Below are 57,671 nucleotides of genomic sequence, written 5' to 3' on the forward strand. Positions count from 1 at the left end.
TTGTTTGTTTCTACTTTTCAAAAAAGTAAAATCAAAACGAATTGACTATATAGTCACTCAGTTACAATTGAGACTCTAAATTTGTTTGCGTCATCTAGCGAACTAGAATCTGCTGTTAGAACTCAATTTGTACGAGTGCCCACACAGATGATTGCTTCATATTTTTAAAGAACACTTCGAAACATTTCGTTGTTTCGAGGGGTGTGCATTCTAAGCACTCCCGATTTTTTGTCAACACTTATTTTTGAATTTCTTGAGAAGTTTTATCTTAAGTTTTCAAAGCTAAGTTTTACTCGACTACTAACTCGTTGACTCATTGCTTTTCAGCACTGCTCCCCGTGTCGGTGGATGCGCATTATAGGGAAATCCGATTTTAGTGCAACCCCTTTTTTCATTAAAACTTATAAAAAAGGTTTGTTCGAACAGAAAACACACAAAACCACTTAAAAACCACATTAATGAAATATTTTCTTCATAAAACTGTCACCAGTTTTCGCGAAGGGATCATAAGTATTGATCAAATTTGGGAGGATGCAAGATACAGTTGAAGAAATTTTCACCTGTATCTTGGTATTCAACTATCTATTCTTTTAGTAAAGAAGACTATATAGCTTTCGTCGATATGCTGAAGCAACACTATCGCCATCAGGAAGCGAAGCGATAATATCTAAAAATCCCTTTTTGGCTTCACCGTAGTTCATATCTTTCTTAAGCACCATAAGTAGGCTTGCCAATGCTTCTTCTTTTTTACCCACATCTAACTGAGCTTGAGCTAACTGACAACGTAAGTCTAATGAATCAGGTTCAGCTTCCACCGCTTGCTCTAGACGCTTTACCTCTGGTGAATCTTGTGCAGCCGCAGCTTGCGCCAATTTAGCGACTAAATTGTGGTAATACGGGTCTCGCTGTTCTTCATTTATAGAATCTAATAACGCTTGAGCTTCATCAAATTTTTGAATTTGCATGCAGATATCCGCAAACACCAACTTAACCCGAGTGTTACTACTGTCAATGTCGTATGCCTTCTTCGCATAACCAAAGGCATTATTTAGGTCACCGCTTGCGAGGAACTGCTTCGCTTGATCAAGTAAAATAACTTCAGGTGATGGTAAATGCTCAGACAAAGCTTCTTTAATTTCTTCTTCTGTTTTTGCCCCTGCCAGCATATCTACTGGCGCACCACCTTTTAAAATCACAATCGTTGGCAAAGCTTGTAAACCAATTTGCTGAGCGAGTTGAGATGCCAGCGCTTGTTGGACATCACAATCAATAACGCCTACGGTTATATGCTCACTATAAGCTGCCGCTATCCTCTCCAATATTTGGTCTTGCTGAACACATTCAGGATTTTGATTGCTATAAAAGGTCAGCAATAACACTTTCTCTGGATTTGGATCGGTTATTACTTGCTGAATGTTTTCAGGGGTTAGTTGGATTTTATTGCTCATATTCTATTTTCTGTCTGAGTAATTAATATGGTTGATATAGTGACACTATCTGAATTTACAACCAAGCCAAGAAAACAATTATGCAGAGCTTGGCTTTCTCTTTCGGGTAAATTTCCCCTTTCTTGCACCACGTTTTTTAAATGCAGGTACAGGAACACCTTTCAGTGCATTCGTATTGATAGACTGAGCGCTGTCAATAAATCCACCTAACTCATCACAAAGCGGTTGCATAAATTGATTATACGACGTTTCCTTATTGGCGATCTTTCCGAGCAATGACTCCCAGAGCGCAGTTCTATCTGGTAATGAAAGTGACTCAGGTAGGGTTTGAATAAATGCTTTTCCCAGCGCCGTAGAATATATCGTCTTACCTTCTCGTCTAAGAAACTGCCGTCTAAACAAAAGCTCAATAATTCCGGCCCGCGTCGCCTCTGTGCCAAGCCCATCAGTGTCTTTCAATACCTTTTTGATAGATTGATCGGAAACAAACCGTGCAATACCTGTCATCGCACCTAATAAGGTAGCTTCAGTGTAATGCTTTGGCGGCTGAGTTTGTTTTTCTTTAACTTCACCTTTCTCGCATAAAAGTTGCTCTCCCACCTGTAACTCCGGCAATAGGCTTTCTTTCTCGACCTCATGACCTTTAAACAGTATCTTGAATCCTTGATCTGTTATTTGCTTCGCTTGTGCTTTGAATTGACCACCACTAATCTCCAACTCCACTTTAGTTTCGTTGTAGCGGTAGGGGTGAAAGAATTGCGCAAGATACTGTACAGAGATGAGTTGATAGACCTGTAACTCTCTATGCCCAAGCTGAGCACTGCGGAGCTTTTTAGTGGTTGGAATGATAGCGTGATGCGCTTCTACCTTTTTATCATTCCAACACGCTCCTTTTAGATTCATGTCAGCTAACTTAATAAACTTACTTTCTATTCCCTGATTGTGCTCGGCAGCCGCAATGACTTGCTCTCTTTCAACAAAATGTTCTTGTGGTAGATAACGGTTATCTGATCTAGGGTAAGTGATCAATTTATGTTTCTCATAAAGTGCCTGACAAATATCCAACACTTGCTGAGCCGATAAACCGTAGCGCTTATTTGCGTCAATCTGCAAAGAAGAAAGGTTATAGGGTAACGGCGGGTTTATCTTTTTTGGTTTTGTTTCAACCTTATTTATTGTTGCTTGCTTTTGACTGATCCGATCCGCAACGTTTTCGGCTAAGGCCTTAACCAGAACACGCCCATCTTCGTCCATATAGGGCTTACATGCTTCACTTGGTACCCACTTAGCTTCAAAAACACCCCAATTTGGTTTATTGATGTGTGCAATCACCTCATAAAATGGTTTAGATACAAAGTTCTCTATTTCTAGATCTCTTCTAACAACCAAACCAAGTACCGGAGTTTGCACTCTGCCAACCGACAAAACAGTATTCACTCCCGCTTTTTGCCCGGCCAACGTAAATGCTCTGGTTAAATTCATCCCAAATAGCCAATCCGCTCTAGCTCTTGCAAGTGCAGATACACTTAAAGGAACAAATTCTTGATTAGAACGTGTCGAAGCCAATGCCTTTTTCACAGCTTGTGGGTTTAAATCACTGATCAACAAGCGTCGGATCGTTGCTCTTTTCCGTTCAGGCAAGTTTACAAATTGAAATACTTCGTCCACGAGCAATTGCCCTTCTCTATCAGGATCTCCAGCATGGTAGATTTCATCGGCTTTTGTGAGTAACTTTTTTAAAGTGCTAAGCTGCTTTTTTGTTTTTGGCTTTGCTTTGAACTGCCATTGAGTCGGCACGATTGGTAGATCATGAAACTGCCATTTTTTGTATTTGACGTCGTAGTCTTCAGGTTCTGCTTGTTCCAACAGGTGACCTATACACCAAGAAACCACATCACCATTCGCGACTTCTATATAACCATCTTGTTTTTTATGTGGTTTTGGTAAGACATCGGCGATTGCTCGGCCTAAAGAGGGTTTTTCTGCGATATAGAGTTTCATGATTAGCTTAACTGTATATAGATACAGTTATCATAGTGAATTTTGACGAAAAACACCATAGCTGCAAAGAGACTGTCTCCAGTCTCTTTGCAAACCAACAAACTTACGTTCTTAATAAATTAAGTTGCTTGTGTTTTTGTTCGACTATCAGCGTCATTGAACTGGCTGCTTGCTCTACTTCATCTGCGAACTTCGAAAGCTCAGCAGCGGCATCTGAAATGCCCGTCGTATTCGTATTAATTTCTTCGGTAACCATACTTTGCTCTTCCGCAGCCGTAGCAATTTGTGTTACTTCGTTAGAAATGCTTGTCAGCTCAGCAACTAGCGTACTCATTAACCTAGCCGATTCTTGGCAATAACTCACTGCGTCTTCACCTAGCTGCACAGAGCTCTCAATGATCCGGCCTGAGTTCGCGACTTCACTCTGTAGGTTATCTATTAGTTTACTAATGTCGTCCGTCGATGCTTGTGTTTTTGACGCCAAAGCTCGAACTTCGTCGGCAACAACCGCAAAGCCGCGCCCTTGCTCCCCCGCCCTTGCCGCTTCAATTGCTGCGTTTAAGGCCAGTAAATTAGTTTGTTCTGCAATGGCTCTGATCACTTCTAGTATTTTGGAAATATCATCACTGCGCTCAGATACCTTCACGACCGCTTGTTTTGCATCAATAACTTGATCCGCCATTGATTGCACCGTTTCGGTCGTTTTAATGATGCTTTGTTCGCTTTGCTGAACTTGATCTGCGGCCTGATTCGTACTTGCAGCCGCTTTTTCCGATGCCCGAGCCACCTCTGAAGCAGTTGCACTGAGTTCGTTAATTGCAGTAACTACGCTATCTATTTCTAAGTGCTGATTAGCGACTTTGTTTTTGATGTTTATCGCGGCTTCTGTTGTTCGATGCGACTGCTCGTAGGAAGATTCAGCAAGACCTTTGAGGTCATCAATCATCTTTCGTAGTTTATCAGTAAAGCGGTTAAAGCCATGTGCCAAGGCAATCAACTCAGCATGATGACTCACTTCTAGTTCATGCGTTAAATCGCCTTCGCTAGAAGCTAAGTTCTCTACCCGCTCCTGAATATGCGTAAGCGGGCCGATAATTGTGTTCACTAATACCACCGCAATGGCAATGCCAATAACGGCAATAACAATACCGATAATGAGCATCCAGCGACCAACGGAGTTTGTCGACTCCTCCAGCTGACTTTGCAGCGTTGTGGCAGAACTAAGTGCAATTGCCTTAGGTAGTTCGATTACTAGAGACCAAGTGGTGTTTGGTAACGCAATTTTAATCGGTACCGCTACGACTAAGTCTTCACCAAGCTCTTTAATCCCAGAACCTGTGTGCAGCGATTTTAACACCTCAGCCCTATCTGACTTTGTCGACTCAGCAAGTGGGAGGGCTAAATTCTTGTAGTGACTAGAACCCACAACAAGACCCAACTCACTTAACAAGGTTACCTTAGCGGCTCCTGAGTAAAGCGAGTTTGAGAGCTCGTCGACCATGGTTTGGAAAATCGGCAAATTTACATCCACGCCCACTAAGCCTCTAAATTGACGATTGACCACGACTGGTGTGGTCAATGAGGTCATCAGCATTTTGTTGCCCGGAGAAATTTCATATAAATAGGGCTCCATGATACACGGCGCTACTTTATCTTTTGCGCACAGATACCACTCGGCTTCTCGTAGGCCAAACTCATTGATTGCATCGGCATATTTTTCTTCTGCCGACTCAACTTTTTGTTGCATCGGACCATTGGCTTCTTGAGTAAAGTAGAGCTCTAAGGTACCAGCGCCCGGCACAGAGTGACTCGAACCACCTTGATTACTGGCATCATTGCCATCGTAACCATTCGGTTCAAACTGTGCATACATAGAAGACACAAAGCGATTTTGCTTTAGCGCACCATTGACAATTTCTTGCACTTGTTCACGGCTCAGAGGATCCTGCTCGGCGGTATGAGATAGTACACCCGCCAAAGTATAAGGAACACGATAGGCTTCATTGATAAAGCCAGCCACACGTTGCCCATATTGATTGCCTTTAGCGATAAGACCTTGGGATATTTCATCATAAATCGCTTGTTGGACCCCTTCACTTTGCTTGGTATTTTCTGCTGCAAGGTGAAACCACATTGTTGTCACTAATATAACAACCAAACTCGTTACTAATGCTGTTACAAAGAATAAGAGTTTGTTTTTAATCGAAGCTTGTTTCATAACATTCCCAGTTTTTAGACTTAGTATGCAAACAAATTGCACTGCACGTTCATCATCAACTTGATAAAACGAGTGACCCCTATTTTTATCGGCGACTATGAAGTCTTTTTTAACTGTAGCAAAAAATTTAATAACGTACTGAAATTTATGATGCTTGAGTGGGATTATTTAGGGAATAAATTATAAAGTGATGGGTAAAAAAATAGCGCCGAAGCACTATTTTTTTATCTTGTCTTTGCCTGTCGTCTTTTCATTACTCGGCAAGCGGTGATGTATTGCTGACTTAATCAGCATATATCCAGAAATAGGGGCAGTGAGCAGCAAAAATATTGAAATCAAGATTTCCTTTACACTCACACCATCAGTCGTGGTACTAAAATACACCATTGCCGAGGTCAATAAGCACGCCATTCCAAGCGTTGTGGCCTTTGTAGGACCGTGGAGACGCATAAAAAAGTCAGGCATTTTCACAAGACCAATAGAGCCTATCAATACAAACGCACCACCTAACAGTAATAAAATGGAAATTATCCATTCCGACATATCGCTCTCCTATTCTATGATGTCGCCGCGTAGCAAATACTTACATACCGCAACCGTACTTACAAAACCAAGCATTGCTATTAATAATGCGGCTTCAAAGTACAATGCAGTTCCCATACTCATTCCGTAAAGAATAATAAGCGCAATGGTATTTATGTACATGGTATCGAGCGCTAAAATTCTATCTGGAATTGAAGGTCCAACAACCAAACGCCAAAGATTTAGCAAAAGTGATACACCTATCATCGCAAAGACAATAAGAATTACAGTTTCTAGCATTCAAAAATCTCCTTCAATGGCGCTTCATAACGAGATTTAATAGTATCAATCAACGCTTGCTCATCCGTAAGATCTAACACGTGGATCAATAAGTATTTACGTTCTGGTTTTTCGCCACTTTTTACAGACTCAGGCCAAGGGTATACCTCAGCACTTACGGTGCCAGGAGTTAAAGATACCGTGCTGGCTAAAATAGTGATTGGCATAGCTTGATCTATATCGAGCGGCACCAACACGAAACCGGGGCGCAATTTCTTCGTTGGTCCTAAGATCTTTATCGCAACCTCAACGTTGGCTGTGATGATATCGTAAAGCACCAACAGCAAATGAGTAAACGCACGCCATGGCTTAATGATCAGTGGCTGCTTAGTTCTAAACCGATAGGTAATAAGCGGGATCACAATCGCTAGAATAGTCGCGAGAATAATATGCCCAGCTGACACACTATTATTCATCAATAACCACACAGTAAATAGCAGTAAGCTGCGAAATGGAGTTGGTAGCCATTTAAACCTTGCTTCTAAACGCATCTATTTCGCTCCTTTTAACACAGCATTCGTCATGCTAGAAAAGTCGTGTAAAGAGTCGGCTGCCGACAATGCGTAATCAGTCAATGGACCGGCAAAAATCACCATTAACGGCGCACAAGTTATCAAGGTAAGAATTGCGATAATTTGGGCTGGGTGCGCTTTTTCTGCCGATTGTGTATCGACCTTACCTGTATGATGCCAAAACACTGTGCTACCAGCTTTTGAGACACTTACTAATACCGCTAAGCTTACTAACAAATACACCGCCCAAAACCAATACGTGTGACTCGACTCGATGGTCGACTTTAAGATCCATACTTTGCCAATAAAGCCTGATAACGGCGGCATACCAATCACAGTGATTGCCGCAATTGCAAACATGATGCCAAGTAACATAGGTTGAACTACTGGGCGACCCGCGGTGATCCTATCAGCGACTTTCCCCCTTTGTTTCCCCACTAAATCAGCAAGTAAGAACAAAGCAGCAGACACTAATGTCGAATGCACTAAATAGTAAATGGCTGCAGCGCTGCTATTTACCGTTTGTACGGCGACTAATGCCACTAGAGTGCCAACTGACACCACCACTAAATTTGCAGACAGCTTACGCAAATCTTGACTAGCAAGTACGCCAATCCCACCCATGACGATAGTCGCCAGAGCGAGCCACCATAGCCACTCTTGTGCCATATGACTTAATTCACCAGCTTGATCGCCAAAAATCAGTGTATACACACGCATCATAGAATACACACCCACTTTAGTCATGATTGCAAATAAAGCAGCTACAACAGGTAACGCGGTTGCATAGGTGTTTGGCAGCCATAGATGAAGCGGTAGCAAGGCACCTTTTAGCGCAAATACAACCAATAATAACAAGCCACCAATTTTAGCAAGATAAACATCATCTCCTTGTAAGAAGGTGATCTTATATGCCATATCCGCCATGTTTAGGGTACCAAGCACACCGTACAAGATACCTAATGCAATCAAAAATACCGACGAACCTACTAGATTTAGGATCACGTATTGCAGTGAAGCACGGGTATTGTGCTTATCGCCACCATGCATTAACAGCGCATAAGACGCTATCAACAAAATCTCAAAGAATACAAATAAGTTGAACGCGTCACCAGTTAAGAAGGCGCCATTTACCCCCATCACCAAAAAGTGCAGTAACGGATGGAAGAAACTTCCTCGTTCGTCGTCTCCGGCACAGCTATACAGCGAACACACAAAACACAACAAAGCGGTTAAGCTGACTAACAGAGTCGAAAGTTGATCAGCAACTAACACAATACCAAACGGTGCTTGCCAGTTACCAATCGCATAAACCTGAATGCCAGACTGCTGAACATGTAGTAAAAGTGAGGCACAAACTGCAAACGTAATTAGCGACATGAGTACTGAAACTTTACGCCTAATCGCTAAGTTCTTACCACACGGTGGCATCAGCAGGATCACCCCTGCCAACATAGGTAATAAAATAGGTAAAGAAGTCAAATGTTGGATCATGCTTTACCCTTTTTGTCAGGAACAATGCCATTTACATGGTCATTACCCAAATCAGAACGACCGCGAATAGCTAAGATCACGACAAATGCCGTCATCGCGAACCCGATAACAATTGCCGTCAATACCAAGGCTTGCGGCAGTGGATCTGCATACTCACTGCTATAACCAAGCACTGCAGCTTTGTTTAAGGTCAATCTACCCGATGCGAACAAAAACAAGTTGACCGCATAAGACAACATAGTTAAACCAAGAACAACAGGGAATGTTCTTGCTCGTAGAATCAAAAATACGCCACAGGCTACTAGCAAGCCCACGCACGATGCATAAAGCAATTCCATTAAATATTCACCTCTTCTTTGGGCGCATTTGCCGTTACTTTACCTAGGCTCGCCAAAATCATCAGCGTTGCACCTACCACGGTGATATAAACACCAAGGTCGAATGCGATGGCACTTGCCAGCTCAGTTTTACCTACCAATGGGATATCAAAATAATCAAACCATGAGGTTAAGAATGGTTTGCCAAAGAACCAACTTCCCACACCGGTTGCTAGAGAAATAGCGATACCCGTTGCAATAATCTTGCGGTAATTGACATCAAAGCGCTCTGCAATCCAATTCGAACCATGAGCAATGTATTGTAAAATAAAGGCTATCGCCGTGATTAGGCCCGCGATAAATCCACCACCCGGTAGATTGTGGCCGCGCAAGAAAATATAAACCGAGACCAGCAATGCCAAAGGCAATAAGCTTTGTGAAATACTTGCCAGCAGTAGCGGATATCTTTCTTTCGCCCAAGGTCTACCTTCACTGTCACTGCCAGGCATAAACAATGGCAAATTAATCAGTAACTTATAAATCCCTAGTGCCGCAATACCCAGTACAGTAATTTCACCTAGCGTATCAAAACCACGGAAATCCACTAAGATAACGTTAACGACATTCGTCCCGCCACCGCCAACTTTGGCGTTTGCAATAAAGAACTCAGAAATACTATCCAATGGCCTTGTGATCAAGGCGTAACTGATACTTCCGATGATCACACCAATTGCTGAAGCAATACCCATATCACGGAGTACGCGAATAGAACTAGACTCCTTCGGCGTTCTTTGCGGTAAGAAGAATAACGCAAGCATCAACAGAATAATGGTCACTACTTCTACCGTTAACTGAGTAAGTGCCAGATCCGGTGCTGAGAAGCGCGTAAAGGCAACCGACACCATGAGACCAACAACCGAAATCATTAGCAGTGCAACCATACGAGTACGATGCCAGATAACCGTGCCAATCGCTCCAATCATTAATAAACCAGCACCAATACCGTTATGTACGTCAATTGGCGTCGGCTCTAAATTACCCACTAACTGTGACATTTCAAACAATGGCCAGCCTGCACTCACCAGCACAACGATAAACATCAGCATCAGATAACGCTGTAACGAACCATTTTCTATTGCGTTTACGCGCGCGCGACTCCAAGACACAATGTTGTACATAGTGCGTTCAAACGTTTTCTTAGCGTTCATTGGCGGTAATGAAGCTTGGAATTGGAATAGATATTTGCGCTGAGTATAAATTAATAAACCACCACATACCGCAAGGCCACTCATGAGCAGTGGTAAGTTAAAGCCATGCCAAATAGCAACCTCAAAGGTTGGCGCAGCCTCCCCTAATACCGCACTTGATGCTGTCTTTAACATGCCATCAACGATAAAGTTAGGGAACATGCCGACTATCAAACATAAAGCGACCAAGATTTCGATTGGAAAACGCATATAGCGTGGCGCTTCATGCGGCTCCTTGGGTAAATCAATTGGATCTCCGTTGAAGAATACGTCATGAATAAATCGCGCCGAATACGCAACAGAGAATGCACCGGCGATTGTCGCCAAAATTGGAATCAACCACGACATAGAGCCCAGAAGTTGCTGGTGTAGCGTCTCGGCAAAGAACATTTCTTTTGACAAGAAACCATTAAGTAGCGGCACCCCAGCCATTGCAGAAGCGGCAACCATCGCAAGCGTTGCGGTATAGGGCATAAATCGCCACATACCGTTGAGTTTACGCATATCACGAGTGCCCGTTTCATGGTCGATGATCCCCGTCGCCATGAATAAAGAAGCCTTAAACGTTGCGTGGTTGATAATATGGAAAACCGCTGCAACAGTCGCAAGTTCGGTATCCAGACCAAGTAATAAAGTAATAAGGCCTAAATGACTGATCGTTGAAAACGCCAAAAGACCTTTTAGATCATGTTTAAATAACGCAATATAAGCGCCAACGAGCAGCGTCGCTAAGCCAGTTAAGCCAACGAGAATAAACCACAGCTCTGTACCCGCCAGCGCAGGATAAAAGCGCGCCAGTAAGAATATTCCAGCTTTCACCATAGTCGCAGAGTGTAAGTACGCACTTACAGGCGTTGGTGCAGCCATCGCGTGCGGTAACCAGAAATGGAATGGAAACTGTGCGGACTTGGTAAATGCGCCCAGTAGCACAAGGATTAACGCCACTTCATATAATGCATGGGATTGAATAAGCTCACGACTCGATAAAATCACATCCAGGTTATAACTACCTACAATATCTCCTATCAACATCAAGCCGGCAAGCAGTGCTAAACCGCCACCACCAGTGATCGCAAGTGCCATTTTCGCCCCTTTGCGGGCCTCTGACTTATGCCACCAATAGCTAATAAGTAAAAATGAACTAATACTGGTAAGCTCCCAGAATAACCAAAGCTGTAATACGTTATTAGACATAACGATACCAAGCATGGCGGTCATAAAGAGCATTAAGTAAGCATAAAGTTTAGGCATGGAATCATTACTGCTAAGGTAGTATCTGGCATAGAAGATAACCAGCATACCAATGCCCAAGATCATGAAAACGAACAGCAACGCAAGACCATCCAGTCTAAACGCGATGTTAATATCTAGAAGCGGAACCCATTCAAATGTGTACCGAATAGTCTCTCCTGCGAAAACGGCAGGAGCGAGATCAACAGCAAGTAAAATTGCCACTGCTGGCGCTACTAAGGTTATAGCAGTCGACTGATTACGAGAAAGCTTTCCCGTAAATGCAGAGATAAAACTGCCAATTAAGGATAGCAAGGGTATCCAAAATAAAGTCATAGATGAAACCTTTTATTTGCGTCGTTATGGCTCGTTTAGATTAATGTGACATTCCCCCTTCCAAGTTGGAGCGATCGGTACACATTAACCACACGTACATGAACCCTGTTATACTTGATTAGTGTTTGAGTTGTCTAGAGTTTCACTTTCTAGCTGATGCTATTTTAGCCAACCTTAACAAACTATTCAGAATAAGTTCAAAACTATTCAGCCGAATTAACCGCTATTTTATCTTCTAAACGTATTGAATTCAGTACTGCTAACCACCTTTGACGGTAATTTGCATCTAACTTAATTGATTGATATTCGAGCAAAGAGTGACTATTCGAGGGTTTATATGAGGAAAATTTACCTAACTCGCAGGTGCGACTTGGCACCCAATTGTTCGGTGCGTGGTCACCAACGTAAAGATTTGGTGCCTTTTGCCCTGAAGTCGCGCAAAGCCATTTTGCTTTTTTAGCTGGTACTGGGTATTCATCTTCAAAACCACTAAAGTGCATAAGCTCGTGTACCAGCGTGTTGTAAGTGCTGGTGGCGCTCAAAGTCATGTGCTTACCGCTGACATTAGCAAGCCCCTCCGTTGCCATAAACACCAAGTGATCGTATTTTGACAAGCCCTGCTCGTATCGTAAGTCGCACATTGCAAATCCCCTTTGCCTCTTACAACTAAGTTTGTTCGCCGCATATATCGGTTTAGATAAACAATATACGCCTTTGGCTGGCTCTGGTTGTTGCTCATAAGCATGTTTAAGCACTTGTAAACGCTGCAAACCATCTAAATTACTGGCGATTAATGCAAGATTAAACTGACAAGACGCACTTGAATGCTGACGCTCTGAGAGAGTCTGAAACAGTCTTAAATAGGGATTATTCAAAAATGTCGTAACAGGCTTTCCTTGCCACACCGCGAGCAACGAAGTGAGTTCTGGGTTTAACGCGTAGCGTTTTGAAAGCGCATAAAGCAAGTGATATCGGCCAAGTGATACTAACTGCTCGGACACTTGCTGACGCTGCTGACGATTTAAACGAGACCAAGTATCGAGTAAAAGCAGCTTAGTGCTATTTTTCTGTTGAGCACTCAAATCGCGCTGTAGCCGTTCAAACTCCCAACTTGGTTGCTTTAGGCCTGCAATGGCTTTTACTAATTGTGCACTTGCTTGTGAGGGTAACACCTCAAGCGCCGGTGCAATGGCAAAATAGCTATTTGGATTGGCGACGACAAGTGCTGATTTTTGCGCGATAGAGAGGTGTGCATAATTAGGGCTGCTTGAAAACAGCAGCCCTATAAGCATAAAAATAAAAAGGTGTTTAGCTCGCGTCTTGTTCGTCATTCAACTGGGCAAGTAAATCAAGCTCAAGACGGGCGTATTTATGTTCTACAAACTCATATACATTGGTTGCCAATGCGAGCTTAAAATAGCTAATCGCAGAGGCTAAGTCCCCTTGGGTCTGATATTGCTTAGCCAGATAAAAATAGGCCTCACAGAGACGCTGCGCATACTCTTCTTGGGTGCTCACGCCCTCAGAGATCTGCGCAAGAAATGCTTCTTCAGATAAAGTCCCCAAATACAATGCAACTAACTGAGACGACCACTCGTCAGGGTCTAATGCTTGGCTATTTGCCGCCAATGTCTGCTTAGCAAGCGCATCGTCTACTTGCTGCTGAGCAATATACAGCCACATAGCACGGTACGCATCTTTTGGAGCACGCGCCAAAAAGGCTTCAAAATCTTTTACAGCTAAATCGGCTCTTTCACCGTAATACAATGCGATACCACGATTTAAATAGGCATATTCATGTTGCTCGTCGAGCTCTAGCACAGCATCAAACATTTCATATGCCCGGCCATAATTTTGCTCTAGCGTTTGGTGAATACCTAGGAAGTTATATACTTCAGCGAGATCTGGCTTAATTTTTACGGCGCGATTGAAGTCAATACGAGCAAGGGTTTGCAAACCAATGCTATCGTACAGCATACCGCGATTGTATAGTAGCTGCGCGCGTTGCTCATTTGCCATATCCGGCTGCAAGAGTAACTCGTTAAATCGAGCAATGGCAATTTCATTACGGAAATTGGCTTGAAGTGGTACTGCAAGCGGAACATTTACAATGTTTTTAGTGGCCTCTGGCTGCGTGCTTTTACATCCTACCAGCCCCATTAGCACTAATGGCACAACTATTTTCGCTAACTTCATTTCCTTCCTCATTCAATGGCATTTGCCCGTTTAGAGTCTTTGCACAGGTATACCAACAATCTGATTATGTAACCTGAGGTTTGGATAAGGAATGTTCCAACTCATTGTTGCTAAAGCACAACTTAGTTTTCTCCTTGTCTAGCCAGAGAGCTTTAGGGAAAACAAGGCGAATTTACGCACCAATAGCTGGCTATTGGAAGTGAATTCAACGCAGTTAGCGCTAAAACTTTCTGCTAGAAAGGCATTAATTATCCGCAGCTCAGGTTATGTACTATAACTTTGCCTAGTTCTCTATTGACCAGATAAACTCAGTTTTGTTTCATCATTTTGAGTCAAACAGCATTAAAGCATAAAAAAAGGGGCTATTCAGCCCCTTTACACTTCTATTCTATGCAAAGCTTTGCAGAGATTACTCAGCGCCTTCTTCTTTAGGCTGCTCAGCTTTTTTCTCTTGTGCTTCTTTGATACTTAAGCGAACACGGCCTTGGCGGTCAACTTCAAGTACTTTAACTTTAACTTCTTGACCAACAGTTAAGTGATCTGAAACGTTATTTACGCGCTCTTCACTGATTTGTGAGATGTGCACTAGGCCATCTTTACCAGGAAGTACGTTTACAAACGCACCGAAGTCTACGATACGGATAACTTTACCAGTGTAAAGCGTACCAACTTCAAGTTCTGCTGTAAGCGCTTCGATACGTGAAATAGCAGCTTGTGCGCTATTACCATTCGTTGCAGCGATCTTGATAGTACCGTCGTCTTCAATTTCAATCGTTGTATCTGTTTCTTCAGTAAGCTGGCGAATTGTTGCACCACCTTTACCGATAACTTCAGCAATCTTCTTCGCAGGGATCTTCATAGTGTAGATACGTGGAGCGAACTCAGATAGCTCTTCAGAAGGTGCAGAAATCGCTTGGTCCATCACACCTAGGATGTGTAGACGCGCTGCTTTCGCTTGGCGAAGCGCGATCTGCATGATTTCTTTGGTGATACCTTCAATCTTGATATCCATTTGTAGTGCAGTTACACCGTTTGCTGTACCCGCTACTTTAAAGTCCATATCACCTAAGTGATCTTCATCACCAAGGATGTCAGAAAGTACAACGAAATCTTCGCCTTCTTTCACTAGACCCATCGCGATACCAGCAACTGACGCTTTAACTGGAACACCAGCGTTCATTAGCGCAAGTGAAGTACCACATACTGATGCCATTGAAGATGAACCGTTTGATTCAGTGATTTCAGATACTACACGTACTGAATATGGGAATTCAGCCAGTGTTGGCATTACTGCCGCAATACCACGCTTAGCTAGGTTACCGTGGCCGATTTCACGACGCTTAGGAGACCCTACAAAACCCGTTTCACCTACACAGAATGGAGGGAAGTTATAGTGAAGCATAAAGTGATGCTTGTGAGTACCAGTTAGGTCATCTAGCATCTGCGCGTCACGTTCAGTACCAAGGGTTGCTGTTACAAGTGCCTGAGTTTCACCACGAGTAAAGATTGCAGAACCGTGAGTACGTGGCAGTACACCCGTCATCACGTCTAGCGCACGAACCATATCTGGTTCACGACCGTCGATACGTTTTTCGCCAGCAATGATACGGCTACGTACAATTTTCTTCTCAAGTGAGCTGAATGTTTTACCTACCACTTGCTCGTCTAGTGACTCGCCTTCAGCAACTTCAGCGCCTAGCTTTTCAATGACTTCTGCTTTTGCTTCAGAAAGTGCTTCTTTACGTGCAACTTTGTCGGTAATACGGTAAGCATCACCTACTTTTTGCTCTGCAATTGCAGCGACTTTTTCAGCTAGTGTTAAATCTTTTTCAGGTGCTGTCCAATCCCATGCAGCTTTACCAGCTTCAGCGCGGAATTCTTCGATTGCTTTGATGATAGCTTGTGATTGCTCGTGACCATATACAACAGCGCCAAGCATTTCTTCTTCAGTTAACACTTCAGCTTCTGATTCAACCATTAGTACTGCGTTTTCAGTACCAGCAACAACTAGGTCAAGCTTACTTGTCTCTAGCTCTTTTAACGTAGGGTTAAGTACGTATTGACCATCGATGAAACCAACGCGCGCGGCACCTAGAGGGCCATTGAATGGAATGCCAGAGATAGCTAGCGCTGCTGAAGTACCAATCAAAGCAACGATATCTGGTTGGATCTCAGGGTTTACAGAAACCACTGTCGCGATAACCTGAACTTCGTTTACAAAGCCGTCTGGGAATAGAGGACGAATTGGACGGTCGATTAGACGAGCGGTTAGTGTTTCACCGTCTGAAGGACGACCTTCACGCTTCAAGAAACCACCAGGGATACGACCCGCAGCGTACATTTTTTCTTGGTAGTTAACCGTTAGTGGGAAAAAGTCTTGGCCAGGAGCCGCTTCTCTTCTTCCTACAACAGTAACAAGTACCGAAGTATCACCAATGCTTGCAAGTACTGCGCCGTCAGCTTGACGTGCGATAGCACCTGTCTCTAGAGTCACCGTGTGTTGACCTAGTTGAAATTCTTTAATAATTGCTTGCACAATATTTTCCTTACTAAATTGTTTTCAACGTCAACGGGGACCAATCACAGTCTTAAATAAACTCACCATAATTTACTTAAGCACTACAATTGGAAATCCGATTGACGCTTGTTTAAAAGTATTTTTAAACGGCTGTAAGTATACTGATAGAACAGCCACAAAAAAAGGGGCTAATTAGCCCCTTTTTTACTGTTGGATAAATTTCCAACAAGAAATCAAAAATATTAGCGACGTAGGCCAAGCTCTTTGATTAGTGCAGCATAACGGTCAACGCTCTTGCCTTTTAGGTAGTCAAGAAGGTTACGACGTTGGCTAACTTTACGTAGAAGACCACGACGTGAGTGGAAATCTTGCTTGTGGTTAGCGAAGTGACCTTGTAGCTTGTTGATGTCAGCAGTTAGAAGTGCAACTTGTACTTCTGGTGAACCTGTATCACCTTCTGCGCGTGCGAACTTTGCTACGATTTCTGCTTTTTCTTGATTGCTTAGTGACATAATAACTCCAAAATAAGTTTAGTAATGCTTCAGCCGATCACTAATTCAGCCAAAGCGGAAGCTGGCGGATTATACCAGCATAAACTCCCCTTGCATAGGAAGATTTTATTGTGATTCCGGCTGAGCGGAAGATAGCGCGCGTTTTGCTTTCAATAATCCTTGTGGATTACGCTCGCCAATCCCAACAAACTTACCATCAGCAACCACTTTAACAATACCGTCTGGTAAATTTTCGACAGCAACGGTTTGCCCATGACCAAAAGCAACGCCTTGCTCAGCACTAATATCAACAACGCTCAAATCGACCAAAGCGGTATCCATCGGCAACAATAATTCATCGAGATAAGTCGAAGGCGCAACTTCTTCCGCTTTTGCTTTCTCAAGTAACGCTTCTAACTCGACTAAGGTAATCATTTTGTCGCTAGGGTAATGACCAACTTCACTACGGTGTAACATAATGACATGCGCACCACAGCCAAGCTTTTCCCCCAAATCATCGACTATCGTACGAATATAAGTGCCCTTAGACACATGCACCGTCATTTGAATTTGTTGAGTTTGCTCGTCATATTCATCTAACGTAATACGATAAACATTAATCTTGCGACATTTTCGCGGTACTTCGATGCCTTCGCGGGCATATTTGTATAGCGGTTGGCCCTGATATTTGAGCGCCGAATACATCGAAGGGTACTGATCAGATACCCCCAAGAAGCTGGCAATTTCTTGCTCTAACTGCTCAAGTGTTACATTTACTGGTCGCGTTTCAACAATTTCACCATCAGAATCTGATGTCGTCGTGCGCTCACCCAGCTGCGCTCTCACCACGTAGGTTTTGTCAGTATCAAGCAAAAACTGGGTAAACTTAGTCGCTTCTCCAAAGCAAATTGGCAACATACCTGTTGCCAGCGGATCCAAAGCACCGGTGTGGCCCGCTTTTTGAGCGAAATAAATGCCCTTTGCTTGCTGTAGTGCTTTGTTAGAAGAAATACCTTGCGGTTTATTTAATAACAGAATGCCGTCGATCGCACGGCCTTTGGTGCGACGCGCCATTACTCTTCCTCTTGGTCTTTATCTCCAGACTCAGGACCACGCTTTGCGTTGTCTTCTCTGATCACAGAGTCAACCAAGTTAGAAATACGCATACCTTCCATTAGGGAGTTATCAATAACAAATTTAAGCTCAGGCATGATACGCGCACGGATACGCTTGCCAAGAAGCGAGCGGATATAACCGGTTGCTTCATTCAGAATAGCCGCACTTTGCTTAGTTTTGTCTTCATCACTCGTATTCAACACAGTAATGAATACTTTTGCATAAGAAAGATCGCGTGATACCTCAACAGCTGACACTGTTACCATACCCAATCTTGGATCTTTAATTTCGCGCTGTAGGATCACCGCAATTTCTTTTTGAATTTGCTGTGCTACGCGATCTGTACGAGAAAATTCTCTCATTTTCACCACTTAAAATTTCAAAATCTATGAGATCACAAATGGGGGCTAGTGCCCCCATCTCAAGTATTTTAATAACTTACAATTAAAGCGTACGCTCTACCTGTACAGTTTCAAATACTTCGATTTGGTCACCGACTTTAACGTCGTTGTAGTTCTTAACGCCGATACCACATTCCATACCGCTACGAACTTCAGCAACGTCATCTTTAAAGCGACGTAGTGACTCAAGCTCACCTTCGTAAATAACAACATTATCACGAAGTACACGGATTGGCGCACTACGTTTAACCACACCTTCAGTTACCATACAACCTGCAACAGCACCGATCTTAGGCGACTTGAACACGTCACGAACTTCAGCAAGACCAATGATCTCTTGCTTAAATTCTGGTGCAAGCATACCTGTCATTGCTTGTTTTACTTCTTCGATTAAGTTGTAGATAACGCTGTAGTAACGTAAGTCTAGGTTCTCAGTATCAATAACTTTACGTGCCGAAGCGTCCGCACGTACGTTAAAGCCAACCATAATAGCGTTAGAAGCCGCTGCAAGTGTTGCATCCGTTTCAGTAATACCACCAACACCAGAGCCTACGATCTTCACTTTAACTTCATCTGTAGACAGTTTAGTCAATGAATCAGCGATTGCTTCGATAGAACCTTGAACGTCTGCTTTCAGTACGATGTTCACTTCAGATACGTCGCCCTCAGTCATGTTAGAGAACATGTTCTCAAGCTTCGCTTTCTGCTGACGAGCAAGCTTCACTTCGCGGAACTTACCTTGACGGTATAGTGCCACTTCACGTGCTTTACGCTCATCACGAACTACTGTCGCTTCGTCACCAGCAGCTGGTACGCCAGAAAGACCTAAGATCTCTACTGGAATTGAAGGACCCGCTGATTTAATGTCTTTACCGTTTTCGTCTTTCATCGCGCGAACACGACCATATTCAAGACCGCAAAGTACGATATCACCTTGGTTTAGGGTACCTGATTGAACAAGTACAGAAGCGATTGGACCACGACCTTTATCAAGGCGAGATTCGATTACCACACCAGACGCCATGCCTTCTTTAGAAGCTTGTAATTCTAATAGCTCAGATTGCATTAAGATAGCTTCTAGTAGCTCATCAATACCAAGACCAGTCTTCGCTGAGATATGAACAAACTGCGTTTCACCACCCCAGTCTTCTGGGATTACATCTAGTTGAGCAAGCTCATTCTTAACGCGGTCAGGGTCAATACCCTCTTTATCCATTTTGTTCACAGCAACGATAAGTGGTACTTCGGCCGCTTTCGCGTGTTGTACCGCTTCTTTCGTCTGAGGCATTACACCATCGTCCGCTGCAACAACAAGTACAACGATGTCGGTTGCTTTCGCACCACGAGCACGCATCGACGTAAACGCCGCGTGTCCAGGAGTATCTAGGAAAGTGACCATGCCACTGTCCGTCTCAACATGGTAAGCACCGATATGCTGAGTAATACCACCGGCCTCGCCGTCAGCAACTTTTGCTTTACGAATGTAGTCAAGCGTTGACGTTTTACCGTGGTCAACGTGACCCATTACCGTTACTACCGGCGCTCGTGGCTCAAGAGAACCTTCTTCACTGCGGTCACTTAGTACTTTTTCTTCCAGCTCGTTTTCTTTCACTAGAATAACTTTGTGACCCATTTCTTCTGCCACTAGCTGCGCAGTTTCTTGATCGATAACTTGGTTAATGGTAACCATGTCACCCATCTTCATCATTGTCTTAACAACTTCAGCGCCTTTAACTGCCATACGAGAAGCAAGTTCTGCAACAGTGATAGTTTCACTGATACGTACTTCTTGTTTAACTTCTGCCGCTGGCTTTTGGAAACCATGCTGTAATGAAGTTGGCGCTTTTAAGCGACCTTTTTTGCCTTTCAGCCTCTTCGCATTCGCTTCTGCTGCTTCTTCTTTCGCACTTGGCTTTTTCTTCTTCTTACGACGTGCGCTTTTCTCTTCACGTGCGTCAGACTCATCTTCCGCTTCACGAGCGTAAGTAGAAGTTGTTAGGTGGTGATCAGCACTTTCTTCTCGACGAAGACGCTCTTCTTCTTCCGCCTTCCAACGTGCTTCGTTTTCTTCCGCTAGACGGCGAGCTTCTTCCGCTTGACGTTTCGCTTCTTCTTCTGCCTTTTTCAGGGCTGCTGCTTCTGCTTCTTGACGCAGACGCTCAGCTTCTTGACGTTCTTTAATTTGTTGCGCGCTATCCACTTCTTTACTCTGCTTATCTTTGGCTTGACGTTCAGCATCCGCTTGTCGCTTCGCCTCTTCTTTAGCTTTGCGCTCGGCTTCCTCATCGGCCTTGCGTTCCGCTTCTTCGCGCGCATTGCGCTCAGCTTCTACTTTGGCCTGTTGCTCTGCTTGTTGCTGAGCCATTAACTCTGCTTCTTTGCGCGCAGCTTCCTCTGCAGCTAAGCGTTCTTCCTCTCTCTGCTGCTCGATTGCGCTCTTTTTAACGTAAGTGCGCTTCTTACGGACTTCTACAGATACAGACTTTGCTTTACCAGATGAGTTAACACTTAACGTGCTTTTACTCTTACGCTGTAGAGTCATACGCTCAGGGCCGGTTGAACCAGTGCCACCGTGTTGCTTGCTTAGGTGATCAAGCAACGTCGCCTTTTCGGATTCAGTAACTTGGTCGCCCTCGGCTTTGGTGATCCCTGCATCTTTTAACTGTTGTAGTAATTTATCAACAGTTGTACCAATACTCTCGGCTAGTTTGTTAATGCTCACTTCTGCCATATGTGATGTTACCTCCGTTAATAAATTACTCTTCGCTGAACCAGCAAATGTTACGTGCAGCCATGATTAACTCACCAGCTTGCTCTTCTGATAACTCAGAAATTTCAACTAAGTCATCAATACCTTGCTCTGCAAGGTCTTCAAGTGTAACGATACCTTTGCTAGCAAAAACAAAAGCGGTATGACGCTCAAGTCCTTCAAGTGCTAGTAGGTCTTCTGCAGGTTCTGCATTTTCAAGACTTTCTTCATCGCGAAGTGCTTTCGTAGTCAGTGCATCTTTCGCACGGTTACGTAGCTCTTCAACGGTTTCTTCGTCTAGACCGTCGATTTCTAAAAATTCAGCTACTGGTACATAAGCCACCTCTTCAAGTGAAGAGAAACCTTCGTTAATCAGTAGTGTTGCAAAATCATCGTCGATGTCTAGATTTTCAGTGAATAGATTAACCAATTTATCTGATTCTTCCGAGCTCTTACGCTCCATCTCTTCCACTGTCATTACATTTAGTTCCCAACCAGTAAGTTGGCTAGCTAAACGTACGTTTTGACCATTACGACCAATCGCTTGCGCTAGGTTGTCAGCTTCAACTGCAATTTCCATCGTGCGCGTATCTTCATCCATTACGATTGAAGCTACTTCAGCCGGTGCCATTGCGTTGATTACGAACTGTGCTGGATTATCATCGTAAAGTACAATGTCAACACGCTCACCGCCAAGTTCTGAAGACACAGCTTGTACACGTGCGCCACGCATACCAACACATGCACCTACAGGGTCGATACGCTTGTCGTTTGATTTTACAGCGATTTTAGCACGAGAACCAGGGTCGCGTGCAGCACCTCTAAGTTCAATCATTTCTTCGCCGATTTCCGGAACTTCAATACGGAATAGTTCCATCAACATTTCAGGCTTAGAACGCGTAACAAATAGCTGAGCACCACGCGCTTCAGGCTTCACTTCGTAAAGTAGACCACGCACACGGTCACCCGGACGGAAGCTTTCACGTGGTAGCATGTCTTCACGGTAAATTACCGCTTCAGCATTGTTACCAAGGTCGATAACGATAGCGTCACGCGTTGCTTTTTTAACAACACCTGTCACTAGCTCGCCTTTTTGATCTTTATATGCATCAACAACTAATGCGCGCTCAGCTTCACGTACTTTTTGTACGATTACCTGTTTCGCCATCTGTGTGGTGATACGGTCAAATTTAATTGATTCGATCTGCTCTTCAACGTAATCACCTAATTGAACGTCAGGCTCATCAACTTGCGCCGCTTCAATAGTGATTTCCGCATATGGATTTTCTAGTGAACCGTCTTCTTGTGGTTCAACCGCTTTCCAACGACGAAAAGTATCGTACTCGCCCGTTTTACGGTCGATAGTAACGCGTACTTCGATCTCACCGCCGTGCTTCTTTTTTGTTGCTGTCGCTAGTGCGAACTCTAATGCTTCAAAAATCTTTTCTCTTGGGACCGCTTTTTCATTGGAAACAGCTTCTGCCACCAACAATATTTCTTTTGCCATAGGTAATGCCTCGCTTGCCCTTGTCCTTCGCACTCAAAGTTAGAATTTTGCGATGATATTGGCACGCTCAATGTTGCTTAACATCAGGATAAAGTCCTGAGCGTCAACTTTTAACGTGATCATATCGCCATTAACTGCTACTAAGTCGCCTTTAAAATTACGGCGACCTTCTTGCGGAAGTTTAGTACGCAAACGTACTTCCTCTCCCACTGCTGCTTCATAGTGAGCTTGTTTGAATAATGGTCTGTCAACACCAGGAGAAGATACTTCCAAACTATATTCGTTCGTAATCGGGTCTTCGACATCTAAAATTGCACTAACTTGACGACTCACTTCCGCACAGTCATCTACATTAATGCCGTTTTCATGATCGATATATACACGAAGTGTAGAATGACGACCAGCTTGCACAAACTCAAGACCGAGTAATTCAAAGCCACACGCAGCAACTGCAGGCTCCAACATTTCAGTCAAATCTTGCTCGAGTTTTGACACAGAACTCCTCCATACAAACAAAAAAAGGGCCTAAAGCCCCAAATCATAGCTGCTTGATCTTGGGCTCAGAATACACCTTGCGCCAGATACAACAACGCCCCGAACCAAGCGGGGCGTCACACGAATAACAAACTGTGTGGCCAAAGGCCGTGCTTGGTTTGCGAGCTATCTCAGCCAAATTAATCATCAACTTAAACAAAAAAGCCGATGCTTAAACGCAAAACGCGCATTACAAGGAATGCGCGAAATCAAAGAACTCAATCTTTAACTTGGTTGCGGGAGCCGGATTTGAACCGACGACCTTCGGGTTATGAGCCCGACGAGCTACCAGGCTGCTCCATCCCGCGCCAACACATAAAATTGTTTTACTTCTACTTTTCAAAGAAGTGGCAATCGGATTTGAACCGACGACCTTCGGCACTTTACCAAATCAAGCGCCCGACCATCTATCAAGCAACTCCATTCTACACCGAAACTTAAAATTGTTTTACTTCTACTTTTCAAAGAAGTGGAAGTCGGATTTGAACCGACGACCTTCGGCACTTCACAAAATCAAGCGCCCGACCATCTATCAAGCAACTTCATTCTACACCGAAACATAAAATTGTTTTACTTCTACTTTTCAAAGAAGTGGCAATCGGATTTGAACCGACGACCTTCGGCACTTTACCAAATCAAGCGCCCGACCATATATCAAGCAACTCCATTCTACACCGAAACATAAAATTGTTTTACTTCTACTTTTCAAAGAAGTGGCATCTAAAAAATGCCATTTTAATGGGCGATGTATTGCCCATGCTTAAAGCCAATTATACTGAAAAACGAAAGTTTCAGTTCGATTGACTAAATATGCTGCGTATTATAAAGACAGTATGCCTAGATAGCAACCTTGATTTAGAACTATCTTCTGACGTTTCAGCTCGTTGCTGAGATGTAATCAGGTATTTTACTTTTCACATACAACACCGTGATGCCCAACTCATCGGTCCAGTTTCGTCTCCTTCCATTTTTTGTAACAAAAAAGAAATATTTAATCCATAATTGGGGACAAGAAAATCACGAAAGAAAGGAAAACCAAATGAGAACGGTTATAAAACCAAGTAAATTGACAGCGCTGTCTATATTTAGCTTTGAAGCATTTGCAGCGCAATGCGAATCGGCAGGACCACAAACACCGAGAGATATTGATAGTTTGCAGGGTCACAACAAACGGGTTTTTGCTATGGCTCCACCAAAAGAAAAACTCAACCTATGTAACATCCATTTTCATAAAAATGCAGAACATAAAGCCAAAGACTTCTCTGTCGTTTCCAATGACCCAAAGTACGGCGGATTCCAATGTAATGCAACTGCAAGCCTCACCCCAGCAGAGCTTGCTCCTGTAGAAGATAAAGTATGTAACAACGTAAAGCCCGGCGATACGATTGAAGTACACTGGGTTCATAGCTCTTGTGATGTAAAACCGGGCCCGACCCTCGGTGCTTGCTTAAATGACAGCTGCGCCAACCCCGATCTACGCGTCGAAACTCAGGTGTTTTTAGTGGTTAATGATGAAAATGCGCAAGACTTCACTGAGCTTGATTATCAAGGCCAAGTTGGCGGTTACCATCAAGCAGGTGTTTTACCAAGTAATACAGGCACACCAGTTGAGTTTTTAGGTTCGACGACTGGACCTAGCTATAACAACCAACAGTGCTCACCTTTACATGTAAGTTGGAGTGTACGCCCAAGCTGTGCCAAAGTTGATATAAATAGTCTCGCGCGTTGGTGTAAAGACAATGCTTTTGAAGAGGACCATGCGCATGGCATTCGTAAACTCGTGACAGATCCACAGTTGCTTTCACCAATTAAGCACTAATATTTTTAAATCAATGTGGGCCGTTACTCAATCTCGGCCTACTATAGCTAGGTCCAGCATATTGAAATTCAATTGATTATTGCAACGTAAGAAAAAGCTCACAAAAAAATATTAAAAAGTCTCGCATTTTAAAAAAACAGCTATACTCAGACTTAGGCTATTTGTTTTTGAGCAAAGGATCCGCTCTTCATCAGTTTGAAGAGGCGTCTATGAGCATTACTCCCTATCAATATCAACTTTTAACTCAAACGCTTGCGAGTATTCGTCCGAATTTCCATGGCTTTTGCACTTCTTGGTACAACCAAATTCAACATTACGATTTGCGCATGCAAATTCCAACAAATGTGGGACAACTCATAATCTGGGAGCATCAAATATTTGATTTTGTTCAAAATTGTGTGATGCGTATCCCACAGCAGTCAAACTTATTACATTATCTGCAAAAACAACGCGGTACGCTGTTATTTATGGGAACGTCAGAAAAAGATATCAGTGTCTTGTTGTTTACCTTTACAGCAACGCTGAAAAGTCATCTTGGCAGGCATTTTACCACAGCAGCAAAAAACGCTTGGAACAAAGCACTGTTACTCATCGAAAATATGCTGCGCTTTGAATTATTCAAAAAAACCAATATTGTTGGTCTACAAGAGTTCAAAAGAGCGCAGCAACAAGCAAACTAACTTGAGCTGCTAAACGAAGAGACAACGGTAGCCACTAAACATTACTCTAAGATCAAAGTCATGCAGAGCTTACAAAACCAAACTCTGCGTGACTTCTGGCTCTCAGCTCTTTAGACTTTCACAAAATCTTTATATAGGAAGTGATAAAATGCTAAGAGCGATTGCCTTTGCGTCTACTATGGTCGTTTCACTTACCGCATGCGATATGCTGGAAGACTCTAAAGCCCAAATCGAGGCACAATATTTATCTGAACATCAAGAACTACAACAAGTGGTTGAGCAGATCCGTGATAAAGGAATTGAGTCAGTGCAAGCATCAGCAGAGGCTGGCAGTGTTGCAGCTTGCGTTGCAAATAATCTAGATGCCGATCCGATGGGCGCGCTTATTGCGGTTGAAGGCGCATTGCAAGACAGTGCAAATTTAAGCGACCTACTCAACTCTATTTCTCGCCTAAGCCAACAGGAAATTTCCATCGAACAATTTCCTGATTTGCTTCAGCAAGGTGCTGATACAGTTAGATATTTAAGAACTTTGCTCGAGCAGTATGATTTGGCGGAACTAAAACAGCAAGCGAGCCACTTACTTGAGCAAGGCCAAACCAAAACACAAGACGTTGGTGCTCACTTGCGTACACTTATAGAATCTTGCCAAACTAACTGAGCAATTTAGTTAATCGTTACGTATAGAGTCTTATTCGTTCATGACTGTTAAGAATAAACGTGAAAGTAGGACTCTATTTATTTGAAAACGACTGCCGCCTTAGTGATAACCCCGCACTTACAAAGCTGGCGTCTCTAGTTGATACACTTATCTGCATTTATCTACCCACTGTAAACCTTTGGACGGCTCGCAAAGCGCAGTGCTCAACTTCTTTTGCTGTCGAATGTTATCGCAATCAGACGCTCAACGCCTTGCATCAATCACTAACGTCACAACAACAGAAGCTGTATATGCTACGTAACACAGCTCAGCTCAAAGCACTGACTGAGATTATTCATACACAGCAGGTAACTCATATTGGCCGCGCAGCTCATCCAGGATTCGATGAACAAAAGCTTTGGTTAAAATTACAAGATAACTTTCCTTACATTCAATACGTTAGCGCTTATCCTAGTACGCTGTTTGAACCAGATACACTACCACTCAAAATCAGTGAGCTGCCACCGAGCTTTACGCCATTTCGCAAAGCTGTAGAGGAAATTGAACCTAAATCACCTATTGCAACCGCTACGCTTCCACCAAGACCGAATCGGGTTTTAGATTTAGCTGAATTTAAAGCAAACTCTTCATACAATATCAAAGTAGCCGCAGGCGAAGCGCAAGCCCAGCAACAGCTACAACAATACTTCCAAACGGATGCGGCTCTCAAATACAAAGAAACTCGAAACGCCTTGTTCGGTGATCATTTTTCCACTCGGTTTAGTCCAATACTTGCCTCTGGCGCTATCAGTCCTAGACAGATCAAGCAATCACTTACTCAATTTGAGGAGCAAAGAGGCGCAAATGAATCAACCTATTGGATTTGGTTTGAACTGTTGTGGCGTGAGTATTTTTATTGGTATGCCCTCAAACATCAACACACGCTATTTCGCTTTTCAGGCGTCAAAGCCAAAACACCAAAAACCAGTTTCTATCCAGAGCGCTTTTTAAAGTGGTGCCAAGGCCGAACACCCAGCGCACTGGTCAATGCCATTATGCACGAATTGACTAAAACTGGCTGGATTTCCAACAGAGCGAGACAAATAGCTGCGAGCTACTGTGTTAATGAGCTACAGCTAGATTGGCGCTACGGCGCCGCTTTTTTCGAGCAACATCTTATCGATTACGACGTCGCAGCGAACTGGGGTAATTGGCAGTATATCGCTGGTGTTGGAGCTGATCCTCGTGGTGGTCGCCGTTTCAATATCACAAAGCAACAAGCACTATTTGACCCAGATGGTGAATATATAAAATTATGGCAAGGAGAAGCCACTCTACAACTCGACAGCCAAGATCATGTTGGTTGGCCTTTGGAGGATAACTAATGACACAACAAAAGCCTCAATATAAAGGCCTCAGATTAATTCTTGGCGACCAACTCAACGCCAAGCATAGTTGGTTTGCTGACGATAAAGCTGAGTACCTTTATCTGATTGCAGAACTCAAACAAGAGGCCGACTACACCAAACATCATATACAAAAAGTATGCGCATTCTTCAAAGCCATGGAAAATTTCGCCATCGCACTGAATAAGGTAGGCTTTCATGTGCTACATCTCACCCTCGATGAGACTCAGGACTATTCTGATCTCCCCGCTTTAATTGCTCATTTATGTGATAAATATCAAGTGTCGAGCTTTGACTATCAACGACCTGATGAATATCGCTTACTGAAGCAAATGATGGAATTAACACTCGACCAGTTACAGGTTCGTTGCTATGACACAGAGCATTTTCTAGTCCCTTACGAAGAGTTGGATGATTATTTAACGCCAGGAAAACACACCACAATGGAGTTTTTTTATCGCAAGCTCAGGCGCCGTTTTAATGTATTAATGGACGACGGTGAACCGCTTGGCAAGCAATGGAATTTCGACAGTAAAAACCGTAATAAGCTCAAGTCAAAAGACATAGACGCTATCCCACAGCCGCTTTGTTTTGCCAACGATGTTAGTGACATTTTAAAGCGGATAAAACGGCATAAAGTGAAGACCATTGGTAACAGCGAAGAATCATTGCTGTGGCCGGCTAACCGTGCGCAAGCTCACGATCTTTTGGCCTTTTTCTGTGAACACCTATTGCCTTTATTCGGTCAATTTCAAGATGCAATGACCTGTAAAAGTGTCGATAAATGGACACTGTATCACTCACGACTCTCTTTTGCGTTGAATACAAAAATGCTTCACCCCAAACACGTTATCGATAGCGCGATAGCGGCTTACCAAGACAACTCACAAATTGATATTGCACAGATTGAGGGATTTGTTAGGCAAATATTGGGCTGGCGAGAGTATATCCGAGCCGTCTATTGGCTTAATATGCCGGACTACCGTCATAAAAATTACTTGCTTGCTCAGCGCAATTTGCCGGGCTATTTTTGGCATGGAAAAACGAAGATGCGCTGTTTAAGTGAAGCTATCAATCAAAGCCTTGATTATGCCTACGCTCACCACATTCAAAGATTAATGGTCACGGGAAACTTTTGTCTGCTAACCGGAATACACCCTGATCAAGTGGATGAATGGTATTTAGGTATATACATCGACGCCATTGAATGGGTAGAAATGCCAAACACCAGAGGCATGACACAATTTGCAGACCACGGCATAGTAGCAACCAAACCCTACGCTGCAAGCGGTAACTACATGCAAAAAATGAGTGATTATTGTCAGCATTGTCACTACGACGTCAAGCAAAAATCTAGTGATGATGCCTGCCCACTAAATAGCCTCTATTGGCATTTTATGCACCGCCATGAGGATAAGTTTACCAATAACCACCGTATTGGCATGATCTATCGAAATTGGCAAAAACAAGATGAGAAAACACGGCAAGAGGTGCTCGCAAGGGCTCAGTGGTGTTTAGATAACATCGAGCAACTTTAGGCTACGCTCGCACGCAGCCTTCGGATCAAAAGAGGCGCCAACGCCTTTTTTTTGTTTTTACTTTGTGAACCCAATTCACCTCAATAGTGGTCACAGCTAGCACATCTCGAGACTGCTTTGAGATAAGCTCATAGCTCAAACTTTCATCCGAACTAAAGTCTAGCTCATATTTAAAGGTATCCGCTTTGGCCCAACACTGCAGGATCTTCTTCGATAAACTCTCTCGAATGCAGTAATCCCCTTCAGAAGGCGCATTCACCGTTACTTTGACATCCGCATAGCAAGTTCGCCCTTGGTTCAGGGCTACACACTTGCTCGGCACGGCATGAAGTATTCCCACTGGATTAGTTTCAGCAGCACGGAGTTGTTGGCTTAGTGAAATACTCCAAAACAGCACTGTCCATGTGATTAATTTAGAAAACATATTTCACCCCAGTAAAGAATACTCTGGCGTGACGAGAGCGAACTAAAGGACTATCTAACGTGTCTTGAGAACCAACTAACCACGATGCACCTGCGCTAAACACCCAATCCTCTGCAATTGGGTAATTAAGTTGCATTTGCATAAACGCAGAAGCTGAAGCACCAGGTTTATAGGGGGTTAAATAATCATTGACTTCGGATTCTAAAACACCATAAAAGTAATTATGAAAATTACTAGAATAATAGTTAGCGCCAAAATTAAGCCATAAATCCCAGTTTCTCAGTTCAAAATTACGTGTCGCTTCGAGGTGAAAAACCCAACCGTTTGTTTCCCCAAAGACATCGTAAACAATCTCAGCAACAGCAAGAAATTCACCAACATGACGGTAATAGGAAAAGCCCAATGAATTATCTTGATCGCGTTTACGTATTCCTCTCAGTTCAGGCACGACATCATCAGTGTCATAGTAACCACGTTCAGAAAAAGGCAACATATAACTGCCATAGATAGCATCTATACCCCATTCTCCATTATTGATAATTTGGTAACCTATATCCGAGCCACCAAAAAAATCACCTGAATGGGTATTCAAGTAAAAGCTTTTATACTCTATCTTTGCATCGACTAAAAAAGTGCCATGTTTGAATGTCGAGTCCGTGCCAATTAAAGCAGGCATTGTCATATCAACGTAAAAGGCACCGACACTCAGCTGCCAAGCAAACTCGTCATCAAGTTCGTCACTTTGTTCTTCGCAAATTCCATAAAACGGTAACAATAAACTGATTATTATAAGTAGTTTTTTCATAGTTCCATTCGTTTAGCGCAGGTGTGCCTAAATTCTCCCCGAGATCATACCTGACCCATTTGTGACCAACAAGCATCTTCTTTGAATTTTAACACAATCAAAATTTAACTTTATTTTAATCAAAAATTCACATAAATTATTTTAAATAGCGCACTTCGTTTTTTAAGTAGAAAAATTGCGTTCACACAAATTAAAATTTATAGAGGCAACTCATGAAAAATTATTTACTTCCTATGGCCCTTTTAGTCGCAGCAGGGCAAAGCCACGCGTTTAGTCAAGAGACACATAAGCGCATCGTCATCGACGCCGTAAATTACATGGCACAGAATCCAACTACAACACAGTACGCAAAGTTACAAGCATATGCTCAAGCTAACGGCATGTCAGTTTCTCAACTAGCCAATTTACTGGGCCAAGCTGCGTATGATGTTGATGATTTTGAGGATACATTCTTCTGCGGCGCCATTACGGGTGACTGTGTACAAGCACCGCTTTGGGGTGCAGCTGAAAGCATCGTGAAATACACCAGTTACTGGCACTTCCAAAACCATACTCAAGGTGCTGATACTCACGGCAATGACTTCGGTGGTTATAATTATCAGAAACTTACCGTATCAGGCTCTGTTGATTCAATGGCTGCCACTTGGCTGAAAGGCGATTATTTAGACGATGGTCATGGCGGCGAAACAGGTTGGTTTAGCGCTGATGATACTGAATATGATAGTTATGGGATCACAGAAAAACACTATCGTATCGATAGCCACTCAACGTATAGCATGTACGATGATTTTGAAGAGATGCCTTTTCAGCCAATTGATAACTTAGGCCAGTACTGGTATCAAAGCTATGTACAGAGCGGTAACCCACAGGTACTAGGCTTTGTTTTTCACACTACAGATTTACTTCAACCGCATCATACTTGGACAACATCAGATTTGAATCATGCAGGTTGGGAGTCTTGGGTGAAAGACTACTATGACCAAGAATCATTGAACGATTTTACCTTAGTAAAGCAAGCGATGAATAGTTTCAGCGCTGTTGATAGCAACTCAACAGATATTCGCCCATTACTAACACAAGGCGGTTCTTTCTCTTATTCACAAGGTGGTATCGTGTTAAATTCAGAGGATCATTACGATCGTGTAAATACAGGTAAGCAAGTGATCCCTCACGCAATAGCCATGGTCGTTCATTTGATAAATCATGCGATGGACGTTAGGTAATGCGTCTAGTTCTATTTTTCTTGGTAAGTAGCTTTTGCTTACCAAGTTTTGCCTCACCGAGCATACCTAAATCTCTGACGCATTTAGTTCATCAACTCTATCTTGAGCAAGGCCGAGAGTTATCAAAAAAGCAAACTACTGCGCAATTGCTTGAAAATCAATTCTTGCTATTCCAAGCAAAGCAACTTAATCCAAGTATTTTAGAGCGCCAATCCAGAGTCGGTTTCAGCACCCAATATCATGTCGATAAGTTTCTCGCCAGTTCACTCCTTCACTGGTTTCCTGCACTTACTCAGCTTGAAAAGAAGCACTACCCTTTGGTATTTGATAAGGATCAGATGCTGTCTTTACTAGGACAGTACCCCGCTGACGGGCAATACACTGCTGAGCAATTACTCAAATGGCAACAGCTGCAACTAACAAAATCAGCGCCACTGACACTTGCTCAAGTATTACATAGCCAATCAATGCAAAACCGCTTTAAACTTCACCAAGGAGAACTCTCGTTATTGCAAGCTATTGTCAATCAACATCTCAATCAACAGGCGCTATTTACCGCCGCAAAACCTTATGTGGCAAAGCAAGGTCTGACAATAGAACAGTTACGACAAGTGGTAACCGCAGAACTATTGAGGCCGAGCATGCTGGCATTTCTTGGTGTTAAGGAAGAGATGCATGGTGCAACGAGCCAGTATGTCGATACCCTAAAAAGTGAAATTCCTGATAGTGCCATCGCGAAGTATTATGAGCGTCATAAGAAGAGGTTTAAATACGTCAAGCAAGTGAGTGCGAGCGCAGCGAAATTTCCCGAACAAAAAACCGCACAGCAATTTAACGAATATGCAAATGCACACTCGTGGCAACAAGCCGTCGCTAAATATACCCCTACATTAATATGGCAGACTGAATTAATTCCGCTGACACGCCAAAGCACGCCGAAATGGGAAACACAACTGGCATTTAGTAGTAAACAGGGCAAGATCACGCCTAGTATTCGCACGCCAAATGGCGAGTGGCTAGTATTGTATAGCCAGTCACCGGTATATGATTACTACGATGTGAAAAGTGAGACAGTACGCTACCAAGCGCTGCGAGCACTGACCCGAGAGTTTGCTCAGCACAAATTCGAGCGAGATTATATGGCTTGGAAAGCGGCAAACAACGGAGCGGTGATATGAAGTACTGGCAAGCATTGATTGTCATACTCCTTGGAGCAGTGATCGCTGTATTCACACTGCGTTTTGCCAACATAGGTTGGCAAAACCCCACATATAACGCTCCCTCGCAGGCTGAGCTTGAGCAAGAGGAAAAAGTTGTAGCATTAAGTCCCCCTATCAATACTTATACTGCTATCAAACCAAATGCCGAGACCTCACGCAAAGCCGTTAAGCCAATCACGAAACCTGAATATCTGCCGCCAATAAGCCAAGCCGAAAAACAAATAGATGATTTTCAGGGCGATTTGTCGGATACCGAAGCTTACCAAGCATATTTGGATCAAAAAGACACCAAGCTAAAACAACAGTATATTGCGGCTGTTGATGGCAAAGTAGAACAAATAGAAACGCTGCTAGCACGTGGGATTAAAGAGGGATTACCACAGCAACAGTTACAAGAAGCAAGAGATAAAATCACAGCACTTAAAGACATGCAAAGTAAACTACGTACTGAATTGAGCGAACGTGATAACAAATAAAGTTAGGCAGTGGCTCCTCTCGCGTCTCCCATACGCTCAGTCATAGAACAAAACGATTAATGTACCTGCAGCTGAACCTTGCCGCTAGCCACATTAGGGTTTTTCATCACCGCATTGAGGACTACATCTTGTTGTCCTCCGTGATAATAGCTAACAATTTCTTCTAGCACTTTTTTGGGAGTACTTGGATTCATGGCAAGTGCTAAGTGCGTAGCAAAGTCTCGTTTTAGACTCAAGTAAGTTAGCGTGTTTGGTGCCGTCGCGGGATTTTGTGCAACAGCAAGATCTATCACATCACCACTTTCAGGCAGATAAGAAACCAACGCTTCAAGTTGCTGAGCTGAAGTGTGGCTGTCTTTGGCTTGTTTTAACACCAAAACATGTTGATTCATGTGTAATAAGATATAAATCGCAATGCTGACAACACCTCCCCAAAGTACTAAGTGTGTATATTTTATGCTCAGAACTAAGCCATCGACATGCATATCATGACGGGCAGCATGCATTTTCAAAAAGAAATAGCTAAAAATGGCACTAAATAGAAAAACCAAGAAGCTATAAATTAGCATCGCGTTTACGCCAATATCCTGCGAGAAGGGCGAAAATTGCACTTGGTGATGAAATTGTGCAGACATGTAAAACAACAAAGTATAAAATCCACCCGCGATGAGTAACGATAACCCACCTGATTTCAACAACAATATCAGCTTATCTTTTAATTCCATTCTTCATCTCAACGCAATATTTTTCTTCTACCATACAAGTAACTCGCTAAAAACACTACTTAGATAAAAACTAAACACAATGATCGAACCGTTAAACAAAGGTGCAATGAGAAAGTGCTGACTCGAATAACGATAGCCCGTCACTTTAAATCCAAGCGCAGTAGCCCCAAGTACAGCAAAGAATGGGGTAAATGTAAAAATCGCTTCTCCCACCACTAATCCAACAATGACGTCATGCAATGCGCCACTCACTATGAAAGTAAACCAATAGCCAAGTTTTTCCCCCACTTTCGCTGCGCATGGACGAAATACGAAGCGCGCCAAGTAATAACTCCAGATAGGATTCCAATACACCCAGAAACCATCGAAAGACCGAGCGCCGAAAGCCCGCCGAAACATGTTTCCTAGTGACTGACTATGACCCAGTGGTACACCATTTCGTCTTTTTACGTATTGTCTTAGTCCAAGTTTCATTTTCTGGGGGATAACGACTGAAGCATAACTTTACTAATAACAAATGCTTTGTATTTAGGCAAAAAAAAGCCGCCTGACGGCGGCGGGTTGGAAATCAATAAATTAGATTGATATTACTTGCTTTCAAGCAAGTTGCCCGAGCCAATTTCTATTTTTCTTGGCTTCAGTGCTTCTGGGATCTCGCGTTCAAGGTCAATAACCAGTAAGCCGTGCGCTAAGTCTGCACCTAATACTTTGACGTGATCGCCAAGTTGGAATTTGCGCTCGAACCCGCGCTCGGCGATCCCTTGATGAATAAATTTACGCTCGTTGGCTTCTTCAGTTGCTTGCTTTTGTCCCTTTACGGTCAGCGTATTGTTTTCTGATTCCAGCGTTAGCTCTTGCTCGGTAAACCCTGCAACAGCCATGGTAATTTGGTACTTGTCTTTACCTAGCGCTTCGATGTTGTATGGTGGATAGCTAGGTTGTTTATCTGTTCTTGCAGCAGCATCCATCATAGAAGCTAAATGATCAAAACCGATAAATGAACGATATAATGGTGATAAATCTACTGTACGCATAATTTTGTATCCTCTTAAAGCTATACATAGGTGCTCACTCTTCAAAAAGAACCAATAAGCACTTTTAAAACAAATAGTTATTTAATTCATGAGACCCTGTCGGCGTCCTCATAAAGCTATTTATGGTCAGCAAATTTATTTTCAAGAAAATTCTTTTAAAAATTTTCAACTTTTTTAAAAAACCTATTTAAAACAGATAAGTATATTTTTTCTATCGTATGTAGATCGCTGAGGGATACATGTTCATTCACTTGATGAATTGAATCATTCTTTACCCCACATTCGATCACTTGCGTTTTTCCGGTCGCAAAGAAGCGACCATCGGAGGTGCCGCCTGCAGTACTTAAACTCGGATACTGCCCCGTTGTTTCCTGGATTGCTTGCTCTACCAGCGTTAAGAAACAGTTTTCTTGCCTCGCGCCGGTATAAAACGACTCACAAGGCCGCTCCCAACTGATCGCTAACATAGCACCGGATTTAGCCAGCGACTCTTGAATATAGTGCACAACTTCTTGGCTCTTATAGGCATGGCTGTAACGAATATTAAAGGTGATTTCACACTCTGCTGGCACTAAATTATCCACGATATTTGGAACTGTGATCCCAGTAACTTGCAGCGTGGTTTGCGATCCCGCTTCATCTTTCCACCAAGGTAAAAGCGCGAGTTGACTAACCAACTGGCCTGCGATGTGAGCTGCATTAACCGTTTGTTCTGGATAAGCCACATGCCCCGTTCTTCCTTTAACCTGAATACGCCCAGAAATCGCACCGCGACGACCATTTTTAACCGTATCTCCCACTACTTGATGTGAAGTCGGTTCACCTACCAAACAAGCATCTAGCTCGATGCCATTTTCAGCTAATCGCTCTGCAATCAATTTGGAACCAAACTCCGCTTCACCTTCCTCGTCAGAAGTGAGTAACCAGTAAAAGCTTCCTCGTAATTTTTCACGATGCTGTAGTAATGTTTTGGTTGCAGCAAGCATTGCCGCAACGCCACCTTTCATATCCGCAGCACCACGTCCATACATCACGCCATCAATAATCTGCGCACTAAATGGCGGCACAATCCAGCCTTTATTATTTGCAGGCACGACATCCACATGACCAGAAAAAGCAAAAGTTGGTCCCAAAGAGAAACGATAACTTGCAATCAAGTTTTTTACTCCCTGCACCTCAAACTGCTCAATAGTAAAACCCAGCGCGGCGAGTTGCTCTGACATAAAAGCGATAGTGCCTGCATCACACGGTGTAACCGAAGGCGCTTGGATCAAATGCGTTAATATCTCGGTTGCGTGAGACGCGCTAAGATTTTGATTCTGTGTTGCTAATGACATAACTGAGAATGACTTGTAGGTGAAATCTAGCAATTATTTAAAGATGAAACTTTGACCACAGCATTGCAGTTTTAATGCAAATTAATGACATCGAGAAAACTTAATCTAAATCAAACTTTCAAAAATTTCTGAAATCTTACAATTTAAAAATTGATCTAGAACAGTTTTTCATTTTTTGAACCCTTTTAAGATGGCTTCATTGAAAACACACACTGTTTCACAGTTTAAAAATGTCCTCACATAGGGTTAGGAGAAGAAAATGAAAACTTTAAGCGCTGCACTTTTATCTACTCTGCTAGTTGCTGCTCCCTTCGCACACGCAAATTTCAGTGTTAATGTTGGTGCTATTAATGTAAACCCTGACAACACGGCTTCTGCCATTGATCAAGATAACTCGCTAGGCTTAGTCGCTGATTCAAACACCCAGCTTGGTATCACTCTTGATTACCACTACAGCGATAACATCGTATTTGAGCTAGTTGCGGCAACACCATTTTCTCACACCGTAGACGGTGCTGGTGGCTTAGCAGGGGCGGAAATCGCTGACATCAAACACTTGCCACCAACGCTACTTGCGCAGTATCACTTCTTTGATGCGAGTGCTAAGTTCCGCCCATTTATCGGCGCGGGTCTAAACTACACAGTATTCTTCGATGAAGAGCCAAGTGCTGCACTAAAAGCAACACTAAAGACTAACGATGTAGAAGTTGATTTGGATAGTTCTTTTGGTATCGCACTACAAGTCGGCTTTAACTACGACTTAAATGAAAAATGGGGTCTACATGGTATGATCTCTAAAATGGATATCAATACCGACGCAACAGTGTACGCAAACGGCGTAAAAGCATTAACTTCAGACGTTGAGATAGACCCTGTTGTGGCAATGTTCGGTGTGAAATATAAGTTCTAAACCGTGTAGAACACAGAATTACTGTTACTTTCTCAATCCCCAAGGCCACTGATGTGGCCTTTATAGTTTATAGATTACTGTTTTTCTTTGCTTCTAACATAGCTTTCCAATGCATAATCTCAGGAGATAAAATAGGTGCTTCACCGTTAAACCCAGCCACTTCTAGCATTTCCTCAACAGAAACTACACCACCCTTACGCTTGAATACCCCACGAACATAAGCAATTGCATGCAGCCCACGCTCTGAATGAAAACGCTGTTCAATGTAAAAATATTTGTGATCCCACCCAACAACTTTAGTGGTAATAGTAAATTTTTGCAGTGGTTTGATATCGCGAATATAAGTAATTGCCGTCGCGTTAACAATTGGAAACCAGCGGCGTTTCATCACAGCTGCAAATAACCCAACTCGCTCTGTCATCCAAGTACGCGCCAAATCCATAAATGCCAGGTATCGTGAATTGGTCAAGTGCATATTGATATCGCAATCGCTTGGCAGGGCGCGGTACTCGATATCTATCGGAGACAAAATGGAATCTGCTGTTTGTTTATTCTGTCTTATTCTCCAAAACAACAGCAGTAAACGAAAATATAAATTCATAACAATGGTCTTACCAGTTAATAATTTTTCGATTCTAGCATAGCAATTCATATTCTAAAGTGATTATTTTGCTACGCTTACGTCTATAACTGATACATTACTTTGCCCTTAGTTGCAGTAATGCAGTCGGTAAACTAGATTAATAACCTGAGCTTCAAAAAATGAACGCCTTTCTAGCATGACCAAAAAGGCCTATAAAATGAGCTTAAAAACAATGAGTTCGGTTACTACATACGCGAACCTCAAATTAAGTAAAATAACTGAAGTGAAGTCGATGAAAAAATTATCCCTTGTTACCTGTTCCACCTTATTTGTCTTTTCCAGTATGTGCTACGCAGACTTCGACTTTAAAGGAGAAGGCACGCTAACCTACCCAACCGGTGTAGAGAAAGCGTTTGAGTTTGGTTTTGCTTGGAACAAACAGACTGAACAGTTTCGCATCGGTGCAAATCATTATGACATGTCTGAACTACCAGAGTCTTACTCAGTTGCCATTACACTGAGTAAAGACGATACCCGCGTGTGGATCCAAGAATTCAATCAAGGTTTTATTTCTGAATTTAAGTGGCAAATTGCAGATCATCAAATCTCTCTTGTGAAAAAAGAATTTAGCGACTCTGTAAAGGGTAATTACGTCTTGACGGTAAATGGGATAGATTACTTCTTTGCGCGAGATAACGTGAGTATCACACTCTCTTTTGAAGAAGATGGCGTTAAGAATATTAAGGTAGATGGCGTGACAAAAGACATGGGAACTAAATCATAAAGGCCACACTCATTGCGTAGCCTTATATATCATACTTTGACTGTTTTTCTATTTATCCCATACTCACGCAGCTTGTTGGCAACGGCTGTGTGGCTTAATCCCAAACGTTTAGCCAGTTGCCTTGAGCTCGGATAAGCGGGGTAAAGCTTGCGCAACAAGGTTGCTTCAAATCTCTTCACGGCTTGATCTAACGTCCCTTCAAAATCAGACTCCAAATAACCTAAGTCATGGGTAAAGGTCGGTAGGTTTAGATGCTCAGTACGAAGCTCTTTATCATCAAGCAACGAAACCGCACGATAAATAGCGTTTTCTAACTGCCTCACATTACCAGGCCACGGGTAATTCTCTAAAAATTCAATGCATTCTCTGGCAAATGTTGGCGCTGGATGACCATTTTGCTGGGCATATTTTTGCACAAAGTGTTCAGCCAAAGGACCGATATCCGCTTTTCTATCTCTCAGCGGTGAAATTTCGAGCGTTAGCACGTTAATACGATAGTAGAGATCTTCTCTAAATACACCTTCTTGAACCATTGCTGGCAAGTCTTTTTGCGTTGCAGCTATGATGCGAACATTGACCTTAACTTCATTCTCGTCACCGACTTTTCGGAAAGTACCGTCTTGTAAGAAACGCAGTAACTTAGTCTGTAACTGGGTTGACATTTCACCCACTTCGTCGAGGAATACCGTGCCGCCATCCGCTTGCTCTAATACACCGCGTTTTGGCGCTGCATTTTCTTCATATCCTGCATACCCAAACAACTCGGACTCAGCAACGTCATCAGGCAGCGAAGCACAAGAAAGTGCGATAAAAGGCTTTAATGACCGGTTGGAAGCATAATGACATGCTCTGGCAAGCAGTTCCTTACCAGTACCTGTTTCACCTGTGATCAGAATTGGCGCTTCTAACTGCGCCATTTTTCTGGCTTCACGCACGACTCTACGCATGGCAGTGCTGTGATTATGGATGGTCGCAAAACTTTCTTGTCCATAACGACGAAATGCGCTGACTTGCTGTCCTAATCGCGACTGCGATTTAATGTTAATCACCGCACCGGCTAATACATCGCCTTCAATCCCTTGGGGCACCGAAATTGGCAAAATATCAGCAATAAAATCTTCCCCGCCCACTTCGACACGGGTTGTCTGGCCTAACACCTCTTTACCTTCTAACCAACGAGTAAAGTTAAACCCTTTCAAAAGGTTGTTAATGTTGGCACCGATCACTTCCTTTTCAACCATGTTAAGGTCGCGACAAGCTGCGTCATTGCAATGACGTACCCAGCCTTTAGCGTCGATAGAAATTACACCATCAGGCAACGCACTGAGCAAAGTATTCAGCTCATTATGTTCACGTTCTGACGGTAAAAACGCTGTAGTACGAACATCTTCAACACCATCGATTAAGCGGATCTCAGGCATAATTTTCTGAAACTGTTCAAATTCGATGGGTGGAAAGCTCACGTACATTCGACAATTTACTGAATCGACTTCTATACCTTTCAAGTCGACACGGTAACTCACCAAGATATTGAGAATTTCTTGGGCAATACCAATACGGTCAGCGCAATGTATCTCTAGACGCATTTGTTCCTCAAAGCGGGTTTTCACAATTGACGAGATCATACTCTAAGAATAGCTGTCCGACTAGAAAAACGTAAAGAATATTGAACAGAATTTTAGCTATCTTCGTAAATTCTTGTCCTATACTAATGAAGAACTGAAAAAAGTTGTTTTTTAAGGCATTTTTCAGCGCTTGTTAAGTTTTTGATTTGGAAACTTACATTCCATTTCAAAGGATTGCAACACATAAAGAGTTACAGATATAATACTAAAGAATTAAATAATGTATCTTTTTTGAAAGCAGGCTGGCCACAATGAAAAAAATCTTAAATGTAGTATTGCTATTTGCACTCACAGCCTGCTCAGTCGAGGACCCAAATGAAACAGGTCCTTCACAAATAGATAAGGATGAAGATAAAAGCCAACAAGATAGGGATAGCGAGACGCCCAATTTAAGCATACTTTTGCACGACGCAAATGCAACCCCCATTGCCAATGCTAGCCTCACGATAAATGATCAGTTATTTACCTCAAATAACAATGGTATCTTTGACCTGTCGGCTTTAGCATACGGCGCTTATGTCGCAGAAATATCCCACCCAGATTATTTGCCCTTGGTTTTTACCTTAGCGAATCAAAATAACAATGAGCAGCAGCTCACGCTTGAACTAAAAGCTAAGTCGAGCACGCTAAAAACCTTACTTTTTGCCGGTGATACCATGTTTGGGCGTCGTTATTTCAACCCTGACCTCATTACCATGGGGAATTCATTGCCCAGCACCCCTGACGGACTTATCCAGCCCCAAAGCGCAGGACCTGATGCCCAAGCCCTAGTGCAGTTTATGCATCCTTTATTTAAACATGTCGATTTCGCTTCGGTTAACTTGGAATCTCCAATCCTAAAAAACCCAACCACGGTCCACCCAAGCAAAGAGTTCGCATTTTTTAGTCTGCCGGAGTCATTAATTGCCCTCAATGATTTGGGTATTGACTATGTAGCACTTGGCAATAACCACGTCTATGACTATCGAGCACCTGGACTGAACGATACCTTGAAGTATGTCGAGCAGGCAGGGTTTAAATACAGTGGCGCGGGTACAAGTGCGGCAGAGGCATTTAAGCCCTACAGCCTAAGCCTTGGTGAAACAACGATAGATTTTGTGTCTGCGACTTCCATTACAGGCGATCAACATACCGTCACTTATGTGGCATCAGACGCTAAAGGGGGAGCTGCCGATCTAACAGATACCAATGGCATGAAAGAAACGGTGGTTCAAGCCAGTAACAACGGCCACTTTGTTGTGGCTCAGCTTCACGGCGGTGACGAGTATTCATACTCACCAACGGCGTATATTTCAAACCGCTTTGATTTACTTTCCAAAAATGGCGCTAACTTGATGATTGCGCATCACCCTCACGTTGCGCAAGGGTTTGGCTTATACAATGGCGTACCAAGCATACTTGGATTAGGCAACTTTGTGTTTGAGCAAAATCGTCTTGAAACCTTTTTAGGACTGATAGCTGTGGTTGAGTTAGAAACTGCGGGCACACCTAAAATCAATGCATTAAAAGCCTATCCTGTTTATCTAGAAGACTATGTTCCTAAGTTTGTAAGTGGCGATCTTGCCAATGCCCTACTAAAACGCATCGCTGAATTTTCTTCACCCGAAGTTGGTATCTCATTGCGCCCGGGATTTGCAGAAGTCACCTTTGATAAACCGGTTCAAGCAAAAGCAACCGAGCAACAAGTTATTACCTTAGAAGCTGGTGAGCATATTGTCGATTTACGCCAATATTCAAGCAGTGCTGAGTTCCTTAGCAAACTCACGACTAGTGATGCTCAAGCAGAGATTGTGCTTGGACGGGACTTATTGTTCTTTGGGGATTTTGAAGACTGGGACAGCGATAACGAAAAAGGGGAAGTCTCTCGTTGGTTAATTGAGGCCGACGATATCGCGCCGTGTTTAGTCGGCAAATATCGTGGCGTACAAGGACTCTGCCTACAACGAACGCAATTTAACGAAACACCAACGCGTGTGCCGTTCAAACACACAATTCGTACCATGCCTATTACGCCAGCGCCGAGCACGGCACAGGCTTACCATGAGCTCTCGCTCTTTGGTTATGCCAAAGGAGAGAACGCTGGTGAGTTTAAGGCTGATATTCGTATCTTAACATCAGAAGATAGCCTTATCTTTTCTGAGTCAACGCCCCAATTAAAACCTGCAGGTAGTTATGAGTGGCAAACATTTAGACAAGATATTACCTTACCTGACGATTCCGTTGTGCTTGGCGAAGAAGGATTGCCCGCTCGTGGCGTCCAGTTTGGCCTCTCCATGGCGCCACCAAGTAGCGGTGAAAGTGCCTTATTTTTAGATGATATTGCGATGATTTCGTGGCAGCGTCCAGTGCAACTTCAGAGCGCTCAGTGGCAAAGCGAGCAAATTCATGGCTTAGAATTTATTAAAGTAAAAACAACGAAGACGACTGAGCTGACTCTCACTTTCAGCCAGCAATAAGAGAGTGAAAAAGCATGTCGATTTTTAGTCAATTAAACTTTATAAAACGCCAACGTGAGTTTTGGCTATTTATGAGTTTATTCGCTATTTTGTTGATCGCGTCAGCATCAGGCTTATATAAACAGGTAAACCTAATTGGGTTACAATGGTTTTCCAAGCTCAACACCACGCAAGCAACGCAAGTAGTCGTGATTGAAGCGGAAAACTTACAGCAACAACATCAGCAGTTAGCAAAAATACTCTCTGGCTATCAACCAAAAGCCGTTGTGTTCTTTGCAAATACCGAACTTTCGCCACAACAAAACAATGACTCAATTTACTATCCATTCAATACGCAATCGGTTTGTTTATTGGAGACAGAAAATTGGTACGGCAGCGCAATTAGTCTCGCACCACCAGCAGGCGCGTGTGACATATTGTGGGATAAAATATTTCCGCAGCATGGTGAATACCTCAACAAAATCATAGACTACTCGCTGCCTTATTATTCACTACCAAAATTTAGTGCGCAGAGAGTGCTTGATGGTGACTTATTCACCGCACAACTTAGCGAAAAGGTCATCTTAGTTGCTCAGCACTCAAAATTTTCACGCTTGAATAGTAATGCTTATTTTGGGGCGCAAGAACTTCCGCCTGTTTACCTACAAGCATTTATTGCCAATAGCTTTGCATCCGACAGCTTTATTCAGCCTTTAAATAAAGTGACGATAGTCGCACTCATGGTACTAGCATCAATATTTTTCTTAGTGTGGTACCAAAGAAATGCGACCAAGACCAATGTCATCATTGCGATATCCACCAGCATATTACTGATCATAAGTGGCCTTGCTGCGCATCATTGGTACTCCGTGTTATTGCCGCTTGGTGAGTTGTTTTCCTTGATATGGCTATCGCTAATTTGGGTGTTTATTTCACTGAAGTGGTCAGAAGAGGAAAACTTAAAATCACTGATAGCCCTAATCCAGCAACGTATGATGGGTCGATACTTACCACGGCATTTTCTTGAGCATAACGAACCTTGGGATGCAATCATCCAACTGGTTAATCAACAGCTCAACCTGAAAAGAAGTATCTTTCTCACCCGCTTAGAGGGGGACCACAGAGTAACTGAAATACGTGCAATACACTGTCAGCTCAGCGATATCTTAGAGATGCGGAGAGACTACGAGCGAGTACCCTATTCAGATGCAATCAAAGCGTTTGGTGCCATCAAAATTACCCGCCCTTTCTTCCAACATCTAGCTGAAGATGAGCAGCAGTATATCGCGCCTTTGATGTACGCAGGTGATGTTCGGGGTTTTTGGGCGCTAACCGTCACTCCTCAAGACAACTTTGATGAGCAAGCATTTATTAAAAATGTAAATCTCTTTGCACATCAAATCGGTGAATTATTATTCCACTATAAAGTGTTTTCTGCTGAGCAAAAAAACCTCAAAAGCACACTGACTCGGGCGCTGACCTTTTCTCTGAAAGAGCCACTAAGTCATAAAATCAAAAATGCAATTAATGAGATGGATCAAAAACTCACCTCACTGGAGCATGTCTTCAACCAGCTTCACAGTGCCAGTATTTTATATAACTTATTTGGCCAAATTGTGCAGGTAAATGAATCTCTTGAACGCTTTGCTAGAGAACATAAGCTGTCTATTTTCGACATGTCCGCCTTAGACTTACTTTGTCGCTGTACCGAGATGGATAGTGAACAAGCTAAAGGAAAGCTGCGCTATTTAACCCTAAAACGTGGCAAAATCGTATTACCCGTATATTTAGACAATCGAACTTATTTACTGAGCATTCGCGCCTTACTCAAACAATCAACCAGCCTTAACGCCAGCACCCCATTTGAAACCAGCGGGGTGTTGTTTGAATTTATTGACCTTGGCGAGCAGTTATCTCAGCTAGATGATAAAGAAGCCTTTTTAACACACTTGTCAGAGCAGCTTGCGGTTAACGAGCAACTTTTGCCTGAAGAGTGGGATGAGGAATAGATGGACTGGACGCTGACGCTATTCCCAAGCGCGGGCGGACTTGGGCAATCCGTTATCACGTGTGTTTGGATAGGCATCGCGGTTGTCGCATTTTTCAATCTAAGGTTTGGTTTCCCGTTAACTGGTTTAGTGGTGCCAGGTTACCTAGTCCCTTTATTTATCGTGAGCCCAACATCGGCTTGGGTGATCATTGTTGAGGCCATTGTTGTTTATAGCTTAATGCGGTTTTTTGCCAAAACACTTGTTGAGCGACTGGGCTATGCAGAAATGTTTGGCCGTGACCGATTTTTTGCCATCGTTTTGTTAAGCATTATTGTTCGAGTTACCATGGATGTGCTGTTTTGGCCGCTGGTCGCCGCGTACTTAACACAATGGGACATCACTTTTGATTACGCCGCACAGCTGTATAGCCTCGGGCTGATTATCATCGCCTTGACCGCCAATGTAATGTGGAATGGTGGCTTTAAATATGGCATAAAAGTCACCGCTATTCAGTTGGTTGTTACCTATATCATCATTCGTTTTGGATTGATGGCGTTTACCAACTTTAGCATTGCCAATCTTGCCGTCATGTACGAAGCTGTTGCAGCCTCAATTATTGCAGCCCCTAAAGCTTATATTATCTTGGTGATCACCGCTTTTATCGCATCAAGGGCTAATTTAAAGTACGGCTGGGAATTCAATGGCATTATGCTGCCAGCGCTGCTAGCACTACAACTGATGCAACCCACTAAGCTGCTCACATCATTCGTAGAAACAGCGATTATTTTGGTCTTTGGATATGTAGTCTTAAACTTTACCCGTTTAAAACACGCCAATATCGAAGGCGCGCGACTCATGCTGCTGTTTTTTAATATCGGCTTTGTCTACAAACTGATTTTAAACTACGTCGTCGTCGGTTACTTCCCAACCTTAAAAGTGACCGATACCTTTGCTTTTGGCTACATGCTATCGACCTTACTCGCCCTTAAAATTTACCAAAAAAATGCGCTAGGCCTTGTGATCCGTGCAACTTTTCAAACTTCAATTGTTGGTGGCTTTATCGCCATCTGTATTGGTTTTGCAATTATGGTTATTCCAAGCCTATTCGTACAAAGTAATACATTAGCGATAAATGAAACAGCCAGCGATTTAACGCTCGGCCAAGTGATCAGTAATTACAAGAGCCAGCTGTATACTCAAAATGCGGCTAACGTTAATGTCAGTCAATATGTGACCGAGCAGCAACGTAGCCACTTTAAACAAGCAATTAGGTTGCTTAAGCAGGATAGTGAGTCACACTATGTCGAGGCCGCCACCTTACTGCGTCAAGCCGACTTTTCTTTGCAACGTACAACACAATTTTTAGTAATAAAAGACAATCAACAAGATCACAAGCGCGGTCTGTTTATCATTAATTTAACTGCTCAAAAAGCCCATATCATCAGCGTCCCCTACCCCACTGCAGAGCGGCTTGCCAGTGAGGCGGGTGGGATATTGTTTTCCTATTGGCAAAGCCAGGCAATGGCGTTTGGCAATGCGCGACCTAACCAAAGTGGCGATAAGAACGGTAAACAAAGCGAGTTCTATAGTGACTTTTTTATGGCGATGGATATTCCAGAGGTCGTCCAACTCAGAGAAATTAATCGGCAAGTAAGCCAGTTGATGCACCAACACAGTTTAAAAGAAGACGCACAGATGTGGATATTTAACAGTGTGCCAAGCTCAGTACAACAATCTGAACTTGCTACCTTGTTTAACATCAACGATGCACACTTTGGTCTCGCGGCAAATGCACCTTTACCTTACAACCAGTTCCATGGCCAGATGATTGAGGCGTATTTAAACTCGGATAGCTATTCGTCGTTGCTAAGCGCATATGGCCTGCAACGTATCGACAAAGACATAGATAGAATAAGCACAAGCGATGAGAGCATACAGGCACTTATTGAAGCATTTTCTAGTCACATTAGCGCCAAGGGTAGCGGTGCATTTAGCGCACTGAGCGATACCAGTGCTGCACTGTGGGAATATGAAGTGTTAAGGCCGCTATTTGCCATCACCCAAAACCTCGAGATAGTAACAACGCCGGAAACGCTTGAGGTAAGGTTGAGCCAGATAAATCGCGTAGCAAACCTATTACAGTATCAATTAACTTTAGTTGAAAATAACCAAGGGCAATTCGTTGCAATTTCTCCTTTAGATACCAAATCTGCCTATAATTTGGGTCAAGGGGTGTACTTTATTGCCTTGCTGGCTAAACCATCCCTCACCATTGCGGTGCCTAGACCACTCTTTGAAAGTAACACCTTGGAGTTCTCTGGGCAGTTGTTTACGGCCACCCATGCAAAGTTACTGGCAATCGCTGGTGCTCATCCGTATACCAGCATAGATGCAAATGTAATGGCAGCCGACAACGTGCGGTCATTATTTAATGTGGTGTATCAAAGTGCACAGCGCTACTTTTACGACAACCCCTTACTTAATTTACAGATCCGCAGTCATAGCGCGCCAGCAAGCATCAGACCTTCAGCGCTTGCATACCAATTCACAACGCCTAACCCTATTCATAATGACACTATTGCTAAACTTCAAAGGGTGCTAGCTGATCTTGGTGTTAATACTCAAACCGTATTGGGACAACAAGCAACCAGAGGATTAGAACTCGGTACCACACCGCAGTCGGGGTATCAGCTGTTCGCGCCAAAAAGTGAGTTAGCAGCACTGTGGTTGGCATCAGATTTTAAATCGCACTTTGCCATTACCAACGATGCTTTATTGCAACGCCTTTTAGCCGTTGCACACACACCTAAACTCAAAATAATCGATTTGCTTGCCCTCTCTCCAAATGATTGGCATGAGGCCAGTGCACAATTTATTGACGCACTTAATGTGGCCACTGGGCGTTATGCCACCACCCAACATTTACCGGTGCTCCAAGCACTTTGTCAATTTGAAAGCCAATGTAAAATAAGCGCCTTTAGCACGCATAGAAATGGTGAGCTGGGATTAATGTTTACCCGTGACAACGCACTGCTCGCGCTATACTTACCAAGAAGAAATCGCATTATTGATTTAGCCACTTATGCAAAAGCGGTTCATGAGGGGCGTTATGTACTGGATTAAGCAGGTATTACGATTTGCTATTTTTACGGCTTTGCTGCTACTTTTTGTTTGGTTCGCCGTCACTTTATTTGTGTGGGTAAAATCGGCGGAGCCTTCAAATACCTCGACCTTGTTTAATATTCGCTCCAATGTTCATTGGCTAAAAACCGACAGTGCACTGAAGTTTTCCTTTTCTCCGTCTCGGACCATGTCTGTTCGGGTGTTGTCCAATGGGATATTCGAATCGCAACCACTGGATGATCAGCCCGTCAACTATGCTATTGAATATAAGTTACTTGATGCAAAAGGAGCGATTATTTATCGCGGTACTTATCACCATGCAGCTAAAGCCGCCTCGAACGACTTTCAGCAACAAGTAAAACAGATCATTGAAAACCGTGAAGCGTTGGCCGTGGCGTCTGGACAATCCTTTTATTTAAATCGTGAAGAGTTACAACAGGCTGCAACCATCACGTTAAAGCTAATACCAGAAAATGCTCAGCTTAAAGGCGTGGTAGTACGCGTCCATGCCCAAACCAGTAACAGTATTATCGACCCTGCCAAAGCATGGCTGAAAAGGCCAACTGAGTGGCGTGAACGCATGACGAATTACCACACCATAGGTGAAAACGCCTTAACCAACGAAGAAAAATACAATTCGGTCATGTTAGATTGGCAAAAGCTAGCGCCACAGGGCGTGCCTAACATCGACTTTCGTGCTGACTTGTTATATGAGTCACTCCCCTACAATGTGCTTAATCATGATTTTTCGACCCAGCTAGACTTAGACAGTTTGTTGATTTCGGAGCAGCTAAGCGCCAGTTTTCGTGTCTATGAACACACTGAATATTTATTAAGCCATCCCGAAAATGCAAACCTTACTTTTGTTTGGCATGATTTACGCCAACTCAGCGCGCCTAAGCGACTAACTCCTGAGATGCTAGCCACTACCCAATCTAGACTGAGCAACTTACCTACAGGCCTTGTTACCATTAGCGCAAACGCCCCCACCAGCATTCGGGTATTTAGCAATGGCGTCGACCCTATAGTCCCGCTGCATAGTTATTATTATATGCTCAACGCGCAAACGCCGGTTTACTATCAAGTCTCTCCTAAAAGCGATATCGCTTTAGAGTGGCGCGCGCCCATGGGCAGCACTCTCTCTGTGAGCCTCTATAACAACAATGAGCGGATCAAGGACTATGTTTTTACCGCAACGGCGGAGCAAGCTTTGTTTGATAGACTGATAACTGAAACCACGGAGCGACAAACCTTACCAACCGCAGAGAAGCGTTATTTGGCAATACCAGATAACGTTAATCAAATTAAAATTGAAGCCGAAGACGCGATGGTGAAGCTGCAAGCCCGCAGCCCAACATTTAATTACCTGAATCATCGCTGTGACCCAATGTGCGACCCTGAAAGTCCAATTTATCAGGGGATTGACGCATGGTTTAGCCAAAAGGCCGACAACCATTACCTCTTTCACACACAAAAGCAGATAGCATCGGTGCGCTTATTTGAAGCACCACCAGAAGTACCTGAGTTGCTGCCTCAATACCGCTCCAAAGACTTAGATCAGCTTTTAGCTGTATCGGATATCGCGTTGGTGCCCATTGAGCAAGCTTACTTTGATAACTCAGTACCGCAAATGGAGTTTGAATATCGTCAGGTAGCTAAATCTGCACTCTTTAAGCTCGGTAAAGCAACAAGCTACCCAAGCAGTGTGATTGTGAAGCAAAAGCGCAAACCTACACTATTTGAAGTTCCGTTAAACAGCTTACAAATAGAGGAGTTAGCGAACACCCAAGCACTTTTCATCAATCAAGGGCTTCCAAGAACCGTGCGGAAGATCCGCCTGTACAAAGTGGCAAAAACAACGCCACTTACCGTTGCTGTTAGTGAGAATAACTTGCAACCTAACGCTTTGGTCGTCAAAGTGTTTAGTGCCGAACCTCAAGCTGAAATCACGGTAGCAACCGCTCTGGATAGCACAAAAGTAATCACCCCAAGCGATGAATACACGATTTTAGCTAAACACTTTGTCTTACACCTAAACCCTGCACAAACGAGGATGTTTTTTAACCCTAATCACGCAGAGCTGTACGAGTACCCAAGTATTACTTTGCCACTGTTTCAAGACTTAACATCGCCTAAAACCATGACGCTTCGCTTTTCACATGATGTTTGGATAAGTGTATTAGAGGAACATGAACAGCCTGATGCAACATTAAACTGGTGGCAAGATGAAACGCCTTAGTCGCTACGCACTTTACATGGCATTGTGCTTGTCATTGAATGTTAACGCTGCGGTTCCCGACAGCAGCAAAATGGCGCACTGGTTTAAGCAACCTGTAGCACTTGATGGCTGGCAATTTACGCACCAAGCAGAGCAATTTACACTGACGCCAAAGCCTCAAAGTGACGCGCACGGCGAAGTCACGTATGCGCCAACGCATCGACCTTGCGTGGTGTCTGTTCCACATCGCTTTCATGATAAACATACGCTGATCATTGGTGAGCACATTTTCCAGCACAGTTGCCAAGTGTTACTGAACAACACAAAACACAGATACGATAACAATGACACTGGTAAAACCTATGATTACGCCAAGCAACCTCACAATATTCACGCGTCAGCTATCATAGCTTTTACATCTTTACACCCAATAGCAAAAGTGTTCCAAATACATGGGTTTAGTCAGAAGAAGCGAAAAACCGACGCCGGTAAACTAAGCGAAATAATTTTAAGCCAAGGCAAAACAAATGACGACACACTATGGAAGTTGAAGTCTTGTCTTGTTAAGCAAGGTTATCGGGCGCTGATTTACCCTCAAGAAGTGCAAGAACTTGGCGGGACGCAAAATATCATGCATCAGCTTGCGCTTCCTGAATATAGCTTTATCCATATTGAGCTAAGCTATCAAACAAGAAAGCAATTAATTAATAACAATCAACAACTAGAGCAGTTTACTAAATGCGTGCAATCACTTTTATAATGACACTACTGCTGTTTGCAACGATATCCCGAGCCAATGAGGTAGGGATACAAACGGCTGCCCAATGGATTGATCTGTCACGTATGCAATTTATCCAAGCCAATGCTAACAAGCACTTTGCACCGCAGCAAAAAGCGTGGCTGTTTTTGCCAAGTCACGCGTGGTTAGTCACAACGCCAAGTGCCCTCGACACATTCGAATTTTTTGCGGGGCAAACCCCAGAACTACGACGTGCCATTCCAACATCCGATTGGTTATGTATTCAATCCCGCTGCCAACTGAGTGCAATAGCACAAAACCGCTTAATTCAGGTTGCTTACACCGGTGATAACGCTCAATCTCTCGCGCTTTGGCAAGGCAGCATGCATAGCCACAGAGATCCGTATCGAAGCGCACTTAGACTGCCAGGGCTTGACGACCAAACACTGCAATTAGCGCAAGATACAGAGCGCTGGTTTCACCTACAACCTACACAAATGACAAGCTTGTTCTTTGAGCACGCCAAAAAGCTCAAACTAGAAGTTCGAAAAGATCTACACGCGATTGCGCAAAATGGTACTGTCACAATTAAAGTCAACGGTGAGGTTATAAGCACCATTGCAATATCAGACATCCAAGCGGATGAGTACCTTGAGCCTAAAGTCGGCTTGTCTAACCAAGATTATATTGCTGTCCCGCAAGGTAGTTATCTCACTATCACAACATCGGTGCCTGCCTACCTTAACTTACTACAAATGCACCGTGGTATTTACGACGATAATGCAGGAATAAAGCAGCAAGAGTCGCTATTTAGTCCGTATTGGAATAAACAGCTGAACGAGCAGCTCAGCGCCCTTTACATGAATGGTGATACTTCTCCACTCACTTTTAACGCTTCTGACACGGCGTTAGCGGTCAAACGTAAGCAAATGCTTAACGATATTGCCTCTACGGTGTATTTTTTAACGCCAAGCTCCCCTCAACCGCTCACTCATCATGTTGCGATAAGTGGAGTAACACTGGGCAGCCGCAGCGCCGCTGGGCAAGTGCTGCTCACTTCAAGCGCTCAGCGAGTCAATTACATTACATCGCCTCAGCCACTGAAGTATCATCTTGAGAACATACTGAGAATTGATAATGCAATTACCTTGTATGTTCGAGCAAGAACGCCAGAACGCTTAACCATCACCAGCGAGCATGGCCAACATACGCTGCTTGTTGCGCCTAGCAGTCATTTTCAAAGACTTACCCTACACATGAATCCAGCATCCAAAGTTGTGATGATTGAAGGGGCTAAGCAAGCGCTTGATATCGCTGTAGCAATAAACCGCGTACAACCATTTCCCGACTTCTTAACCATGACGCAAGAAGCGCTAGGCCAAGGGTCATTGGTTCAAGGTCTGCTGGCAAGAAGCAAACAAAATCGAGCGGACACTTACTATTTATCTCTTAGCGGGCTGAGTGCACCGGAACTAAGTGTTAAGACAGACAACCACGACCAGTTTACTGCCACTAAAGTACTTGCGGAACTGCAAATGGTAGCAAAGACCAAACCACTCATGGCGCTTGCGAAACTGAAGCCGTATTTGAGTGGGCATAGTGAGCAAGTTGCGCTAATGGCTTGGCAACTGAATATTGCTATTTTGACTCAGCTAGAACGCAGTGGAAACGCCGAGGTATTACTAAAATCACTGCTAATAAGCACCGCTCAATCTTTAAGAGAGTACGCTGCCAATGAACTACTCTCGAGATATTTAGCACAGAATGAATATATCCAAGCTAGCCTATTATGCGCTGCCCACGAAACTGATATCACGCAATATCAATGCGATGATATCCTGTTGACGTACCTGCTTGACTCTGGGCTTCAGCAAGAAGCGCTGTGGACAAGCCAGCAAATGGCATTAACACCAAAACAGGCCGAACAAGTCGCGGCAATTCAAACAAACGAACTGACCCAGCCTCAATACAGCCTTAATCACTATGGCCTACAAGCCGTGGAGTCACTGGATAATCAAACTGAGCTGTACCCGCTAGGTTCAGGTAAACCCATCAAACTGGTTGCTAAAACGCCTTTGACGGTCAAGCTAAGTGCACGTGCTGCGTACCAAGGACAAGAATACAAAAATACTCAATGGCTGCTATATGAACACAACGCCAAAACCCGGATTTTACCCATATTTAGTGATATTGCAGCAAACTTGCAATTGCAGCCACAAGCGACTCGATTATCTGTTGCATCGCAGCAATATATTCAATTAGCGGCAAATGAAAGCCTCACACTTTTCAGTAGTAATGAGTTGTTTGTAGAGATCCGGGTGCAACCAGAAACCGCTAACACTCCAGCTTTTGCAGATAAGTCTGCGCACTTGGTTAGTAGCACTGATGCGAACATAGCAGATGAGCTCAGTGCTAAAGAAATTGCGATAAATGCCTTGTATCAATTGAGTCAGCAAACATTGTCTAACGAAAGCTACAACAGGGTCCTTCAACGTCTGCACCCGAGTTTATCGGATGATGCCGTTTTAACCGATTTATATGCCCGCTTGATGCGCTATGGTCAATGGCTTGCTGCGGAACAATACACGAGTTATGTGGGCACACAAAAGGTAAAAGTTGATACGCTTGCGGCGCAAAGCGTTGGTGACCAGATCACCGCTCACCTCACAGAAAATCAGCCGTCAGGCCTGCCACTCAGAGCAAACGAAATACTGACTATTGATTTTTCTGAGTATCAACAAGTTCAAGTAAGAGTAAAGTTTGCCTACTCTGCTGCCAAGCAAATCGTGGCACCGCCTGCTAATGTAGAGCTGGTGGGGCCAAGTCAAGGTGATGTGATCTCGCTGCAGCCAACGCAACCGCTCTATTACGGCATTAAACAAGTTGAGACGCGACAAGGACTATTGCAATTGCGTTGGCTCAACCCTTTATCGGGGCAAAGCGTTAGCGTACGTCCGCAATACTTTGGCCAAGGTCAATGGCATGATATCCCATTGGATACGAGGCAAATTTTTTATCGCTCTGATGAAACAACCCCAATCACGGCGAAATTAACTAGAGATAGTCTGATTAAAATTGAAACCTTTGCCAATGGTATTAGAAATGAAGCCACCTATTTTCACCCGGCAGGACAAGTCTCACTAACTGGCCAACAACAGCAAACGTTAGCACGCATGTCTATCTGGACGTTAAGTCCAACTTTGCATCGCGTTAACCTAGTACCTGAAGTGCCAATGTTCTTAAAAGCCAAACAACAGTTAACACCAACAAATGCTGAGCCCAAATTTCAGCAAGCTCGTATTGAAACTGATGAAAGTCGCACTGGCGTCGAAGGATTTTTGAATATTGATAGCGACGACATTGTACAGACAACGGAGCCTAGCCCCAGCCGTACCACACTCGATTTAGGTTTATCGTTGAGAGTGAAGGATGAGAATAACTGGTACCGCATCGATACTTTCTTCACGATGGATAATCATCACCAAGACACCTTCTCTATCAATGGTCAATACGATTGGCTCTCTCAGCAGTCGAACTGGTTTGCAGAAGCGAGGGTGCGTAATCGTTGGCAGGATGCAACGGCTATCAGTGAAACCCATTTAAGCTCTAGTATTTCGGCAAAGTTTGGCCAAATTCACCGTTATAACAGCGGTTTTAGAAGCATTTGGTGGTGGCAGCCTTTTTACACTTACACCAGTATCAGCAAGGACGAATTTATTGCAGATGAGCAAATTGGCCCTGATATGTACACCTTTTACCGTAATAATCATAAGCACGGCTGGCAAGCGCATGCTGGGCTGCGCTATCAGCCTTGGGTTGATAGTTACTTCAGCTCCGGCGTTACACTGACGTCAAATCAAGATTGGCAAACGCTCGACAATGCACTGTTTTCATTTGATTGGTATCAATTTTATCAAGGCCATATTTTCCACGCTGGATTAACATCAAGCTATGTATTTGCCGATCAGAACCGTCCTAATCCAACCTGGCAATACTTAACTCAATTGGGTTGGCAAACGGGTTTTGACTTTAGTCATAACACAGCGGGTTGGTTAGGTGTAACTTGGACTCAAGACTGGTTTAACAATACCCATCAGGTTGGGCTACAAGTACGTTTAGGCAATTTACAGCAAACCGCTTTTGCCCCCTATGCTCACGATGAAATTATTTTTGAATCGTTACAGCTAAGTCATTTATTAGAGCAAGATTTACATGAGCGTTGAAGCCTTAAAGAGTCAATTAGAAGCCCTATTTTTTGCCGAAACTGAAAAGTTTTGGCTGAACTTGTATCAACATAAATACAGTGCGTTGATCGACGAATTGTGCGCATGGGAACTCATTTACAATCGCCCTGAAAACGAGGATGAAACCGACTGGCTGGTACTTCAATCTATCGCCTTTTTGCGGCATAAAATTGAGACCCTACATGAGCAAATTTTGCTGCTCGAGGTATCCCACACCGGATTTGTACAGCGTATCGCTAAGTCTGAATTTGCCAGTGAAAAAGAGCTACATATTATCGCCTATGCTCAAGAACTTGGCACCACTAAAGTCGCGTTAGAACAAGATAAAAAAGCATTTTCGCGATGGTTTGACGAAGGCGCTGTAGTTGCTCGATATCAACATCAAGTTGCCACGATAGAACAGCAAATTAAGTTTTTAATTGCCAAACTTGGCGCCCTAACTAACCGATATTTACGTGCTCATCACGATACTCTAGAAAATGCTTGGCAACGTTTGGATTTGCAGCCATTTTGCTTAAATTTACTCGCCCATAGCCAAAATCAACATATTCGTCATGGCTTGATCCGTGCACTAGTCAATATGGTCGCAACCTTGAACAACTATGAGGTTGACTCGGAATTAGACGCAGAGCTTATCGCCAAACTTATTGAGTTGCTTGAGTCTGACAATATGCCCTATCAAGCCACCGTCGATATTCTAGAGATCTTAATACATCAACGCCCCACCTTTATTCGTGCCTACATGTGGGCTTTGCTTGAAGAAGCGAACGACATTGAAAATAGTCAGCAAGTTGATGCAGAAGTGCTCTATATTTTGAGTATCTTCCCTAAAATTATTGTCAGCCAGCCAAAGCTTACAGAAAAAGATCTCAATATGCTTTGTGCACTCAGCGAGCACACCTTGCCCAGAGTGCGCCAAGTTACGCTAGAGTTTGTCGAGTTTTATCCCACATCCTTTGCACAAGAGTTAATCGCCAAACGGTTTGAGCAAGAAAGTGAAAATGCCGTACTTTTCACCTTGATAAAACAGTTATCCGCAGACCGCTTTTGCCAGCAGAACTTTGCATTTTTACTGTGGCAACGTGTGCTAACAGGCGACTTTAGTATGCAGCTCAAGCGCTTAGCGCTTGAGCAAAGCGCACGTATTATGCTGAATATGCAACTTGAATCAAATCAAGCCGAACTCTGCTTCAAACGGTTTATTGATACCTTAAATGACTGCTTATCGAACGAAACAAACATCGCCGTTTGCCGTTATATCACCAGAGCCAGGGAACAGCTAGGTAGCTTCTATCATCAAGCCATCATCGCGCAGCTCAATGCTTCTCTTGAAGCCAACGAACAAAGTGACGCATTGGCAACTTGGTCTCGTGATGAACTGGGCCGCTCACTTTCTTATATTGCACAGCGCGGTCAAAGTCTTAATGCCTCAAAAACAAAAGCTGGCTGGCGTATCCAACAAGGATATCGTCAAGCAAGAAGATTATGGCGAGTAATACACGAAATAAGACAACCAAGTACCGATAAACGTCAAAGCTATTCCCATACCAAAGCGAAAAAGCCCAGCGTATCGATCCACGTCCCTAGCTGCACTACCGCGGAAATTAGCGAAACAAAAGTGCCGGGGGAGTTGCTCTTTAATATCGCCGAACAAACGAGCCGACCACATCTACCATTACTCGACTTTTTGCTAAGTGTACTGACTAATGACCACAGTAAAGAAGACGCCAAAACCTATACGCCGGATGGTATTTTAGCCGTTACTCCGCCATCGACTTTGTGGCGACGCCTTAAGGCGTACTGGACCATAACATGGCAGTTTGCAGAGCTAGACCGCTTACGAAAGGGCAACGAACTTGAGCAAGGTAAGTATTTGGATACACTTAACACGCTGGGGTTTTCTCTACACTTTAGTGCCTATGGCGACATCGCAAAAACGCCATTTCCTGTCGCGAAAGACATTCAGCAACTTTATACTCGCTCTGGTGTCACCTCTGCGCTACTCACCATTTGGAGCAGTTTTAAAGAATACGTCGATGCCATTTATCAAAATAGTATTTCGCAGCTGGTTTTCTTTGTGCTTGCATTTATTAGCTACTTTTGGACTCGGCATATTTATGTCAGTAAAAGAATAAAACAAAATCGAAAACACATTCCGGTGTCCATTGGCGGCTGGGGAACACGAGGAAAATCAGGAACCGAGAGGCTGAAGTCGGCCTTATTTAGCAGTTTGGCGCTGAGAGTCGTGAGCAAGACCACGGGCTGTGAAGCAATGCTTATCTATTCAAAAATTTCTGGTGAGCAATATGAGATCCCACTATTTCGGCCTTTCGACAAAGCGAGTATTTGGGAGCAAGCTGATGTGCTACATTTTGCAAAGCAGGTAAAAGCGGACGTTTTCCTGTGGGAATGTATGGGCCTGACTCCGAGATATGTAAAAATTCTAGTGCGCTGGATGAAAGATAACTTCGCCACCATTACTAATGCCTACCCAGATCATGAAGATATTTTAGGCC

43 protein-coding genes and 1 tRNA gene (1 of these 44 running past the window's edge) are annotated in these 57,671 nt (G+C 43.4%); 17 read left to right on the plus strand and 27 right to left on the minus strand.

The features are described 5' to 3' along the window. Nucleotides 1–590 precede the first annotated feature (590 nt). The 19 genes from L1271_RS20905 to L1271_RS20995 form a co-directional block, all read right to left on the minus strand. Nucleotides 591–1,448 (minus strand): tetratricopeptide repeat protein, encoded by an 858-nt coding sequence (locus L1271_RS20905; protein ID WP_010607880.1) that lies wholly within the window; start codon nucleotides 1,446–1,448, stop codon nucleotides 591–593. Nucleotides 1,449–1,526: 78 nt separating this feature from the next. Further along, a complete protein-coding gene (locus L1271_RS20910; RefSeq protein ID WP_010607879.1) occupies nucleotides 1,527–3,449 on the minus strand; it encodes a DNA topoisomerase III in 1,923 nt (640 codons plus the stop codon). A gap of 103 nt (nucleotides 3,450–3,552) precedes the next feature. Next, on the minus strand, nucleotides 3,553–5,667 hold the full coding sequence (locus tag L1271_RS20915; RefSeq protein WP_235368707.1) for a methyl-accepting chemotaxis protein: 2,115 nt from the start codon (nucleotides 5,665–5,667) through the stop codon (nucleotides 3,553–3,555). A 216-nt stretch (nucleotides 5,668–5,883) separates the two neighbouring features. Next, nucleotides 5,884–6,210 (minus strand): Na+/H+ antiporter subunit G, encoded by a 327-nt coding sequence (locus tag L1271_RS20920; RefSeq protein ID WP_010370840.1) that lies wholly within the window; start codon nucleotides 6,208–6,210, stop codon nucleotides 5,884–5,886. Nucleotides 6,211–6,219: 9 nt separating this feature from the next. Beyond that, nucleotides 6,220–6,489 (minus strand): K+/H+ antiporter subunit F, encoded by a 270-nt coding sequence (locus L1271_RS20925; protein WP_010370838.1) that lies wholly within the window; start codon nucleotides 6,487–6,489, stop codon nucleotides 6,220–6,222. Beyond that, entirely contained in the window at nucleotides 6,483–7,019 is a 537-nt protein-coding gene (locus L1271_RS20930; RefSeq protein WP_010607877.1) for a Na+/H+ antiporter subunit E, read from the minus strand. The genes L1271_RS20925 and L1271_RS20930 overlap by 7 nt, the downstream gene beginning before the upstream one ends. Next, on the minus strand, nucleotides 7,020–8,534 hold the full coding sequence (locus L1271_RS20935) for a monovalent cation/H+ antiporter subunit D (protein WP_010370834.1): 1,515 nt from the start codon (nucleotides 8,532–8,534) through the stop codon (nucleotides 7,020–7,022). It lies immediately after the preceding gene. Further along, nucleotides 8,531–8,872 (minus strand): Na+/H+ antiporter subunit C, encoded by a 342-nt coding sequence (locus tag L1271_RS20940; protein WP_010370832.1) that lies wholly within the window; start codon nucleotides 8,870–8,872, stop codon nucleotides 8,531–8,533. Before L1271_RS20940 ends, L1271_RS20935 begins: the two co-directional genes overlap by 4 nt. Continuing rightward, complete coding sequence (locus L1271_RS20945) at nucleotides 8,872–11,664, minus strand: monovalent cation/H+ antiporter subunit A (protein ID WP_017217780.1); 2,793 nt, start codon at nucleotides 11,662–11,664, stop codon at nucleotides 8,872–8,874. Before L1271_RS20945 ends, L1271_RS20940 begins: the two co-directional genes overlap by 1 nt. Nucleotides 11,665–11,867: 203 nt before the next feature. Then, nucleotides 11,868–12,995: a hypothetical protein gene (locus tag L1271_RS20950; protein WP_102056362.1), complete on the minus strand. Its 1,128-nt coding sequence runs from the start codon at nucleotides 12,993–12,995 to the stop codon at nucleotides 11,868–11,870. Further along, nucleotides 12,973–13,860, minus strand: coding sequence for a lipoprotein NlpI (gene nlpI, locus L1271_RS20955; protein WP_010607873.1), 888 nt, complete (start codon nucleotides 13,858–13,860; stop codon nucleotides 12,973–12,975). The genes L1271_RS20950 and nlpI overlap by 23 nt, the downstream gene beginning before the upstream one ends. Nucleotides 13,861–14,269: 409 nt before the next feature. Beyond that, nucleotides 14,270–16,396, minus strand: a complete 2,127-nt coding sequence (gene pnp / locus L1271_RS20960; RefSeq protein ID WP_010370826.1) for a polyribonucleotide nucleotidyltransferase — start codon at nucleotides 16,394–16,396, stop codon at nucleotides 14,270–14,272. A 224-nt stretch (nucleotides 16,397–16,620) separates the two neighbouring features. Further along, entirely contained in the window at nucleotides 16,621–16,890 is a 270-nt protein-coding gene (rpsO, locus tag L1271_RS20965) for a 30S ribosomal protein S15 (protein ID WP_010370825.1), read from the minus strand. A 105-nt stretch (nucleotides 16,891–16,995) separates the two neighbouring features. Beyond that, a complete protein-coding gene (gene truB / locus L1271_RS20970; RefSeq protein ID WP_102056361.1) occupies nucleotides 16,996–17,943 on the minus strand; it encodes a tRNA pseudouridine(55) synthase TruB in 948 nt (315 codons plus the stop codon). Further along, nucleotides 17,943–18,347 (minus strand): 30S ribosome-binding factor RbfA, encoded by a 405-nt coding sequence (gene rbfA, locus L1271_RS20975; protein ID WP_010370823.1) that lies wholly within the window; start codon nucleotides 18,345–18,347, stop codon nucleotides 17,943–17,945. The genes truB and rbfA overlap by 1 nt, the downstream gene beginning before the upstream one ends. 82 nt (nucleotides 18,348–18,429) lie before the next feature. Beyond that, nucleotides 18,430–21,117, minus strand: a complete 2,688-nt coding sequence (infB, locus tag L1271_RS20980) for a translation initiation factor IF-2 (protein ID WP_010607871.1) — start codon at nucleotides 21,115–21,117, stop codon at nucleotides 18,430–18,432. A gap of 25 nt (nucleotides 21,118–21,142) precedes the next feature. Next, nucleotides 21,143–22,642 carry a transcription termination factor NusA gene (gene nusA / locus L1271_RS20985; protein WP_010607870.1) on the minus strand — a complete coding sequence of 500 codons (1,500 nt, stop codon included), beginning with the start codon at nucleotides 22,640–22,642 and terminating at the stop codon, nucleotides 21,143–21,145. Nucleotides 22,643–22,681: 39 nt separating this feature from the next. Then, on the minus strand, nucleotides 22,682–23,137 hold the full coding sequence (gene rimP, locus L1271_RS20990) for a ribosome maturation factor RimP (protein WP_010370818.1): 456 nt from the start codon (nucleotides 23,135–23,137) through the stop codon (nucleotides 22,682–22,684). A 270-nt stretch (nucleotides 23,138–23,407) separates the two neighbouring features. Next, nucleotides 23,408–23,484: transfer RNA gene (locus L1271_RS20995), tRNA-Met, on the minus strand. A gap of 731 nt (nucleotides 23,485–24,215) precedes the next feature. Here L1271_RS20995 and L1271_RS21000 point away from each other — a divergent pair. From L1271_RS21000 to L1271_RS21020, 5 genes are all read left to right on the plus strand, one after another. Further along, nucleotides 24,216–24,995 carry a delta-class carbonic anhydrase gene (locus L1271_RS21000; RefSeq protein WP_235368708.1) on the plus strand — a complete coding sequence of 260 codons (780 nt, stop codon included), beginning with the start codon at nucleotides 24,216–24,218 and terminating at the stop codon, nucleotides 24,993–24,995. 209 nt (nucleotides 24,996–25,204) lie between these two features. Continuing rightward, complete coding sequence (locus L1271_RS21005) at nucleotides 25,205–25,675, plus strand: hypothetical protein (protein ID WP_017217789.1); 471 nt, start codon at nucleotides 25,205–25,207, stop codon at nucleotides 25,673–25,675. 148 nt (nucleotides 25,676–25,823) lie between these two features. Next, on the plus strand, nucleotides 25,824–26,336 hold the full coding sequence (locus L1271_RS21010; RefSeq protein WP_010607867.1) for a hypothetical protein: 513 nt from the start codon (nucleotides 25,824–25,826) through the stop codon (nucleotides 26,334–26,336). Nucleotides 26,337–26,395: 59 nt separating this feature from the next. Next, nucleotides 26,396–27,700 carry a DASH family cryptochrome gene (locus tag L1271_RS21015; RefSeq protein WP_235368709.1) on the plus strand — a complete coding sequence of 435 codons (1,305 nt, stop codon included), beginning with the start codon at nucleotides 26,396–26,398 and terminating at the stop codon, nucleotides 27,698–27,700. Continuing rightward, entirely contained in the window at nucleotides 27,700–29,259 is a 1,560-nt protein-coding gene (locus L1271_RS21020; protein WP_235368710.1) for a cryptochrome/photolyase family protein, read from the plus strand. Before L1271_RS21015 ends, L1271_RS21020 begins: the two co-directional genes overlap by 1 nt. A gap of 25 nt (nucleotides 29,260–29,284) precedes the next feature. Here the strand turns inward: L1271_RS21020 and L1271_RS21025 are convergent, their stop codons facing one another. Then, on the minus strand, nucleotides 29,285–29,683 hold the full coding sequence (locus L1271_RS21025) for a DUF3019 domain-containing protein (RefSeq protein WP_010607864.1): 399 nt from the start codon (nucleotides 29,681–29,683) through the stop codon (nucleotides 29,285–29,287). Then, complete coding sequence (locus tag L1271_RS21030; RefSeq protein WP_010607863.1) at nucleotides 29,673–30,488, minus strand: MipA/OmpV family protein; 816 nt, start codon at nucleotides 30,486–30,488, stop codon at nucleotides 29,673–29,675. Before L1271_RS21030 ends, L1271_RS21025 begins: the two co-directional genes overlap by 11 nt. A gap of 212 nt (nucleotides 30,489–30,700) precedes the next feature. On the opposite strand from L1271_RS21030, the gene L1271_RS21035 reads away from it, so the two are divergent. Genes L1271_RS21035 through L1271_RS21045 form a run of 3 tightly spaced genes read left to right on the plus strand, consistent with a single transcriptional unit; the run spans nucleotide 30,701 to nucleotide 33,407 of the window. After that, nucleotides 30,701–31,711 (plus strand): phospholipase, encoded by a 1,011-nt coding sequence (locus tag L1271_RS21035; RefSeq protein ID WP_010607862.1) that lies wholly within the window; start codon nucleotides 30,701–30,703, stop codon nucleotides 31,709–31,711. Further along, a complete protein-coding gene (locus tag L1271_RS21040; protein WP_235368711.1) occupies nucleotides 31,711–32,889 on the plus strand; it encodes a peptidyl-prolyl cis-trans isomerase in 1,179 nt (392 codons plus the stop codon). The genes L1271_RS21035 and L1271_RS21040 overlap by 1 nt, the downstream gene beginning before the upstream one ends. After that, entirely contained in the window at nucleotides 32,886–33,407 is a 522-nt protein-coding gene (locus L1271_RS21045) for a hypothetical protein (protein ID WP_102056355.1), read from the plus strand. The genes L1271_RS21040 and L1271_RS21045 overlap by 4 nt, the downstream gene beginning before the upstream one ends. 56 nt (nucleotides 33,408–33,463) lie before the next feature. Here L1271_RS21045 and L1271_RS21050 read toward each other — a convergent pair whose 3' ends face one another. The 4 genes from L1271_RS21050 to dapE form a co-directional block, all read right to left on the minus strand. Continuing rightward, a complete protein-coding gene (locus L1271_RS21050; RefSeq protein WP_235368712.1) occupies nucleotides 33,464–34,132 on the minus strand; it encodes a hypothetical protein in 669 nt (222 codons plus the stop codon). Between the two features lie 27 nt (nucleotides 34,133–34,159). Then, on the minus strand, nucleotides 34,160–34,456 hold the full coding sequence (locus tag L1271_RS21055; RefSeq protein ID WP_010607858.1) for a hypothetical protein: 297 nt from the start codon (nucleotides 34,454–34,456) through the stop codon (nucleotides 34,160–34,162). A gap of 263 nt (nucleotides 34,457–34,719) precedes the next feature. Then, nucleotides 34,720–35,166 (minus strand): Hsp20 family protein, encoded by a 447-nt coding sequence (locus tag L1271_RS21060; protein WP_010607857.1) that lies wholly within the window; start codon nucleotides 35,164–35,166, stop codon nucleotides 34,720–34,722. 155 nt (nucleotides 35,167–35,321) lie between these two features. Then, entirely contained in the window at nucleotides 35,322–36,503 is a 1,182-nt protein-coding gene (dapE, locus tag L1271_RS21065; protein WP_235368713.1) for a succinyl-diaminopimelate desuccinylase, read from the minus strand. Between the two features lie 259 nt (nucleotides 36,504–36,762). Between dapE and L1271_RS21070 the strand changes: the two genes are divergently transcribed. Further along, entirely contained in the window at nucleotides 36,763–37,413 is a 651-nt protein-coding gene (locus tag L1271_RS21070) for an OmpW/AlkL family protein (RefSeq protein WP_235368714.1), read from the plus strand. 67 nt (nucleotides 37,414–37,480) lie between these two features. Here the strand turns inward: L1271_RS21070 and L1271_RS21075 are convergent, their stop codons facing one another. Continuing rightward, on the minus strand, nucleotides 37,481–38,014 hold the full coding sequence (locus L1271_RS21075) for an acyl-CoA thioesterase (RefSeq protein WP_235368715.1): 534 nt from the start codon (nucleotides 38,012–38,014) through the stop codon (nucleotides 37,481–37,483). Nucleotides 38,015–38,213: 199 nt separating this feature from the next. Between L1271_RS21075 and L1271_RS21080 the strand changes: the two genes are divergently transcribed. Next, the gene (locus L1271_RS21080; RefSeq protein WP_235368716.1) at nucleotides 38,214–38,780 is read left to right on the plus strand and encodes a hypothetical protein; all 567 of its coding nucleotides are present in this window, start codon (nucleotides 38,214–38,216) and stop codon (nucleotides 38,778–38,780) included. A 29-nt stretch (nucleotides 38,781–38,809) separates the two neighbouring features. On the opposite strand, the gene tyrR is transcribed toward L1271_RS21080, so the two are convergent. Next, entirely contained in the window at nucleotides 38,810–40,366 is a 1,557-nt protein-coding gene (tyrR, locus tag L1271_RS21085; RefSeq protein ID WP_010607852.1) for a transcriptional regulator TyrR, read from the minus strand. Between the two features lie 290 nt (nucleotides 40,367–40,656). Between tyrR and L1271_RS21090 the strand changes: the two genes are divergently transcribed. The 7 genes in view from L1271_RS21090 to pgsB are tightly spaced (at most 14 nt apart) and all read left to right on the plus strand, a layout consistent with a single transcriptional unit that may run on beyond the window. Next, on the plus strand, nucleotides 40,657–42,861 hold the full coding sequence (locus L1271_RS21090) for a CapA family protein (protein ID WP_235368717.1): 2,205 nt from the start codon (nucleotides 40,657–40,659) through the stop codon (nucleotides 42,859–42,861). Nucleotides 42,862–42,875: 14 nt separating this feature from the next. Next, nucleotides 42,876–44,849, plus strand: a complete 1,974-nt coding sequence (locus tag L1271_RS21095) for a hypothetical protein (protein WP_235368718.1) — start codon at nucleotides 42,876–42,878, stop codon at nucleotides 44,847–44,849. Further along, a complete protein-coding gene (locus tag L1271_RS21100) occupies nucleotides 44,850–47,954 on the plus strand; it encodes a poly-gamma-glutamate biosynthesis protein PgsC/CapC (protein WP_235368719.1) in 3,105 nt (1,034 codons plus the stop codon). Next, complete coding sequence (locus L1271_RS21105) at nucleotides 47,941–50,193, plus strand: hypothetical protein (protein ID WP_235368720.1); 2,253 nt, start codon at nucleotides 47,941–47,943, stop codon at nucleotides 50,191–50,193. The genes L1271_RS21100 and L1271_RS21105 overlap by 14 nt, the downstream gene beginning before the upstream one ends. Further along, nucleotides 50,180–50,932, plus strand: coding sequence for a hypothetical protein (locus L1271_RS21110; protein ID WP_235368721.1), 753 nt, complete (start codon nucleotides 50,180–50,182; stop codon nucleotides 50,930–50,932). Before L1271_RS21105 ends, L1271_RS21110 begins: the two co-directional genes overlap by 14 nt. Continuing rightward, entirely contained in the window at nucleotides 50,911–55,134 is a 4,224-nt protein-coding gene (locus L1271_RS21115) for a hypothetical protein (protein WP_235368722.1), read from the plus strand. The genes L1271_RS21110 and L1271_RS21115 overlap by 22 nt, the downstream gene beginning before the upstream one ends. Next, on the plus strand, nucleotides 55,124–57,671 hold the 5' portion of the coding sequence (gene pgsB, locus L1271_RS21120; protein ID WP_235368723.1) for a poly-gamma-glutamate synthase PgsB. The gene runs 1,520 nt beyond the window's last position; 2,548 of the gene's 4,068 nt are visible here — the first part of the coding sequence; the start codon lies at nucleotides 55,124–55,126; its stop codon lies off the right edge, out of view. Before L1271_RS21115 ends, pgsB begins: the two co-directional genes overlap by 11 nt.

Origin of the sequence: Pseudoalteromonas sp. OF5H-5 (assembly GCF_021530695.1) — a bacterium.
Classification (GTDB): Bacteria; Pseudomonadota; Gammaproteobacteria; order Enterobacterales; family Alteromonadaceae; genus Pseudoalteromonas.

What these genes read in the sequence shown, in the direction of transcription:
- L1271_RS20910 (WP_010607879.1), bottom strand. Translation starts at nt 3,449, where the DNA reads ATGAAACTCTATATCGCAGAAAAACCCTCTTTAGGCCGAGCAATCGCC.
- L1271_RS21035 (WP_010607862.1), top strand. Translation starts at nt 30,701, where the DNA reads ATGAAAAATTATTTACTTCCTATGGCCCTTTTAGTCGCAGCAGGGCAA.
- L1271_RS21005 (WP_017217789.1), top strand. Translation starts at nt 25,205, where the DNA reads ATGAGCATTACTCCCTATCAATATCAACTTTTAACTCAAACGCTTGCG.
- L1271_RS21050 (WP_235368712.1), bottom strand. Translation starts at nt 34,132, where the DNA reads ATGGAATTAAAAGATAAGCTGATATTGTTGTTGAAATCAGGTGGGTTA.
- L1271_RS20950 (WP_102056362.1), bottom strand. Translation starts at nt 12,995, where the DNA reads ATGACGAACAAGACGCGAGCTAAACACCTTTTTATTTTTATGCTTATA.
- L1271_RS21000 (WP_235368708.1), top strand. Translation starts at nt 24,216, where the DNA reads ATGAGAACGGTTATAAAACCAAGTAAATTGACAGCGCTGTCTATATTT.
- L1271_RS21020 (WP_235368710.1), top strand. Translation starts at nt 27,700, where the DNA reads ATGACACAACAAAAGCCTCAATATAAAGGCCTCAGATTAATTCTTGGC.
- L1271_RS21115 (WP_235368722.1), top strand. Translation starts at nt 50,911, where the DNA reads ATGCGTGCAATCACTTTTATAATGACACTACTGCTGTTTGCAACGATA.
- L1271_RS20945 (WP_017217780.1), bottom strand. Translation starts at nt 11,664, where the DNA reads ATGACTTTATTTTGGATACCCTTGCTATCCTTAATTGGCAGTTTTATC.
- truB (WP_102056361.1), bottom strand. Translation starts at nt 17,943, where the DNA reads ATGGCGCGTCGCACCAAAGGCCGTGCGATCGACGGCATTCTGTTATTA.
- L1271_RS21025 (WP_010607864.1), bottom strand. Translation starts at nt 29,683, where the DNA reads ATGTTTTCTAAATTAATCACATGGACAGTGCTGTTTTGGAGTATTTCA.
- rbfA (WP_010370823.1), bottom strand. Translation starts at nt 18,347, where the DNA reads ATGAGAGAATTTTCTCGTACAGATCGCGTAGCACAGCAAATTCAAAAA.
- L1271_RS20930 (WP_010607877.1), bottom strand. Translation starts at nt 7,019, where the DNA reads ATGCGTTTAGAAGCAAGGTTTAAATGGCTACCAACTCCATTTCGCAGC.
- L1271_RS21070 (WP_235368714.1), top strand. Translation starts at nt 36,763, where the DNA reads ATGAAAACTTTAAGCGCTGCACTTTTATCTACTCTGCTAGTTGCTGCT.
- L1271_RS21105 (WP_235368720.1), top strand. Translation starts at nt 47,941, where the DNA reads ATGTACTGGATTAAGCAGGTATTACGATTTGCTATTTTTACGGCTTTG.
- L1271_RS21045 (WP_102056355.1), top strand. Translation starts at nt 32,886, where the DNA reads ATGAAGTACTGGCAAGCATTGATTGTCATACTCCTTGGAGCAGTGATC.
- L1271_RS21030 (WP_010607863.1), bottom strand. Translation starts at nt 30,488, where the DNA reads ATGAAAAAACTACTTATAATAATCAGTTTATTGTTACCGTTTTATGGA.
- tyrR (WP_010607852.1), bottom strand. Translation starts at nt 40,366, where the DNA reads ATGCGTCTAGAGATACATTGCGCTGACCGTATTGGTATTGCCCAAGAA.
- L1271_RS20915 (WP_235368707.1), bottom strand. Translation starts at nt 5,667, where the DNA reads ATGAAACAAGCTTCGATTAAAAACAAACTCTTATTCTTTGTAACAGCA.
- L1271_RS20940 (WP_010370832.1), bottom strand. Translation starts at nt 8,872, where the DNA reads ATGGAATTGCTTTATGCATCGTGCGTGGGCTTGCTAGTAGCCTGTGGC.
- dapE (WP_235368713.1), bottom strand. Translation starts at nt 36,503, where the DNA reads ATGTCATTAGCAACACAGAATCAAAATCTTAGCGCGTCTCACGCAACC.
- L1271_RS20935 (WP_010370834.1), bottom strand. Translation starts at nt 8,534, where the DNA reads ATGATCCAACATTTGACTTCTTTACCTATTTTATTACCTATGTTGGCA.
- L1271_RS20920 (WP_010370840.1), bottom strand. Translation starts at nt 6,210, where the DNA reads ATGTCGGAATGGATAATTTCCATTTTATTACTGTTAGGTGGTGCGTTT.
- nusA (WP_010607870.1), bottom strand. Translation starts at nt 22,642, where the DNA reads ATGGCAAAAGAAATATTGTTGGTGGCAGAAGCTGTTTCCAATGAAAAA.
- L1271_RS21040 (WP_235368711.1), top strand. Translation starts at nt 31,711, where the DNA reads ATGCGTCTAGTTCTATTTTTCTTGGTAAGTAGCTTTTGCTTACCAAGT.
- L1271_RS21090 (WP_235368717.1), top strand. Translation starts at nt 40,657, where the DNA reads ATGAAAAAAATCTTAAATGTAGTATTGCTATTTGCACTCACAGCCTGC.
- L1271_RS21010 (WP_010607867.1), top strand. Translation starts at nt 25,824, where the DNA reads ATGCTAAGAGCGATTGCCTTTGCGTCTACTATGGTCGTTTCACTTACC.
- L1271_RS21060 (WP_010607857.1), bottom strand. Translation starts at nt 35,166, where the DNA reads ATGCGTACAGTAGATTTATCACCATTATATCGTTCATTTATCGGTTTT.
- infB (WP_010607871.1), bottom strand. Translation starts at nt 21,117, where the DNA reads ATGGCAGAAGTGAGCATTAACAAACTAGCCGAGAGTATTGGTACAACT.
- rpsO (WP_010370825.1), bottom strand. Translation starts at nt 16,890, where the DNA reads ATGTCACTAAGCAATCAAGAAAAAGCAGAAATCGTAGCAAAGTTCGCA.
- L1271_RS21100 (WP_235368719.1), top strand. Translation starts at nt 44,850, where the DNA reads ATGGACTGGACGCTGACGCTATTCCCAAGCGCGGGCGGACTTGGGCAA.
- L1271_RS21080 (WP_235368716.1), top strand. Translation starts at nt 38,214, where the DNA reads ATGAGCTTAAAAACAATGAGTTCGGTTACTACATACGCGAACCTCAAA.
- L1271_RS21110 (WP_235368721.1), top strand. Translation starts at nt 50,180, where the DNA reads ATGAAACGCCTTAGTCGCTACGCACTTTACATGGCATTGTGCTTGTCA.
- L1271_RS20925 (WP_010370838.1), bottom strand. Translation starts at nt 6,489, where the DNA reads ATGCTAGAAACTGTAATTCTTATTGTCTTTGCGATGATAGGTGTATCA.
- L1271_RS20905 (WP_010607880.1), bottom strand. Translation starts at nt 1,448, where the DNA reads ATGAGCAATAAAATCCAACTAACCCCTGAAAACATTCAGCAAGTAATA.
- nlpI (WP_010607873.1), bottom strand. Translation starts at nt 13,860, where the DNA reads ATGAAGTTAGCGAAAATAGTTGTGCCATTAGTGCTAATGGGGCTGGTA.
- L1271_RS21075 (WP_235368715.1), bottom strand. Translation starts at nt 38,014, where the DNA reads ATGAATTTATATTTTCGTTTACTGCTGTTGTTTTGGAGAATAAGACAG.
- L1271_RS21095 (WP_235368718.1), top strand. Translation starts at nt 42,876, where the DNA reads ATGTCGATTTTTAGTCAATTAAACTTTATAAAACGCCAACGTGAGTTT.